The organism is Mycobacterium sp. E796 (assembly GCF_001672815.1).
GTDB lineage: Bacteria > Actinomycetota > Actinomycetes > Mycobacteriales > Mycobacteriaceae > Mycobacterium.
Window position 1 is genome coordinate 1 of the sequence record NZ_LZKK01000012.1, and the last position, 52,941, is coordinate 52,941.

The 52,941-nt window shown below is 67.7% G+C and carries 54 protein-coding genes, 1 tRNA gene and 1 pseudogene; 37 read left to right on the forward strand and 19 right to left on the reverse strand.

Translation table 11 applies throughout. The features are described from left to right. Positions 1-34: 34 nt before the first annotated feature. From A5706_RS00570 to A5706_RS00605, 8 genes are all read left to right on the forward strand, one after another. Positions 35-907, forward strand: a complete 873-nt coding sequence (locus A5706_RS00570; RefSeq protein WP_082964111.1) for a cell division protein FtsQ/DivIB — start codon at positions 35-37, stop codon at positions 905-907. Positions 908-1,145: 238 nt separating this feature from the next. Continuing rightward, positions 1,146-2,291 (forward strand): cell division protein FtsZ, encoded by a 1,146-nt coding sequence (gene ftsZ / locus A5706_RS00575; RefSeq protein WP_068126107.1) that lies wholly within the window; start codon positions 1,146-1,148, stop codon positions 2,289-2,291. A 49-nt stretch (positions 2,292-2,340) separates the two neighbouring features. After that, positions 2,341-3,048, forward strand: coding sequence for a peptidoglycan editing factor PgeF (gene pgeF / locus A5706_RS00580; RefSeq protein WP_068126024.1), 708 nt, complete (start codon positions 2,341-2,343; stop codon positions 3,046-3,048). A 5-nt stretch (positions 3,049-3,053) separates the two neighbouring features. After that, positions 3,054-3,830 (forward strand): YggS family pyridoxal phosphate-dependent enzyme, encoded by a 777-nt coding sequence (locus A5706_RS00585; RefSeq protein ID WP_068126108.1) that lies wholly within the window; start codon positions 3,054-3,056, stop codon positions 3,828-3,830. A gap of 65 nt (positions 3,831-3,895) precedes the next feature. Then, complete coding sequence (locus A5706_RS00590; protein ID WP_068126026.1) at positions 3,896-4,525, forward strand: cell division protein SepF; 630 nt, start codon at positions 3,896-3,898, stop codon at positions 4,523-4,525. Positions 4,526-4,644: 119 nt separating this feature from the next. Next, a complete protein-coding gene (locus A5706_RS00595) occupies positions 4,645-4,947 on the forward strand; it encodes a YggT family protein (RefSeq protein ID WP_067149893.1) in 303 nt (100 codons plus the stop codon). Positions 4,948-5,186: 239 nt separating this feature from the next. Continuing rightward, positions 5,187-5,990: a DivIVA domain-containing protein gene (locus tag A5706_RS00600; RefSeq protein ID WP_068126028.1), complete on the forward strand. Its 804-nt coding sequence runs from the start codon at positions 5,187-5,189 to the stop codon at positions 5,988-5,990. A gap of 81 nt (positions 5,991-6,071) precedes the next feature. Then, positions 6,072-6,401: a hypothetical protein gene (locus A5706_RS00605; protein WP_068126029.1), complete on the forward strand. Its 330-nt coding sequence runs from the start codon at positions 6,072-6,074 to the stop codon at positions 6,399-6,401. A 3-nt stretch (positions 6,402-6,404) separates the two neighbouring features. Here A5706_RS00605 and A5706_RS00610 read toward each other — a convergent pair. Further along, positions 6,405-7,106: pseudogene (locus A5706_RS00610) on the reverse strand (phosphoribosyltransferase); the annotation flags it as partial. 129 nt (positions 7,107-7,235) lie between these two features. On the opposite strand from A5706_RS00610, the gene A5706_RS00615 reads away from it, so the two are divergent. After that, positions 7,236-7,436 carry a hypothetical protein gene (locus A5706_RS00615; protein ID WP_068126033.1) on the forward strand — a complete coding sequence of 67 codons (201 nt, stop codon included), beginning with the start codon at positions 7,236-7,238 and terminating at the stop codon, positions 7,434-7,436. 181 nt (positions 7,437-7,617) lie between these two features. Here A5706_RS00615 and A5706_RS00620 read toward each other — a convergent pair whose 3' ends face one another. Continuing rightward, entirely contained in the window at positions 7,618-8,193 is a 576-nt protein-coding gene (locus A5706_RS00620; protein ID WP_068126035.1) for a TetR/AcrR family transcriptional regulator, read from the reverse strand. A gap of 116 nt (positions 8,194-8,309) precedes the next feature. On the opposite strand from A5706_RS00620, the gene A5706_RS00625 reads away from it, so the two are divergent. Then, positions 8,310-9,197, forward strand: a complete 888-nt coding sequence (locus tag A5706_RS00625; protein ID WP_231984917.1) for an alpha/beta fold hydrolase — start codon at positions 8,310-8,312, stop codon at positions 9,195-9,197. A 30-nt stretch (positions 9,198-9,227) separates the two neighbouring features. Continuing rightward, positions 9,228-10,088, forward strand: coding sequence for an alpha/beta fold hydrolase (locus tag A5706_RS00630; RefSeq protein WP_068126036.1), 861 nt, complete (start codon positions 9,228-9,230; stop codon positions 10,086-10,088). A gap of 395 nt (positions 10,089-10,483) precedes the next feature. Here A5706_RS00630 and A5706_RS32770 read toward each other — a convergent pair whose 3' ends face one another. From A5706_RS32770 to A5706_RS31890, 4 genes are all read right to left on the reverse strand, one after another. Next, a complete protein-coding gene (locus tag A5706_RS32770; RefSeq protein ID WP_156766891.1) occupies positions 10,484-10,819 on the reverse strand; it encodes a hypothetical protein in 336 nt (111 codons plus the stop codon). A gap of 597 nt (positions 10,820-11,416) precedes the next feature. Beyond that, a complete protein-coding gene (locus tag A5706_RS35115; RefSeq protein ID WP_082964105.1) occupies positions 11,417-11,707 on the reverse strand; it encodes an isochorismatase family protein in 291 nt (96 codons plus the stop codon). A gap of 35 nt (positions 11,708-11,742) precedes the next feature. Then, positions 11,743-12,699: a class I SAM-dependent methyltransferase gene (locus A5706_RS00640; RefSeq protein ID WP_068126040.1), complete on the reverse strand. Its 957-nt coding sequence runs from the start codon at positions 12,697-12,699 to the stop codon at positions 11,743-11,745. A 26-nt stretch (positions 12,700-12,725) separates the two neighbouring features. After that, positions 12,726-13,292: a YbhB/YbcL family Raf kinase inhibitor-like protein gene (locus A5706_RS31890; RefSeq protein ID WP_156766892.1), complete on the reverse strand. Its 567-nt coding sequence runs from the start codon at positions 13,290-13,292 to the stop codon at positions 12,726-12,728. A 59-nt stretch (positions 13,293-13,351) separates the two neighbouring features. Between A5706_RS31890 and A5706_RS00645 the strand changes: the two genes are divergently transcribed. Then, a complete protein-coding gene (locus A5706_RS00645) occupies positions 13,352-13,807 on the forward strand; it encodes a MarR family winged helix-turn-helix transcriptional regulator (protein WP_082964107.1) in 456 nt (151 codons plus the stop codon). A 418-nt stretch (positions 13,808-14,225) separates the two neighbouring features. Here the strand turns inward: A5706_RS00645 and A5706_RS00650 are convergent. Further along, positions 14,226-14,311, reverse strand: a tRNA-Leu gene (locus A5706_RS00650). A 123-nt stretch (positions 14,312-14,434) separates the two neighbouring features. Between A5706_RS00650 and A5706_RS00655 the strand changes: the two genes are divergently transcribed. Continuing rightward, positions 14,435-15,781, forward strand: coding sequence for a M20/M25/M40 family metallo-hydrolase (locus A5706_RS00655; RefSeq protein ID WP_156766893.1), 1,347 nt, complete (start codon positions 14,435-14,437; stop codon positions 15,779-15,781). A 25-nt stretch (positions 15,782-15,806) separates the two neighbouring features. Continuing rightward, on the forward strand, positions 15,807-16,337 hold the full coding sequence (locus A5706_RS00660) for a YbhB/YbcL family Raf kinase inhibitor-like protein (protein WP_068126047.1): 531 nt from the start codon (positions 15,807-15,809) through the stop codon (positions 16,335-16,337). Positions 16,338-16,375: 38 nt separating this feature from the next. Here the strand turns inward: A5706_RS00660 and A5706_RS33960 are convergent, their stop codons facing one another. The 4 genes from A5706_RS33960 to A5706_RS00680 form a co-directional block, all read right to left on the reverse strand. Next, on the reverse strand, positions 16,376-18,472 hold the full coding sequence (locus tag A5706_RS33960; RefSeq protein ID WP_068126049.1) for a PE family protein: 2,097 nt from the start codon (positions 18,470-18,472) through the stop codon (positions 16,376-16,378). 194 nt (positions 18,473-18,666) lie between these two features. Further along, positions 18,667-19,785: a quinone-dependent dihydroorotate dehydrogenase gene (locus tag A5706_RS00670; protein ID WP_068126050.1), complete on the reverse strand. Its 1,119-nt coding sequence runs from the start codon at positions 19,783-19,785 to the stop codon at positions 18,667-18,669. Further along, positions 19,785-19,991, reverse strand: a complete 207-nt coding sequence (locus A5706_RS00675) for a DUF5703 family protein (RefSeq protein WP_068108689.1) — start codon at positions 19,989-19,991, stop codon at positions 19,785-19,787. Before A5706_RS00675 ends, A5706_RS00670 begins: the two co-directional genes overlap by 1 nt. 53 nt (positions 19,992-20,044) lie before the next feature. After that, complete coding sequence (locus A5706_RS00680; protein WP_068126113.1) at positions 20,045-21,109, reverse strand: YncE family protein; 1,065 nt, start codon at positions 21,107-21,109, stop codon at positions 20,045-20,047. Positions 21,110-21,222: 113 nt separating this feature from the next. On the opposite strand from A5706_RS00680, the gene A5706_RS00685 reads away from it, so the two are divergent. The 9 genes from A5706_RS00685 to A5706_RS00725 all read left to right on the forward strand — a co-directional run bounded on the left by A5706_RS00685 (position 21,223) and on the right by A5706_RS00725 (position 29,093). Continuing rightward, positions 21,223-21,525, forward strand: a complete 303-nt coding sequence (locus A5706_RS00685; RefSeq protein ID WP_068126053.1) for a hypothetical protein — start codon at positions 21,223-21,225, stop codon at positions 21,523-21,525. Positions 21,526-21,566: 41 nt separating this feature from the next. Further along, entirely contained in the window at positions 21,567-22,346 is a 780-nt protein-coding gene (locus A5706_RS00690; RefSeq protein ID WP_068126055.1) for a histidine phosphatase family protein, read from the forward strand. Between the two features lie 63 nt (positions 22,347-22,409). Then, entirely contained in the window at positions 22,410-22,997 is a 588-nt protein-coding gene (locus A5706_RS00695; protein WP_068108432.1) for a DUF3090 domain-containing protein, read from the forward strand. Further along, positions 22,981-23,805 (forward strand): SCO1664 family protein, encoded by an 825-nt coding sequence (locus A5706_RS00700; protein ID WP_082964108.1) that lies wholly within the window; start codon positions 22,981-22,983, stop codon positions 23,803-23,805. Before A5706_RS00695 ends, A5706_RS00700 begins: the two co-directional genes overlap by 17 nt. 52 nt (positions 23,806-23,857) lie before the next feature. Then, positions 23,858-24,625 carry a 3'(2'),5'-bisphosphate nucleotidase CysQ gene (locus tag A5706_RS00705; RefSeq protein ID WP_068126059.1) on the forward strand — a complete coding sequence of 256 codons (768 nt, stop codon included), beginning with the start codon at positions 23,858-23,860 and terminating at the stop codon, positions 24,623-24,625. 26 nt (positions 24,626-24,651) lie between these two features. Then, complete coding sequence (gene mshC / locus A5706_RS00710) at positions 24,652-25,899, forward strand: cysteine--1-D-myo-inosityl 2-amino-2-deoxy-alpha-D-glucopyranoside ligase (protein ID WP_068126062.1); 1,248 nt, start codon at positions 24,652-24,654, stop codon at positions 25,897-25,899. A gap of 459 nt (positions 25,900-26,358) precedes the next feature. Beyond that, entirely contained in the window at positions 26,359-27,276 is a 918-nt protein-coding gene (locus A5706_RS00715) for a dihydrodipicolinate reductase (protein ID WP_068126115.1), read from the forward strand. 136 nt (positions 27,277-27,412) lie between these two features. Then, positions 27,413-28,048, forward strand: a complete 636-nt coding sequence (locus tag A5706_RS00720) for a TetR/AcrR family transcriptional regulator (RefSeq protein WP_197517713.1) — start codon at positions 27,413-27,415, stop codon at positions 28,046-28,048. 148 nt (positions 28,049-28,196) lie between these two features. Further along, a complete protein-coding gene (locus A5706_RS00725) occupies positions 28,197-29,093 on the forward strand; it encodes an SDR family oxidoreductase (protein ID WP_068126067.1) in 897 nt (298 codons plus the stop codon). A 4-nt stretch (positions 29,094-29,097) separates the two neighbouring features. Here the strand turns inward: A5706_RS00725 and A5706_RS00730 are convergent, their stop codons facing one another. After that, positions 29,098-29,967 (reverse strand): PAC2 family protein, encoded by an 870-nt coding sequence (locus tag A5706_RS00730; protein ID WP_173817410.1) that lies wholly within the window; start codon positions 29,965-29,967, stop codon positions 29,098-29,100. Between the two features lie 361 nt (positions 29,968-30,328). On the opposite strand from A5706_RS00730, the gene metH reads away from it, so the two are divergent. The 5 genes from metH to A5706_RS00755 all read left to right on the forward strand — a co-directional run bounded on the left by metH (position 30,329) and on the right by A5706_RS00755 (position 37,338). After that, complete coding sequence (metH, locus tag A5706_RS00735) at positions 30,329-34,078, forward strand: methionine synthase (protein ID WP_068126069.1); 3,750 nt, start codon at positions 30,329-30,331, stop codon at positions 34,076-34,078. A gap of 119 nt (positions 34,079-34,197) precedes the next feature. Continuing rightward, entirely contained in the window at positions 34,198-34,479 is a 282-nt protein-coding gene (locus A5706_RS00740; RefSeq protein WP_068126071.1) for a phosphoribosyl-ATP diphosphatase, read from the forward strand. 2 nt (positions 34,480-34,481) lie between these two features. After that, a complete protein-coding gene (hisG, locus tag A5706_RS00745) occupies positions 34,482-35,339 on the forward strand; it encodes an ATP phosphoribosyltransferase (RefSeq protein ID WP_068126074.1) in 858 nt (285 codons plus the stop codon). A gap of 125 nt (positions 35,340-35,464) precedes the next feature. Next, entirely contained in the window at positions 35,465-35,974 is a 510-nt protein-coding gene (locus A5706_RS00750; RefSeq protein ID WP_068126076.1) for a DUF4126 domain-containing protein, read from the forward strand. After that, entirely contained in the window at positions 35,971-37,338 is a 1,368-nt protein-coding gene (locus A5706_RS00755; RefSeq protein WP_068126078.1) for an FAD-containing oxidoreductase, read from the forward strand. Before A5706_RS00750 ends, A5706_RS00755 begins: the two co-directional genes overlap by 4 nt. 69 nt (positions 37,339-37,407) lie before the next feature. On the opposite strand, the gene A5706_RS00760 is transcribed toward A5706_RS00755, so the two are convergent. The 3 genes from A5706_RS00760 to A5706_RS00770 form a co-directional block, all read right to left on the reverse strand. Next, the gene (locus A5706_RS00760; protein ID WP_068126080.1) at positions 37,408-37,623 is read right to left on the reverse strand and encodes a hypothetical protein; all 216 of its coding nucleotides are present in this window, start codon (positions 37,621-37,623) and stop codon (positions 37,408-37,410) included. Between the two features lie 7 nt (positions 37,624-37,630). Beyond that, positions 37,631-38,932: a DEAD/DEAH box helicase gene (locus A5706_RS00765; RefSeq protein ID WP_068126082.1), complete on the reverse strand. Its 1,302-nt coding sequence runs from the start codon at positions 38,930-38,932 to the stop codon at positions 37,631-37,633. A 247-nt stretch (positions 38,933-39,179) separates the two neighbouring features. Beyond that, a complete protein-coding gene (locus A5706_RS00770; RefSeq protein WP_068126084.1) occupies positions 39,180-40,058 on the reverse strand; it encodes a RecB family exonuclease in 879 nt (292 codons plus the stop codon). 74 nt (positions 40,059-40,132) lie between these two features. Between A5706_RS00770 and trmI the strand changes: the two genes are divergently transcribed. Further along, positions 40,133-40,975, forward strand: a complete 843-nt coding sequence (gene trmI / locus A5706_RS00775; protein WP_068126085.1) for a tRNA (adenine(58)-N(1))-methyltransferase TrmI — start codon at positions 40,133-40,135, stop codon at positions 40,973-40,975. Between the two features lie 2 nt (positions 40,976-40,977). Here the strand turns inward: trmI and A5706_RS00780 are convergent, their stop codons facing one another. Both A5706_RS00780 and A5706_RS00785 read right to left on the reverse strand, forming a co-directional pair. Further along, a complete protein-coding gene (locus A5706_RS00780) occupies positions 40,978-41,280 on the reverse strand; it encodes a DUF503 domain-containing protein (protein WP_068126087.1) in 303 nt (100 codons plus the stop codon). Positions 41,281-41,285: 5 nt separating this feature from the next. After that, positions 41,286-41,876: a hypothetical protein gene (locus A5706_RS00785; RefSeq protein ID WP_068126089.1), complete on the reverse strand. Its 591-nt coding sequence runs from the start codon at positions 41,874-41,876 to the stop codon at positions 41,286-41,288. Between the two features lie 282 nt (positions 41,877-42,158). Here A5706_RS00785 and arc point away from each other — a divergent pair, with 282 nt between their 5' ends. Continuing rightward, on the forward strand, positions 42,159-43,988 hold the full coding sequence (gene arc, locus A5706_RS00790) for a proteasome ATPase (protein WP_068126091.1): 1,830 nt from the start codon (positions 42,159-42,161) through the stop codon (positions 43,986-43,988). A gap of 46 nt (positions 43,989-44,034) precedes the next feature. Here the strand turns inward: arc and A5706_RS00795 are convergent, their stop codons facing one another. Together A5706_RS00795 and A5706_RS00800 are read right to left on the reverse strand one after the other, a co-directional pair. Then, the gene (locus A5706_RS00795; RefSeq protein WP_156766895.1) at positions 44,035-44,649 is read right to left on the reverse strand and encodes a hypothetical protein; all 615 of its coding nucleotides are present in this window, start codon (positions 44,647-44,649) and stop codon (positions 44,035-44,037) included. Between the two features lie 36 nt (positions 44,650-44,685). Further along, entirely contained in the window at positions 44,686-45,867 is a 1,182-nt protein-coding gene (locus A5706_RS00800; protein ID WP_082964110.1) for a hypothetical protein, read from the reverse strand. A gap of 145 nt (positions 45,868-46,012) precedes the next feature. Here A5706_RS00800 and dop point away from each other — a divergent pair, with 145 nt between their 5' ends. The 7 genes from dop to A5706_RS00835 all read left to right on the forward strand — a co-directional run. Continuing rightward, positions 46,013-47,521 carry a pup deamidase/depupylase gene (gene dop / locus A5706_RS00805; protein ID WP_068126095.1) on the forward strand — a complete coding sequence of 503 codons (1,509 nt, stop codon included), beginning with the start codon at positions 46,013-46,015 and terminating at the stop codon, positions 47,519-47,521. A 103-nt stretch (positions 47,522-47,624) separates the two neighbouring features. Then, entirely contained in the window at positions 47,625-47,819 is a 195-nt protein-coding gene (locus A5706_RS00810) for a ubiquitin-like protein Pup (protein ID WP_066913345.1), read from the forward strand. Then, on the forward strand, positions 47,816-48,706 hold the full coding sequence (prcB, locus tag A5706_RS00815) for a proteasome subunit beta (RefSeq protein ID WP_068126097.1): 891 nt from the start codon (positions 47,816-47,818) through the stop codon (positions 48,704-48,706). The genes A5706_RS00810 and prcB overlap by 4 nt, the downstream gene beginning before the upstream one ends. Then, positions 48,703-49,485 carry a proteasome subunit alpha gene (gene prcA, locus A5706_RS00820; protein ID WP_068126098.1) on the forward strand — a complete coding sequence of 261 codons (783 nt, stop codon included), beginning with the start codon at positions 48,703-48,705 and terminating at the stop codon, positions 49,483-49,485. The genes prcB and prcA overlap by 4 nt, the downstream gene beginning before the upstream one ends. 69 nt (positions 49,486-49,554) lie before the next feature. Beyond that, positions 49,555-50,913, forward strand: a complete 1,359-nt coding sequence (gene pafA, locus A5706_RS00825; RefSeq protein ID WP_096866143.1) for a Pup--protein ligase — start codon at positions 49,555-49,557, stop codon at positions 50,911-50,913. Between the two features lie 210 nt (positions 50,914-51,123). Next, complete coding sequence (locus tag A5706_RS00830) at positions 51,124-52,116, forward strand: YafY family protein (protein ID WP_068126101.1); 993 nt, start codon at positions 51,124-51,126, stop codon at positions 52,114-52,116. Then, positions 52,113-52,941: YafY family protein (locus A5706_RS00835; protein ID WP_068126103.1), on the forward strand; the 829-nt coding region annotated here is incomplete at its 3' end. The genes A5706_RS00830 and A5706_RS00835, both read left to right, overlap by 4 nt.

Sequence of the window (52,941 nt, forward strand, 5' to 3'; positions counted from 1 at the left end):
AAACGAGCTCTGCGAATGTCTCGTGGGCGCGGAGATGTCTAAAAGAGACAGGGGCCCGCCGGCGTGGCCCCTCGAACTCGGCCTGATCCTCGGCTTCGGCCTCGCCTTGCTGCCCCGCCGCGAGCGGGCCGAGCGCCGCGCGGCGCAGGCCCGCGCCCGGGCCATCGAGGAGGCCCGCCGCGAGGCCAAGCGCCAGGCCAGCGGGCGCATCGTCAACCAACCCAGACCCGCCACCCGCGGCGTGGTGCGGGGGCTGAAGATGCTGCTGATCAGCGTCGTGCTGGCCGTCGTCGGTGTCGGGCTGGGGCTGGTGCTGTACTTCACGCCCGCGATGTCGGCGCGCGAGATCGTCGTCACCGGAACCGGCACGGTGACGCGCGAAGAGGTGCTGGACGCGGCGCGGGTGCGGCCCGGCACGCCGCTGCTGCAGATCAACACCAACCAGGTCGCCGAGCGGGTGGCCGCGATCCGGCGGGTGGCCAGCGCGCGCGTGCAGCGGCAGTACCCGTCGGCCCTGCGCATCACGATCGTCGAGCGGGTGCCGTTGGTGGTGAAGGATTTTCCGGACGGTCCGCACCTGTTCGACCGCGACGGCGTCGACTTCGCGACCGCCCCGCCGCCCCCGGCGCTGCCGTACATCGACGTCGCCGACCCCGGCCCGAGCGACCCCGCGACCAAGGCCGCCCTGCAGGTGCTGATCGCGCTGCGCCCGGAGGTCTCGGGCCAGGTGGGCCGGATCGCGGCGCCGTCGGTCGCCTCGATCACGCTGACGCTCAACGACGGGCGGGTGGTGATCTGGGGGACCACCGACCGCACCGAGGAGAAGGCCGAGAAACTGGCCGCGCTGCTGACCCAGCCCGGGCGTACCTACGACGTGTCCAGCCCCGATCTCCCGACCGTGAAGTAGCCACGCGGGCCCGAATGTGCGGTTAGACGCACGTTCGACGCCCAACGTGCGGCCAGCCGCACGCTCGACGTCACAAAAATTTGCGTGTCGCGCGTCGGCGCGCCTGCGGGATTAGCGCCCGCCTGACCCATACCGTTCTGTTTGCGCGGAACTACTTGACATAACTCTAACTCTATGGTTGAGGTTGAGAGTTTGCCAAGCCGACACACCGAGTCCCACCAGGGAGGAAGAAGTAATGATGACCCCCCCGCACAACTACCTGGCCGTCATCAAGGTTGTGGGTATCGGTGGCGGCGGCGTCAACGCCGTCAACCGGATGATCGAGCAGGGCCTCAAGGGCGTGGAGTTCATCGCCATCAACACCGACGCCCAGGCGTTGTTGATGAGCGACGCCGACGTCAAGCTCGATGTCGGGCGCGACTCCACCCGCGGGCTGGGCGCCGGAGCCGACCCGGAGGTCGGGCGCCGGGCCGCCGAGGACGCCAAGGACGAGATCGAAGAGCTGCTGCGCGGGGCCGACATGGTGTTCGTCACCGCCGGCGAGGGCGGCGGGACCGGCACCGGCGGGGCGCCCGTCGTGGCCAGCATCGCCCGCAAGCTCGGAGCGCTGACCGTCGGCGTGGTCACCCGGCCGTTCTCGTTCGAGGGCAAGCGGCGCGGCAATCAGGCCGAAAGCGGCATCGCCGCGCTGCGGGAAAGCTGCGACACGCTGATCGTGATCCCCAACGACCGGCTGCTGCAGATGGGCGACGCCGCGGTATCGCTGATGGATGCGTTCCGCAGCGCCGACGAGGTGCTGCTCAACGGCGTGCAGGGCATCACCGACCTGATCACCACGCCCGGCCTGATCAACGTCGACTTCGCCGACGTCAAGGGCATCATGTCCGGCGCGGGCACCGCGTTGATGGGCATCGGCTCCGCGCGCGGCGAGGGCCGATCGCTCAAGGCCGCCGAGATCGCGATCAACTCGCCGTTGCTGGAGGCGTCGATGGAGGGCGCCCAGGGCGTGCTGATGTCGATCGCCGGCGGCAGCGACCTGGGCCTGTTCGAGATCAACGAGGCGGCCTCGCTGGTGCAGGACGCCGCGCATCAGGACGCCAACATCATCTTCGGCACCGTCATCGACGACTCGCTGGGCGACGAGGTGCGCGTCACCGTCATCGCCGCGGGCTTCGAGGCCAGTGGGCCGGGCCGCAAGCCGGTGATCGGCGCCGGGGAGAAGCCCGGCGCGCACCGGATCGAGTCGGCGAAGGCCGGCAAGCTCACGTCGACGCTGTTCGAACCCGTCGACGCGGTGAGCGTGCCCGTGCACACCAACGGCGCGACGTTGAGTATTGGCGGCGACGACGACGACGTCGACGTGCCGCCGTTCATGCGCCGCTGACGCCGTGCGCGTGACACGGGAACGGCCCGGCCGTCCGGATACTGGTCACGTGAGCGTTCGCATCCGGCGGGTGACCACCACCCGCGCGGGCGGTGTCTCGGCGCCGCCTTTCGACACCTTCAACCTGGGTGACCACGTCGGTGACGACCCGGCCGCGGTGGCCGCCAACCGATCCCGGCTGGCCGCGGCCCTCGGGCTGGGCACCGACCGGGTCGTGTGGATGAACCAAATCCATGGCGATCGGGTCGAGGTGGTCGACGGGCCGCGGAGCTCCGCGGTCGACGGCACCGACGCGCTGGTGACGAGCACTCCGCGATTGGCGCTGGCGGTGGTGACCGCCGACTGCGTGCCGGTGCTGATGGCCGACGCGCGCGCCGGCGTGGTCGCCGCCGTGCACGCCGGTCGCGTCGGCGCGCAGCGTGGGGTGGTGGCGCGTGCGGTGGAGGCGATGTTCGGGCTCGGCGCGCAGGCCGGCGACATCTCGGCGCTGCTCGGGCCGGCGGTCAGCGGCCGCAACTACGAGGTGCCCGCCGCGATGGCCGACGAGGTCGAGGCGGCGCTGCCGGGCAGCCGGACCACCACCTCTGCGGGCACTCCCGGACTGGATCTCCGGGCCGGAATCGCTTGCCAGCTAAGGGATTTGGGTGTCACGGCGATCGACGTCGACCCCCGCTGCACGGTGGCCGACCCAACCCTGTTCAGTCATCGTCGGGACGCGCCGACCGGTCGGCTGGCGTCGCTGGTCTGGATGGAGTGACCACCATGGCGGTGGACATGCCGGCCGGGCAAGACCGCGAAACGGAATTGACGCACGCATTGGCCGCGGTGCGTTCGCGACTTGCGGCGGCCGCGGAAGCGGCGGGCCGCAATGTCAGCGAAATTGAACTTCTCCCCATTACCAAATTCTTTCCAGCAACCGATGTAGCGATTTTGTCTCGATTGGGTTGTCGGTGCGTCGGCGAATCTCGCGATCAGGAAGCCGCGGCGAAGGTCGCCGAAGTCGCGCGGTTGGCCGGTAGTGCGGCGCTCGCGGACTTGCCGAATATGCACTGGCACATGGTCGGCCGCATTCAGCGCAATAAGGCGCGGTCGCTGGCCAACTGGGCGCACACCGCCCATTCGGTCGACAGCACCCGGCTGGTGACCGCGCTCGATCGGGCGGTGTCGACGGCGCTGTCGGAGGGACGCCGGTCCGAGCCGCTGCGCGTCTATGTCGAAGTCAGCCTCGACGGCGACGTGTCCCGCGGCGGCGTCGACATCACCGCGCCCGGCGCCCTCGATCAGGTCTGCGCGCAGGTCGCGGAGTCCAAAAGCCTGAAGCTGCTGGGCCTGATGGGCATCCCGCCGCTCGACTGGGACCCTGAGCGGGCCTTCGAGCTGCTGCGATCGGAGCACCGCCGGGTGCTCGAATCGCATCCGGACGCGGTGGGCCTGTCCGCCGGGATGTCCAGCGACTTCGAAATCGCCGTCAAACATGGTTCGACATGTGTGCGTGTCGGTACCGCGCTATTGGGTCCGCGGCGGCTACCGTCACCGTAATTAGTCACTGTAGTCACACCTTCATCACAGACACCAATAATCCCAGGGGCTAGAAGGGTTAAGCGATGAGCACACTGCACAAAGTCAAGGCCTACTTCGGTATGGCTCCGATGGAGGACTACGACGACGAGTACTACGACGACCGGGCGCCCTCCCGCGGATTCCCCCGCCCGCGCTTCGATGACGGCTACGGGCGCTATGACGGGCGTGACTACGACGACCCGCGCGGCGAGCCCGCCGAGTACCCGCCGAGCTACCGCAGCGGCTACCCGGAGGAGCGGGGCTACACACCCCGCGAATTCGACCGTCCGGAGATGGGCCGCCCGCGCCTCGGGTCGTGGCTGCGGAATTCCACGCGCGGCGCGCTGGCGATGGACCCGCGCCGGATGGCGATGCTGTTCGAAGAGGGCAGCCCGATGTCCAAGATCACCACGCTGCGGCCCAAGGACTACAGCGAGGCGCGCACCATCGGCGAGCGGTTCCGCGACGGCACCCCGGTGATCATGGACCTGGTGTCGATGGACAACGCCGACGCGAAGCGGCTCGTCGACTTCGCGGCCGGCCTGGCCTTCGCCCTGCGCGGCTCGTTCGACAAGGTCGCGACCAAGGTGTTCCTGCTGTCGCCCGCCGACGTCGACGTGTCCCCCGAGGAGCGTCGCCGGATCGCCGAAACCGGCTTTTACGCTTACCAATAGGCGCGCCACGGCCGCCGCCTAGCAGGTCGGCGGCCGTGAGGTGTGTGCCCGCACCGTTGACTCGGTACGCTGGCGGCTGATATTCGGGTCATCTCATCGGTTAGGTCGGGGCGTCGGAGTTGGTGCTGTTCTTTCAGATCCTTGGGTTCGCGCTGTTCATCTTCTGGCTGCTGCTGATCGCCCGGGTCGTCGTCGAGTTCATCCGTTCGTTCAGCCGTGACTGGCATCCGACCGGCATCACCGTGGTGGTTCTGGAGATCATCATGTCGATCACCGACCCGCCGGTGAAACTGCTGCGGCGGCTGATCCCGCAGCTCACCATAGGTGCGGTCCGCTTCGACCTGTCGATCATGGTGCTGCTGCTGGTCGCGTTCATCGGCATGCAACTGGCGTTCGGCGCCGCGGCGGGAGCCGCGCCGTGAGCGCGCCGACGGAGCCCGGAGACGGTTCGGCCACGTTTTAGCGTCGGTTCGGCGGCCGCGATTTAAAAACTTTAAGGGTTTGGATTTTATTGGTCTTAGTGTTTGAAATTGGTTCTTAATTATTGGGCTAATCGGCTACCGCCGGGTCTGGTGTGACAGGATGGACGGCAGTTGCACGACGGCAACCACTCCGTTCTACACTTTCCAGATCGTTTGACAGGAACTCGAGGGGACGAACAATGCCGCTTACACCAGCCGACGTCCACAATGTGGCGTTCAGTAAGCCGCCGATCGGCAAGCGCGGTTACAACGAAGACGAGGTCGACGCCTTCCTCGACCTGGTGGAAAACGAGCTGACGCGGCTCATCGAGGAGAACTCGGATCTGCGTCAACGCATCGAGGAGCTGGACCGCGAGCTCGCCGCCGGTGGTGGCGGCGGCGCCGCCCAGCCCACCCAGGCGATCCCCACCTACGAGCCCGAACCGGAGCCGGTCAAGCCGGCGCCCGTCGTGGCGCCCCCGCCGCCCGCGGCCCCCTCGGGAAGCAACGAGGAGCAGGCCCTCAAGGCTGCCCGGGTGCTTAGCCTGGCCCAGGACACCGCCGACCGGCTCACCAGCACCGCCAAGGCGGAGTCCGACAAGATGCTTGCCGACGCTCGCGCCAACGCCGACCAGATCCTCAGCGAGGCCAAGCACACGGCCGAGACCACGGTCGCGGATGCCCGGCAACGCGCCGACGCGATGCTGGCCGACGCCCAGAGCCGCTCGGAGACCCAGTTGCGGCAGGCCCAGGAGAAGGCCGACGCCCTGCAGGCCGACGCGGAACGCAAGCACTCCGAAATCATGGGAACCATCAACCAGCAGCGCACCGTGCTGGAGGGCCGCCTCGAGCAGCTGCGCACGTTCGAGCGTGAGTACCGCACCCGCCTCAAGACCTACCTCGAATCTCAGCTCGAGGAACTCGGCCAGCGTGGCTCGGCGGCACCCGTCGACTCCAGCGCCGATGCCGGCGGGTTCGACCAGTTCAATCGGGGTAATAACTAGCCTGGCAGCCGCGCCAAGCCACGACGCGGCGTCAACCTGCACTAGACCTGGCAGTCCCGCTCGTCGCCTGGAGGATGGCCGATGCTGATCATTGCGCTGGTACTCGCCCTGATCGGGCTCGTCGCGTTGGTGTTCGCCGTCGTCACCAGCAACGAGTTGGTCGCCTGGGTGTGCATCGGCGCCAGCGTCCTGGGCGTGGTGCTGCTGATCATCGACGCCCTGCGGGAGCGTCAGCGGCGCGACGCCGGCGGCGAAGTCGCCGAAGACACAGTAGAAGCCGAGGACGCGCCGGTCGACTACCCAGAGGAAGTCCCGGACGAGGGCGAACGACCCGCCGCCGAGCAGGGGCTCGAAGCCAGCGACGAGTCCGCGGTGCCCGCCGAGGGCCGCGGCGACGACCGCACCACGTAGCTGTCAGCGGGTCGGGGTATTCAGCAGCTCGCGGACCTCGTCGTCACTGACCTGGTGGAAGTCGGCGTAGACCTGTCCGACCGCTTCGAACCCGGGCGGCATGGTCGCACACACCACGTCGTCGGCTTCCTGCCCGATCTCGCGGCACGTCGACGGGGGGCCGACCGGGACCGCGACGACGATCGACCGCGGGCCCGCGGCCCGCAGGGCGCGGACGGCGACCAGCATGCTGGCGCCGGTGGCGATGCCGTCGTCGACCAGGATCACGGTCTTGCCTCGCGGGTCGGCGATGGGGCGGCCGCCCCGGTACGCCTGCTCGCGCCGGTGCAGTTCGGCCGTCTCGCTGGCGACCACCTCGCGGACCTGCTCGTCCGTGATGTGCAGGCTGGAAACCACGTTGTCGTTCATCACCACCGCACCGCCGCTGGCCAGCGCGCCCATCGCGAGCTCCGGCCAGCGCGGCACTCCGAGCTTGCGGACCAGGAACACGTCGAGCGGGGCGTGCAGCGCCGCCGCGATTTCCCACGCCACCGGGACGCCGCCGCGGGCGAGCCCGAAAACCAGTAGATCGTCCTTGCCCCGGTAGGACGCCAACTGCTCGCCGAGCACGCGGCCGGCCTCGCGACGGTCGCGGAACGTGCGCGTCGCCGTTCGCCGGAGAAAGCCGCTCGGTGGGTTCATTGGTCGCATTCGCCAGGCTTGGCCTTTGTCTAGCCTACGTGCGGCGTCGAGGTTCGCGAAGAAGGTTATGTGGCCGGATTTTCGCCGTGGGTCTCATCACGCAGTAGCCTTGTGCGCGAGGGGAATTCGCGGCGACACGAGAGGAATGGCGAAATGGGTCGGCGCACTTACACGTCCTACAGCATCGCCTGTGCGGTGGTGTGGGCCGTCATCTTGGTCGGGGTTTCAGCGGTGGCGGGCGCGGACACCCGGCGCACGTTCCTGCTGGTTGGCTCCGGATGGGGGATCGGCTGGCTGTCGGCGACTATCGCCCGGGCCGTCTACCCGCCGCCGAAGCGGCATGCCAGGCCGTAGTCCGTGCTGCGCTCGACTCGCTCTAGTGTCGGCCGTCACTGTAGTGCAAGCACTCGCGCGGAACGTTCGATGCCGTGCCAGTCCCGCCTGGCGAGCATTCGGTCCAGGGTTTGAGCCGCGGGTGAGGACGCATGACCGGGCCCCGCGCTCAGGCCGCCTAAGGTGAAATGTGTTGTTTGCACTAGCGATTGAGCAAAGACTCGGCGTTGAGGATGCCGGCGGCCAGGATCTCGTCGGACAGCGCTCGGTCCGAGACCGCACGGGCCAGTTGCAGCGTGCCGACCAAGACGGTGATCAAACCTAGCGCTTGGGCGCGTGCGCTCGATGGATCGCGCGGACAGATTTTCGCGGCGATCTGATCGATGATGGATTGCATTCCCTGCGTGTATGTTTCGCGAACCGTGTCGTTGCAACGCACGATCTCGTCAAGTAGCGCGGCGTTCGGGCAGCCCGATTCGGGGTCGTCGCGGTGTTGCGGTGACAGGTAGTCGCGGATGTAGTCGTCGATCGCCGACCGTTCCGGCGGCAACGCGCTCAGCGTGTCCAGCTGCACGCGTAGCTGGTCGGCCACCACGTGGGCCACCAGGTCGTCCTTGGATTCGAAGTGCGCGTAGAACGCGCCGTTGGTCAGTCCGGCATCGCACATCAGCGTGGCGATACCGGAGCCGTCGATGCCACCCCGTTTGAACCGCTCGCCGGCCGTGCCGATGATCCGCTTCCGCGTCGCGGCTTTGTGCTCCGGCTCGTAACGCGCCATGGGCGGCCTCCCAGTTGTCTTCGGCATCCCGTGCTTGACTCATGCTACCACATTGGATTACGGTCATAATAGTATGATCGTAAGGCAATCCGCGTTTTCCCCGGAAGGGCTTCCTGATGACCACTGCGCACGACCCGCTGGCAGACGTTCCCACCGAAAGGCGCACCATGGGCACGACCTGGAAAGACGCACCGACCCGGACCGTCAACGTCAACGGCGTGAGCTTCGCCTACCGCGAACTCGGAACCGGCACAGGCGTTCCGGTGGTGTTCCTGCATCACTTCACCGCCGTCCTGGACGACTGGGACCCACGCGTGGTCGACGGCATTGCCGCCCACCGCCGCGTCATCGCCTTCGACAACCGCGGCGTCGGCGCCACCGGCGGCTCCGTGCCGACCACCGTCGAACAGATGGGCACCGACGCCATCGCGTTCATCCGCGCCCTGGGTCTCGAACAGGTCGACCTGTTCGGGTTCTCCCTCGGCGGCGGGGTCGCGCAGATGGTCGCCCTGCAGGCACCGCAGCTGGTGCGCCGCATCATCCTGGCCGGCACCGGTCCGCGCGGCGGCGGTGGCATCGACAAGATGGCCACCATCGTCGGAGCCGCCTACCTCAAAGCGGCCCTGACCCGCAGCGACCCGCGTGACTTCCTGTTCTTCCCCCGCACCCCCGTCGGCAAACGCGCCGCAGCCGACTATCTGCAGCGGCTACGGGAGCGCACCACAGGCCTCGACAAGAAAATCTCTCTGCAAGCCCGCGTCGCCCAGATCAAAGCCATCCGCCACGCCGGTCAGAGCCAGCCCGACGACCTCTCGGTGATCACCCAGCCCGTCCTGGTCGTCAACGGAGACAACGACCTGATGGTCGCCAGCGAACACTCGGCCGACATGGCACGCCGGTTACCCAACGCCCAGCTGGTCATCTACCCCGACTCCGGGCACGGAGGCGTGTTCCAGCACCACCGCGAATTCGTCTCCGCCGCACTGCAATTTCTCGCCGACTAACATCCACCCACAATTCTGAGGAGACCACTCATGGCCGCCAATCGTCAGCACCCGAACACCGTGACGTCCTACAAGGACGCACCGACGCGCACCGTCACCGCCAAGGGCGTCACCTACGCCTACCGCGAACTCGGACCCACCGGCGGCATCCCCGTCGTCTTCCTCGTGCACCTCGCGGCGACGCTGGACAACTGGGATCCCGCCGTCGTCGACCCCATCGCCGCCCATCACCACGTCATCGCGTTCGATAATCGCGGCGTCGGGGCCTCCACCGGAAGCGTGCCCGACACCGTAGAAGCGATGGCCGACGACGCCTACATCTTCATCACCGCGCTGGGATACGACACCGTCGACCTCTTCGGTTTCTCCCTGGGCGGCATGGTCGCCCAAGCCCTCGTGCTCAGGCACCCCGACCTGGTCCGCAAGCTCATCCTGACCGGAACCGGACCCGCCGGCGGCAACGGAATCGACAAGGTCGCCGGCACCACGTACTACGACTCGCTGCGCGCCACCCTCACCCTCAAGGACCCCAAGGAGTACCTGTTCTTCAACCGCGACGACACCGGCAAGCGCGCGGCCCGCGCGTTCGTTGAACGCCTCAAGCAACGCGCCACAGATCGCGACGCCAAGATCGCCGTCAAAGCCTTCCAAACCCAACTCAAGGCCATCAAACGGTGGGGACGCTCCACCCCCGCCGACCTGTCGCGCATCACCAAGCCCACACTCATCATCAACGGCGACAACGACCGCATGGTCCCCAGCGTGCTCTCCGAAGACATGCACCGACGAATCGCCGGATCCGAACTGATCATCTACCCAGACTCCGGCCACGGCGCGATCTTCCAGTACCACCGCGAATTCAGCGACGCCGCAATAAAATTCCTTGCATAGGGGCCAAGTTCCACCGGATCCGCCGCCAGACCCGTCCGATGACGCGGCCTTGGCCGTGTTTGGTGCGGCAATTTCGCTCGCCCCAGTCGTCGGATGTGTGATCGCGGCTTCGCCGCTCAACACACTCCATCGGCTCGGAAATGAATGCGAGCATTCATTTCGCTCGCCTCAGTCGTGTGTCCGAGGGGGGACTTGGCCATCTGCGACACGGGTTGAGGTCTTTAAGTTGAGTAGTGTGCCCGCGCAGCCAGATAGGCGGCCCTGACCCTGTCCACCGAAGTAAAGGACATCCCTCCAGGGATCACCGTCCCCCTATCTCAGATGTCCATTACTTCAGGGGACCGTCGGGCCCGGTCAGCAACAGGCCCTGTTCCCAGGCGGTGCCGGAAACACCGTTATTTCCAGTCCCATTGGTGTCGGCGGGGCAGTTCGACGACGAAGAGTTCGGTGTTGTTTGTGCCTCGGAGTTCGGCGGTCTCGCCGATCGGGCTGTAGTAGGAGGTATGGATTGGATAGGCACGGTCGCTGTCGTTGACTCGCAGGCCCGTGCTGGTGGTCATGCCGATCTGGTTGCGCTCGGCGCTGAGCGTGAATACACCGCCTTGGTTGAGGCGGACCATCGTGATGCGGGTGTCGCCGTTGTCTCCGGGGTGGTCGTAGAAGCACCCGAGGCGTTTGATTTCGAGGCCTGGTGCCGTCGGGTAGTACTCGAACGCGGCGGTGTGCATCACGATTGGGGCGTGGTAGCCCTCGGCGGGGATGACGTATCTCTCGCGGCCTTGCGATTTCAGGCGGACGGTTTCGGCGTAAACAGCTTCGACGCCGTCAATCTCTGCTCCGTGCTCTCCGGTGGCTGGATCAATCGGGGTATATCGGCCATTCTCGAACACGCCGCGGGCGCGAAGGTCCGTTCGTGCTTGGCGGCGGAAGGCCTGCCAGTCGGGTCCGAGTTGATGTTGATCGCCGAAGCCGAATTGGGTGGACCAGCCGGTGTAGGCACCATGCTTGATCTCAGGGCCGTAGTAGGCGCCTTTGGGAAAGTACGCAACGTCACCGGCCTCCAGGTACTGGCCCGGTGCGAAGTTCTTGCGGCCGCTGTCGCACCAGCGGATCTGCTGAAAGGCGTGGTGATGGCGCGGTGCGCGGAAGGGGGCTTTGCCTTCTCGGTGGATGCCGCGACCGAGATGGAATCGCAGATCGTCGGGGGCGACTTCGCTAAGGGTGCGCCGTCCCTCCGACTCACCGTGATCACGCGTTCCGCTTCGCCGGCGCGGGCGCCGGGGTGCCTCCTCGAAGGTAACGATCTTCATGTCTTGTCTCCTGTGTGGTCAGTCGTTGGAGCGGAGTTTCGTGAGGATGTCCCGGGTGCGAGCGGTCTCGCCGAGCCGGGGAAAGATGTGGGTGAGGCTGTTGCGGTGGGCATCGGCGTTGGCGTCGGTCATGGCGTCGGTGGCGAGCACGACGTGCAGCCCGCGTTCGTGCGTGCAGCGCGCTGTGGATTCCACCTCGATGCTGGTGGCAACTCCCGCCAAAATGACCTGAGTGACATTGCGTTCGGCGAGTACGTCGGCCAGCTTGGTGTTCTGGAAGGCACCCCAACTGCGTTTGGTGATGCGGATATCGCTGTCTTGGGGGTCGAGGTCATCGAGAGGGTTTACCCGGTTTTGGTGAGTGTGCCGTGAACGAAAAGTGTGTCACCGAAGCGTATGTCGTCGTTCTCGATCGGTGAATATCCGTGGGTCGCGAGCAGGTCTGCGATGCTGCTTCCGCTGAGTGTCCAGCCACGTTTGATGAGGTAGGGAGCTGCTTCGTTGCGCTCACCCAGGTATGCCAGGTCTGACATCTGCGGATCGAAACCGTGTGTGCTCCAACGCTGGGACAGCTTGTGCAAGTGCTCCCTGGTTTTCTCGTCGCGCCCTGGCCCAGCGTTTGGGGTGCTCTCTGTCGCTAGCCGGCTTCCCGATGCGCTGAGTTCGGTGATGGTGTCAAGCAGGCGGTCTTGGGCCTCCGGCGGCAGATAGCCGAGTAGACCTTCGGCGCTCCATGCTGTTTTCTGAGCAGGGTCGAATCCTGCGGTACGCAGCGCGGCGGGCCAGTCGTCGCGGAGATCGACTGAGACTGTTCGCCGTTCGGCGGCAGGCGCGGCGCCGAGATCGTCCAGAGTGCGGGTTTTGAAGTCGATGACGTCTGGCTGGTCGACTTCATAAATCACGGTCCCCGTTGGCCAGGGCAGTCGGTATGCGCGAGAATCGAGGCCTGAAGCCAGGATCACGACTTGCTTGATGCCCGCTGTGGTGGCGTCGAGGAAGAACTCGTCGTAGAACTTGGTGCGCACGGCGGCTGCGTCGATCAATACCCGATCAAGGTTGTCGGCGAGGGCGGAAGATCCCGGCACTGCATCGTTCAAGTCTCCCGCGGTAATGTCTCCGCCCGCCAAGCGGGTGAGCAGGTCAATGCCCACCGCGCGGACAAGTGGCTCGGCGAATGGGTCGTTGATGATCGGTTGTTCGGCTCGCGTTGCTATCGCTCGTGCCGCCGCGACCATGGTGGCTGTCGCGCCGACGCTGGATGCCAGATCCCAGGCATCGCCGTCGTGTCTACTGGATGTCATGTTCGCTCCTTGAGTTCGTTTGTCTTCTAACGGCTTTCGTAAATTCCGTCGAGTCGGGCGCGGCCGATGACGTGACCCGAGATGGCAGCAAGAACTTCGTTAACACCGCACTTGGCCGGTAACCCGCTGGGGTGGGCTAGGGCGAAGAGTTGGAACACGTAGGTATGCGGACCGTGGGATCGGACTGGCAATGGCCCGGCCCAGCCACAACGGCCGAGCGCACCTTTTCCGTGCCGGATTCCCGGAATCGGGCTTGGGTCGGTTAGGGCGTTGTCGGCAAGCCCGCTGAGCGAAGGGTTGATGCCCAGGGTGAGTGCGTGGGTGGCCGGGCGGCGCCCAGGAGCGTCGGCGTCTTGCACCAGCAGGACGAGCTCGACAGTGCCCGCCGGCGGCGGCGTCCAGCTAAGGGCGGGCGAGATGTTGGCACCGAACATCTTGCCGCGGTGTCTTTCTGGTATCGCCGCCCCGTGGTCAAAAGCGGGGCTGGTCAAGGTGAAGTTCTCTGGTGCGTGCAGATCGGGTCGCGCCCAGGCCAGGGTGTGCTCGCCTGCGCGACGATGACGCAGTGCGATGCCGAGCGGATTAGCGAGCACAGAACATCCCCCAACTCCTTTAGGTATAAGAAGCGTCCTTTTAGGTATACTAATGACCCGTGGGCAAGAGAGCAATCGAGGGACGAGCCGCCGAAGCCGTGGATGCTGACCTGGGCGTTCAATTACGCTTCGCGGTCGGCCGCCTCTACCGGCGGTTCCGCAGCGAGCGCCCCGAGGGCGGGCTCGGAGACGCGGCACTCGCGGTGCTGACCAGCCTTCACAAACGTGGCCCGCAGACCCTCACCGAACTCAGCGAACGCGACCGGGTATCGCCTGCATCCATGAGCCAGACGGTGAATCGTCTGACGTCAGCCGGTTATGCCGTGCGCAGTCCTGACCCGGGCGATCGCCGCAAAGTGCTGTTCAGCGCCACCGCTGAAGGCCACAAACTCGCCGGCGCGGCCCGTGCGCAGCGCAACGCCTGGCTCGACGAACAACTGCGGGCCCTCAGCGCCGAAGACCGGAAAATAATCGCCCGCGCCGCAGCGTTGTTCGTCCGTATCGCTGACTCCTGAGCCGCGATGCCGTTAACGCGGGCTCAAGGGGCACCGGAGGCGGTCAATACCGTGTGGGACCGGGCGACCATGCGGATCGTGCGTGATTCGTTTGCCGCGCAAGATGTTTCGTTACGTCGCGCGAGCACTAGGATCGGATCGCGAAGGATATCCGCCCGGTCTACACGGCGGTGCCCGAGGCCGCGGCCAAAGAACGCTTCATTGAGTTCACCGCGAAGAGGGGCGCTCAGTACCCGGCAATCCTCCGGCGGCGGGGGAACGCATGGAGCGAGCTAGTGCCAATCTGCGACCACTTAGCGACACTCTCGCCTGGCGGAGCCGGCACTCGCGTGCTGAGTGTGATCGCGGCTTCGCCGCTCAACACACTCCATCGGCTCGGATGTGAATGCGAGCATTCATTTCGCTCGCCTCAGTCGTGTGTCCGAGGGGGGACTTGAACCCCCACGCCCATTAGTAGGGCACTAGCACCTCAAGCTAGCGCGTCTGCCATTCCGCCACTCGGACCAGGCCAACGAGAGTTGGCAGCTAAGGCTATCGGATCGGCCCGCGCGGACCCAAGTTAGCTCGCCGCGCGCCGGGGGTTCCGACCCGAGCCCGGTCGCGCCGGCAGTGGTAGGAAAGGTGGTTGTGACCGATCACACCGAGCAGCCGTCCAATCGCTTCGATGATGTGGTCGAGGTCGTCAGCAAGCTGATCCGGTTCGACACCACCAACACCGGCGAACCCGAGACCACGAGGGGCGAGGCCGAGTGCGCGCAATGGGTCGCCGAGCAGCTCCAAGACGTCGGCTACCTGCCGCAATACGTCGAGTCGGGCGCTCCCGGCCGGGGCAACGTGTTCGCCCGCCTACCGGGCGCAGACAGCTCACGCGGCGCCCTGCTGATCCACGGGCATCTCGACGTGGTCCCGGCCGAGCCCGCCGATTGGACCGTGCACCCGTTCTCGGGCGCGATCCGGGACGGCTTCGTCTGGGGCCGTGGCGCGGTCGACATGAAGGACATGGTCGGCATGATGCTCGTGGTCGCCCGGCGGCTGAAGCGGGCCGGCATCGTGCCGCCCCGCGATCTGGTGTTCGCGTTCGTCGCCGACGAAGAGCACGGCGGCCACTACGGGGCGCAATGGCTGGTCAAGAACCGGCCTGAGCTGTTCGACGGCGTCACCGAGGCGATCGGCGAAGTGGGTGGGTTCTCCCTGACCGTGCCGCGCCGCGACGGGGGAGAGCGCCGGCTTTACCTCATCGAGACGGCCGAAAAGGCGATGTGCTGGATGCGGCTGAGCGCCCAGGGCCCGGCCGGACACGGATCGATGGTGCACGACCAGAACGCCGTCACCGCCGTCGCCGAGGCGGTCGCCCGGCTGGGCAGGCACCAGTTCCCGCTGGTGGTCACCGACACCGTCCAGCAGTTCCTGGCTGCCGTCAGCGAGGAGACCGGGCTGAGCTTCGACATCAATTCGGACGACCTGGCGGGGACGATCGACAAGCTCGGCCCCATGGCCCGCATGCTCAAGGCCGTCCTGCACGACACCGCCAACCCGACGATGCTCAAGGCCGGGTACAAGGCCAACGTCATCCCGGCGACGGCGGAGGCGGTGGTGGACTGCCGCATCCTGCCCGGCCGCAAGGCGGCGTTCGAGGCCGAGGTCGACGCGCTGCTCGGCCCGAACGTGACCCGCGAATGGATCAGGGACCTCCCCTCGTACGAGACCAGCTTCGACGGTGCGCTTGTCGAGGCCATGGACGCCGCCGTGCTGGCGGTCGACCCCGACGGCCGGACCGTGCCCTACATGCTTTCCGGTGGCACCGACGCGAAATCCTTCGCGCGCTTGGGGATTCGCTGTTTCGGCTTCAGCCCGCTGCGGCTGCCGCCGGACCTGGATTTCGCCGCGCTGTTCCACGGCGTCGACGAACGGGTACCCATCGATGCGCTGAGGTTCGGCACCGAGGTGCTGGAACACTTCCTGACACACTGCTAGCAGACAACCAAAGAGAGGATCGCCCATGAGCCTGCCGCCCGACCCGTACGACGCGCTGCCGAAACTGCCCTCGTTCAGCCTGAATTCGAACTCGCTCACCAACGGGCAGCCGCTGGCCACCCCGCAGGTCAGCGGGATCCTCGGCGCCGGCGGGGAGGACGTCAGCCCGCAGCTGAGCTGGTCGGGATTCCCCGAGGGGACCCGCAGCTTCGCGGTCACCGTCTACGACCCCGACGCCCCGACGCTGTCCGGGTTCTGGCACTGGGCGGTGGCCAACCTGCCCGTCGACGTCACCGAGCTACCCGACAACGCCGGCGACGGCAGCGAATTGCCTGGCGGCGCACTGACTTTGGTCAACGACGCCGGCATGCGCCGCTACGTCGGCGCCGCGCCGCCGCCGGGCCACGGCCCGCATCGTTACTACGTCGCGGTGCACGCTGTGGACGTCGAGAAGCTCGACCTGCCCGAAGACGCCAGTCCGGCGTTCCTCGGGTTCAACCTGTTCCAGCACGCGATCGCGCGCGCCTACATCTACGGGACGTACGAGCAAAAGTAGCTTGCCCGCGTTGGCACTCTGGCGACAGCGCGATCCGGCTAGCCGATCGGTGTGATTGCCGCGGCGATCGCTTCCGGAATGGTGTTGAACAACGTTGGGAAGAGGCCCCCGAATTCCGTGCCGCCGAGGGTCTGGTTGAGGGGGATATCGACGCCGAGCAGGTTCAACGGAATCGTGACCGTGAGCGGTTCCGGCGGAGTCAGGAGCCCGTCGAACGGCACGTGGGCGGTGGCCGGCAGGACGATGAGGCCCACCCCCGGTTCCGACACGGCCACTGGCAGCGGCAGGTCCACCAGCAGTTGGCCGTTGAGGAAGCCGTTCATCGCGTAGGCGGGCATGTCGCCGATCGCGTTCAGCATTCCCAGGACGTTGCCGGTCTGCGCCGCCGTACCGAACGCCGTCGCGCCCTGCGCGACCCCGTTCGCCATCGCGAACGGCGGGCCCAATATCGCGAAGCCCAGCTGCAATGGCAACCCGAATATGGCCTGGCCGGCCAGCGTGGCGCCCGGAGGCAAACCCCCCACGGTCACCGTGAAGTTCGCCGAGACGCCGGCGTTGGTGAGTACGCCGACCGCGTTGGCGAAGTTGTGCAGCATCTGCCCGGGGACAGAGCCGGCCGGGACCAGGCTGGCGACGCCCTGCACCTGCTGTCCGGTGGCGGTCAGGATGGGAAGCAGGGCTGCCGCCGGGCCCTTGAGCCCGACCGGACCCACGATGGAGATTGTGAAGTCGAGGTTTGGTATGGAACCACCGAGATTGGTCGTCAGTCGGGTGGTATCGAATCCGGTGATGAACAGGTCGATCGGCGCGTGCGCTGCGTCCTGCACCGCCGCGTAGTAGTTGCCGGCGGCTACTGCTGCCTGGGCCGCCGCGATGTCGCGGGTCGCGGCGGGCAAAGTGCCCTGGATGCCGGAGCCGATTTGCTGCAGCGACGTGCTCACGGTCCATCCGTAGCCGGTCACGCCGTTGACGAACGTCTGCCCCAGGGCCACCGGGTTGAACGTCGCGGCGCCCTGAACGGCGAGTTGAATGTTCGCCGGCACGTTCGCGGGGAAACCCTGCAGGCCGCTCGCGACCCCAGTTGCGATGAGCTGCGCGTAGTGGCTTTGGTTGGCGACGATCTGACTCAGGATCGGGAACGGATGGGTCGCGAACTGCGCGCCCATCAGGCTCAGGTTCGTCGCTGTGTTCTCGAAGAGGACCGTGTACGGGTTGGGATAGGGCGCCGGGCTGCCGGATGGCACCGGCCCGAACAACCCGGGTAGCAACGAATTCAGCAGGGGTTGAAGTCCCTGGAGCAGCGGCACGTCCTGGAAGAGCCCGGTGACGGTTCCGCCGACGTCGCTCAGGGTTAGGCCGTGGGTCAGCTCGTTGGACAAGAAGTTGCCCAAGTCCAGTCCGACGCCGTTGAGGGTCGGCCCCAACAGGGCGCCGAGGGGTCCCGAGGTGAGGCTCAGGCCTGGGGTCAAATTGCCGAGGTTGAACGGCCCGAAGAAGTCGCTCAGGGTCGGGAAGCCACTAAGAATGGCCGGGAAGGAGCCCAAGCCGTTGGCGAATGCGCCGCCGATGCTGTTGAAGATGCCGTTGAAGGGGCTGAGGAGTTGGCTCAGCCCGCTGCCCAAGCCGCCGAGCAGCCCGGTGCCCGGGGCACCCAGGCCGAGCAGTCCGTCGACGCCGCCGAGCAGGCCGCCGAGCAGGCCCCCGCCGCTTGAGCCGCCCAAGCCGAGCAGGCCACCCCCGCCGAGGAGACCGCCCCCACCGAGGAGACCGCCCCCGCCGAGCAACCCGCCGAGAAGTGGGACGGACGCTGCCGCGCCGTTGGCGGTGAATTCGCCGATCATGGCCTGCTGGGCATTGGCGAGGTCGGTACCGAGGTAGGCCGCCGCCCCGCCGTTCAGCAGGTTCACAAACTCGCTGTGAAATGCCGCCGCCTGGGCGCTCATCGCCTGGAATTGCTGCCCGTATGCACCGAATAGCTGCGAGACGGCGAGCGACACGTCATCGGCGGCAGCGGTGGTGATGGCGGTCGTCTGGCCCGCTGCGGCCGCTGTGGCCTCTCGCAACGCGGAACCGATGCCCGCCAAATCCCCGGCGGCGGCCCCGACCGTTTCCGGCGCGGCAACTACAAATGACATGGCCGTCTCCCCTCGAAGGCTCTCCCGATTAGCCCACTGAGATACCGGTCACAATGTTCACCAGATTGTGACGGGCTAAACCCAATCTCTAGCTGTTTGTAGCAGCTAGTTATACAACTGCACAACCCGCAACGCGCGGCGTCGTATTGGCAAGGCGTTCAACCGTTTTAATTGACACACGCCAAATAGGACGGCTATCCCGGCTCCCCGAGCCGTTCCGAGCCCCCCGTCGCCCGGCCCGGGTCGATGGCCGCTGACCCCACCGCGTCACCGAGCGAGGCGAACCCGCCTTCATGCAGGCGCCGAGCGATGCCGTCGTGAATGTGCTTGGGCCACAACCCGCCTCCGTAGATGAAGCCGGTGTAGCCCTGCAGCAGCGACGCGCCCGCGGTGATCCGCTCCCAAGCGTCGTCGGCCGTCTCGATGCCGCCCACGCTGATGAGCACCAGGCGGTCACCCACCCGGCCGTAGAGCCGACGCAGCACCTCGACCGCCCTGCGCGCCACCGGCGGCCCCGAGATACCGCCCGCGCCAAGCTTTTTCACCCCCGGCGTGTTCAGTCCCTCCCGCGACACGGTGGTGTTGGTCGCGACGATGCCGGCCAGGCCCAGTTCGACGGCAAGGTCGGCGATGTCGTCGACGTCGGAATCGGAAAGGTCGGGTGCGATCTTGACCAGCACCGGCGTCGACGTCGTCGAGGCCTCCAGCAGGACGCCCTGCAGAATGGGCCGCAGCGATTCCACGGCCTGCAGGTCGCGCAGCCCCGGCGTGTTCGGCGAGCTGACGTTGACCACCAGATACGACGCGAGCGGTGCCACCAGCCGGGCGCTGGCCCGATAGTCGCCGATGGCGTCGGCGGCCGCGACCGCCTTCGTCTTGCCGATGTTGACCCCGATCGGCACGTCGGGGCGGCGGTGGGTGAGGCGGATCGCCAGCGCGCCGGCGCCGCGATTGTTGAACCCCATCCGGTTCAGCAGGGCCCGGTCGGCGGGCAGCCGGAACAGACGGGGGCCGGGGTTGCCGGGTTGGGGTTGCGCCGTGACGGTGCCCACCTCCGCATACCCGAAACCCAACGCGCCCCAGGTGAGCAGGCCCTTGCCGTCCTTGTCGAAGCCGGCGGCCAAGCCCAGCGGTCCGGGGAAACGCACCCCGAACACCGTGCTGGCCAGCACCGGGTCGGTCGGGCCGAGCCGTCGGTGCAGCCACCGCCGCGCGACGGGCAGGACCGTGACGGCGCGCAGCAGCGCGAACACCAGCGTGTGAATGCGTTCGGGCGGGAACAGGAACAACAGCCGGCGGGTAAGCCGGTACATCACAATTCCGGTTGGTCGGGCCGCCGGCTGTCCAGACGAGTCTTCTTGCGGCGCAACAACACCCGTCGGCTGCCGTCGGTGTAGAGGCGCACCCGGGTGAGTTCCCAGCCGCGATATTCGGCCTCGATGGACAGCCGGATGGACGCGCTGAGCCGCGTCACTTCCGGCGGCAGGCGCAGCGGGATCCATTCGTATTCGTCGGACATCTCCGCTTCCCAGCCCGCCGGCAGCCGACTCCACCGCGGCGCTTGACGGCTCGTCACGGCGTGCCCGCCGCGTGCTCGATGACCTGGACACCCGCACCCGACCCCGACACCACGTACAAGGTGCCCGACGCTTCGTCAAAAGCCAGCGAGTTGGGTTGCTGCACGGTTGGGTATCGCACCCTTTCGACGGGAATTCCGGTTGACAGATCGTAACCAATGACGACGTTCGCCGCGGTGAGGGACACCCAGGCCAGCCCGCGGGAACCGGCCAGGCCGTACGGGGACTGCCGCACCGGGTAGGCCTGCCGCAGGATCAGCGGATCGACGCCGTAGACCAGCAGCTGCCCGCCACGGGTGTCGGCGACCAGGACGCGGCCCAGCGAGTCGGCGGCCAGGTTGGTCGCGCCCTCCCCGGCACGCAGCGCCTGCTCGGCGCGTCCGTCGGCGCCGATCGTCGTCACCGAGGTCTGGCCCCGATCCAGGACCACTATCGTATTCCCTTGTGCCGCAATCGCGTCCACACGAGCGAAGATCTTGGTGCGGCTGCTGATGGTGGCGCTGCGTACCGAGGCCGGTGTCCGGGAGGCGAAGGTGTACAGAGCGCCGTCCGAGCTGCCCAGCACCAGCGTTCCGTCGGCTCGCTGGGCGACCGCGGTGAAGTCGACCTGCTGGGCGTTGGCGACGGGCACGCGGGTCGCGCGGCCAGCGGACAGGTCGACCACGAAGTAGCCGCCCCGGGTGGCCAGGAAGGCCGTGCCGCGGCCGTCGCCGGTCAACGCGGTCGCCGGGCCCGGCAGGTCGACCACCCGCGGCGCGGCCTGCGGGTCACCGAATTCGGTGAGGCCGGCGGGCGCCTCCGGGTCGGCGCCGGGGACCAGGACGGCCAGTTGACGGGTGGCCCCGTCGAAGATTGCCGCGGCCCCGTGGCCGGCCAGCTGTCGCACCGCGCCGGCCGCGGGTTGCGACGCCGGCGGGGAGACGGCCGGCTGGGCCGGTTCGATCGTGGGCGGCGCGCTACCGAGCGGATCGCCCGAGCAACCCGCGACCGCTACCAGCAAAAACGCCAGCGCAAGGAAGGCGCCCTGGACTGCCGATTTGTCGGTCGTATGTCGTCGCAGCAATTATTTTCCCTCGCGTCACCAACGTGAAATTCAAATTTTAGGGAACGGTTTCGCATCCAATATGGCCATGTTGCCTGCATTGGGTCGGACTGGAGAGGTATGGTCGCGTCATGACCGTCATCGTCGACCGGCATGTCGCCGACAAAGAGTTTGCTGTCGAGGACATCTCGACGGGAATCTTTGCCAGCGGGTACGGACAGCTCGGTGATGGGCGCAGTTTCTCCTTCCACATCGAGCACCGCTCGCTCGTCGTCGAAATTTACCGCCCACGCCTCTCGGGCCCCGTTCCGCAGGCCGAGGACGTGGTCGCGCGGGCGGTCCGCGGCCTGGTCGACATCGACCTCACCGACGAGCGCAGCCTGACCGCCGCGGTACGCGACTCGATCGCGCACGCCGTGCCGGTCTGCCGCTAGCGAACCAGTCGCGCCCACCCGTACCGAGTACGGTCGTCGTCGTGACCGTCATCCTGCTCAGGCACGGCCGCTCCACGTCGAACACCGCCGGTGTGCTGGCTGGGCGGTCGGAGGGCGTCGACCTCGACGACAAGGGCCGCGAGCAGGCCGCCGGGCTGATCGACCGGATCGGCGACCTGCCGATCCGCGCCGTGGTCACCTCCCCGCTGCTGCGCTGCCGGCGCACCGTCGAGCCGCTGGCAGAAGCGCTGTGCCTCGACCCCCTGATCGACGAGGAGCTCGCCGAGGTGGACTACGGCGACTGGACGGGCCGCAAGATCGGCGAGTTGACGAAGGAGCCGTTGTGGCGGGTGGTCCAGGCCCACCCCAGCGCGGCGGTGTTCCCCGGGGGCGAGGGCCTGGCGCAGGTGCAGGCTCGTGCGGTCGCGGCCATCCGCGCGCACGACCGGCGGCTGGCCTTAGAACTTGGCGGAGAACTCGGGGGGGCAGACGGCGCCGACGCGCTCTGGGTGGCCTGCACCCACGGTGACGTCATCAAGTCCGTCGTCGCCGACGCGTACGGCATGCACCTGGACGGGTTCCAGCGCGTCACCGCCGATCCCGGGTCGGTGACCGTGATCCGCTACACCCCGCTGCGGCCATTCGTGTTGCACGTCAACCACACGGGCGGCCGGCTGTCCGCCGCGTTGCGGGCGGGGCCCCCGCCGAAGGACGAGTCCAAGGGTGATGAGGCTCACGATGAGTCGAAAGGGGAGTCGCAAACCGGGCCGGCCGAAGCGGTGGCGACGAGCGACGCGGTGGTCGGCGGGTCAACTGATTAGTTTCGCTGCGGCGGGGCAATCGAATCGCACGGCAACGGCAACAGCCGGTATTTTGGAGGTGCCATGGCCCGCGCAATTCACGTCTTCCGCACGCCCGACCGCTTCGTGGCCGGGACCGTCGGCCAGCCCGGAAATCGCACGTTTTACATACAGGCCGTGGGCGATTCGCGGGTGGTGTCGGTGGTCTTGGAGAAGCAACAGGTCGCGGTGCTCGCGGAGCGCATCGGCGCGCTGCTGCTCGAGGTGAACCGCCGATTCGGCACGCCGGTTCCGCCGGAGCCCGCCGAGATCGACGACCTCAGCCCGTTGATCACGCCCGTCGACGCGGAGTTCCGGGTCGGGACCATGGGCCTCGGCTGGGACTCCGAGGCGCAGACGGTGGTGGTCGAGTTGCTCGCAGTCACCGACGCCGAGTTCGACGCCTCGGTCGTGCTCGACGACACCGAGGAGGGCCCCGACGCGGTGCGGGTCTTCCTGACGCCGGAGTCGGCACGCCAATTCGCCACCCGCTCCAACCGCGTCATCTCGGCCGGCCGTCCGCCGTGCCCGCTGTGCGACGAACCGCTGGACCCCGAGGGGCACATCTGCGCGCGCACCAACGGCTACAAGCGCAGCGCGCTTCTCGGGCCCGACGATGACGCCGAGGAATAACGAGGCGCGCGAGCGGGAGGTGCTGCGGGACGGCGAGCTGACCGTCCTCGGACGCATCCGCTCCGCGAGCAACGCCACCTTCCTGTGCGAGTCGACACTCGGCGAGGCCAGCGTGCACTGCGTCTACAAACCGGTCTCCGGTGAGGCGCCGCTGTGGGATTTCCCGGACGGGACCCTGGCCGGCCGCGAACTCGGGGCGTACCTGGTGTCGGTGCAGTTGGGCTGGAAAATCGTGCCCCACACCATCATTCGGCATGGGCCGGCGGGCCCGGGCATGCTGCAGCTGTGGATACAGCAGCCCGGTGACGCGGTGGATTCGCCCCCCACAAACCTGCCGGACCTGGTCGACCTGTTTCCCGCCGACAGACATGAGCCGGGGTATCTGCCGGTGCTGCGGGCCTACGACTACGCCGGCGACGAGGTGGTCCTGATGCACGCTGATGACATCCGGTTGTGGCGGATGGCGGTGTTCGACGTGCTGATCAACAACGCCGACCGCAAGGGCGGCCACGTCCTGCGCGACCTGGAGGGCCACGTCTACGGCGTCGACCACGGGGTGTCCCTGCACGTGGAGAACAAGCTGCGGACGGTGCTGTGGGGCTGGGCGGGCAAGCCGATCGACGACAACACCTGCAAGGCGATCGCCGGGCTCGCCGATTCCCTGGCCGGCTCATTCGCCGACGAACTGGCCGAGCACATCACCAGCGCGGAAATTGCGGCGCTGCGCCGGCGCGCGTGCCGGCTGCTGGACAACCCGGTCATGCCGTCGCCCAACCGGCACCGCCCCATTCCCTGGCCGGCGTTCTGAACCCGGCTAGGTCGTCGGCGATACTGAACCGGTGACTTCCGCGCCGGGTGAGATGACGGACGCCGCTCTCGCCGCCGATCTCGCCGCGGACGCGGGGGAGCTGCTGCTCAAGGTGCGCGACGAAATCGGTTTCGGCCATCCCTGGGCCCTCGGCGACGCGGGGGACAGCCTGGCGAACGCGCTGATCCTGCGCCGGCTGCGGGCCGAGCGGCCCGGCGACGCGGTGCTCAGCGAGGAGGCCTACGACGACCTTTCCCGGGTCAATCACGACCGGGTGTGGATCATCGACCCGCTGGACGGCACCCGCGAGTTCTCCACCCCGGGCCGCGACGACTGGGCGGTCCACATCGCGCTCTGGCAGCGGCCTACTGACGGGCGGCGCGAGATCACCGACGCGGCCGTCTCGCTGCCCGCCCGCGGCAACATGGTGTATCGCAGCGACACCGTGACCGCAGGTGCCGCGCGCACCGGCATCCCGGGGACCATCCGGATCGCGGTCAGCGCCACCCGGCCACCCGCGGTGCTGTATCGCATCCGCCAGACGCTGCACATTCAGCCCGTGGCGATCGGATCGGCCGGCGCCAAGGCGATGGCCGTCATCGACGGCGACGTCGACGCCTATGTGCACGCCGGGGGGCAGTGGGAATGGGACTCGGCGGCCCCGGCCGGGGTGTTGATGGCCGCCGGCATGCATGCCTCGCGGCTGGACGGTTCGCCGCTGCGTTACAACCGGCTCGACCCGTACCTGCCCGACTTCGTCATGTGCCGCGCCGAGCTGGCGCCGATTCTGCTCGGCGCCATCCGCCAGGAATTTCGCTGATCCCGTGCGCGTTTAGAGTCGACGTTATGCAGACGTGGTCTTCCGCACAGGTCCCGGTGCTGCCGGGGCGCGGCCCGGAGCTGCGGTTGTATGACACCTCCGACCGGCAGGTGCGTCCGGTGGCGGCCGGTTCCCGACCTGGTTCCAAGGCCACCATGTACGTCTGCGGCATCACCCCCTACGACGCCACCCACCTCGGTCACGCGGCCACTTACCTCGCCTTCGACCTGGTACACCGGCAGTGGCTGGACCTCGGTCACGACGTGCACTACGTGCAGAACGTCACCGACATCGACGACCCGCTGCTCGAGCGCGCCGAGCGAGACGGCGTCGACTGGCGCGAGCTGGGGGACCGGGAGGTCGCCCTCTTCCGCGAGGACATGACGGCGCTGCGGATACTGCCGCCGCGGGAGTACGTCGGCGCGACCGAGGCGATCGCCGAGGTGGTGGAGCTCGTCGAGAAGATGCTGGCGTCGGGTGCGGCGTATGTCCTCGACGGCGACTACCCCGACGTCTACTACCGGGCGGACGCCACCGTGCAGTTCGGCTACGAGTCCGGCTATGACCGCGACACCATGCTGCAACTGTTCGCCGAGCGCGGCGGCGACCCGGGCCGCCCCGGCAAAACCGACGAACTCGACGCCCTGTTGTGGCGGGCGGCGCGGCCGGGCGAGCCCAGCTGGCCCTCGCCGTTCGGTGCCGGCCGGCCCGGCTGGCACGTGGAATGCGCGGCGATCGCGCTCAGCCGCATCGGCAGCCCCGTGGACATCCAGGGCGGCGGCAGCGACCTGATATTCCCGCATCACGAATTCACCGCCGCCCACGCCGAATGTGTCCGCGGCGAGCGGCGATTCGCCCGCCACTACGTGCACGCCGGGATGATCGGCTGGGACGGGCACAAGATGTCCAAGAGCCGCGGCAACCTGGTCCTGGTGTCGGAGTTGCGCGCGCAGGGTGTCGAACCGGCGGCCATCCGGCTGGGGCTGTTGGCCGGGCACTACCGCGCCGACCGCTCTTGGAGCCGGCAGGTGCTCGACGAGGCGACCGAGCGGCTGGGGCGCTGGCGCGCCGCGACCGCCCTGCCCGCCGCCCCGGACGCCACCGACGTCGTCGCCCGGGTGCGCCGCTACCTGGCCGACGACCTCGATACCCCGAAAGCCCTTGCTGCGCTTGATGGTTGGGCGACCGATGCGCTCGAGTACGGCGGTCACGACGCTGGGGCGCCGGCGTTGGTGGCGACCGCGGTCGACGCGTTGCTCGGGGTAGATCTGTAGGAAGCGCTGTCCCACAGCATCCTGCCCGCGGCATCTGCCCATTTATTGGCGCGCATTCTGTGAGCCGTCTCGTAGCAAGGGTGAACTCCGGATCTTTCGCATGCGCGTGAAGGGCGGTGTTTTCTCAGCATTTATAAATCACGCCCGTGAGCGTCGTCTTTCGGCTCTCTGCACCGTTACCGCAACAGCTACTGGTAAGCCATACTGGTGTTACATACAGTAGGTTGCGAACAGTCTAGTTGGCAACCGCTCCTAGCGCCCTGAGAGGCAAGACCTGTGACTTCATCTCCTGACGGCGCGAAGCGTCGCGTCGCTCACGTCGGCACCGGCATGACGGGCAGCGTCGCGTTGCGCGCAATCATCGACGACCCCGCACTCGAGCTGACCGGGCTCAAGGTGTCCTCCCAGACGAAGGTAGGCACCGATGCCGGTCAACTCTGCGGACGACCCGACGTCGGCATTGTGGCGACTGATGACATGACAGCGATCTTGGACGCTAAGCCCGATTGCATCGCCTACTGCGCGACCGCCGTCCGACGAGAAGACGAGGTCATCGCCGACATCGTCGGCTACCTGGAAGCCGGCATCAACGTCGTCACCATCTCCGCGATCCCCATGGTGTATCCGAAGGCGGCACCGGAAAAGTGGCGCGAACCGATTGAAAACGCTGCGCGTCAAGGTAACTCAACATTCTACGCCACCGGGTGCGAACCCGGCTTCGTCAGCCTCAACCTGCCCACCGCTCTGCTAGCCGGTGCCGGTGTGGTCGACACTTACCGCATGGACGAGTACGCACTCGACCTCGACTTGGCTTACCCGATCTGGGAGGTCTTGCATGAGTCGATGGGATTCGGAAAACCCAACGGCCACATCCCGATTCGCATCGCTGTCGGCAAGGTGAACAACGACTGGGAACCCGTCGTGCGCTATATCGCCGACACACTGGGCGTGGATACCGAGCGGGTAGCGCTGGACTGGGAGACGATCCTCGCCCCGGACGACCTCACCACCGCACTCGGGGTGATCCCGAAGGACACCATTTGCGGTCACCGCTGGCAGCTCGCCGCCATTCAGAACGAACGCCCCGTCGTCTCAGTTCAATACTTCGCCGCGGTGACCTCCACGCCGTGGCCCGACTCTTGGCCGCGCCCAGCGCAACGCGGTCAGGGCGGCATGGTGTTTCGTATCGAAGGAAACCCGAACATGACCCTCGACCTCCATCTGGACCCCGCACCAGGCGACTCCACCAACCCCGGTGTTGCCGCGACGGCGATGGCGGCGATCAACGCCATCCCCGCAGTCATTGACGCCCCGCCCGGACTGCTTGACGTGCCACTGGGCGGCCCGACGATCGTTACCCGCCAGATCCGGCGCTGACACGATGAATCAGCAAATCGGCCGCAGTGGGACGTCGACTACGCGCGCGCGAGCAAGGCCCTACCGCCAGCGTGCGGGGGTGGGCCAAGCTGCCGATCATGACACGATGCACGTCAACGCCGGGTGAGGGGTGCGGGTGCAGGTTGCCAAGCCGCAGCGACAACCAGTCCGACGAGCGCGAGGCTCGCTGACTGCAGATGCGATCGTGGAGACAGCCTTTGCGATAGCAGCGGAGTCCTCAATCGAGGAGCTCAGCATTCCGCTGGTCGCCAAATCGCTGGACGTCGGCGTCACCAGCATCTACTGGCACGTACGCAACAAATCAGAGCTTCTCGACGCCATGACCGACCGCGCGTTGCGCCGCAGCGGATTACCGGCGTTCACCGAGTCGGACGATTGGCGTGAGTCGTTGAAGGCGCACGCACGCGGCGTGCGCCGGACCTTCCTCAGCGATCCGGTGTTGACGGACCTGATCCTCATTCGAGGCGCACTGAGTCCGCTGGCACGACGGCTCGGCGAACAGGAGACGCAGAAAGCGATCGCCAACATGATCGATTGCGGTCTCGACGAGCGGACAGCCCACGACACCTACTCCGCGGTGTCGGAACTCGTTCGAGGGTCAATACTTCTCGCGAGATTGGCGCAAAAGCACAACGCAGTACGGCAGACGGAGTCCGCCGACGAGGGCGGATTCACCAGCGCCCCAGTACCGCCCGACGATCGAGCATTCGAACTTCTTCTGGCGTCCGTGCTCGCCAGCGTTGCTCCATAAACGTTGCTTTCTTGGTCGCCGTGGTCGTGGCGTCTCCGAGCAGGAGCACAACCAGCGACACCGGCATTCGGCCCTGAGTCCAACCCATGGAACGAATTACGTGCGTAGCTCGTCGACGCCACGAAACCGAGAGAGTACGTTTTCGCCCATGATGTCGCTGCACGGCAAAGTCGTCTTCATCACGGGTGGCGCCCGGGGAATCGGGGCCGAGGTCGCCCGTCGGCTGCGCAACAAGGGCGCCAGGCTGGTGCTGACCGACCTCGACAAGGCCGAACTGGCGGCGATCGCCGCCGAACTTGGCGAAGAGCGGGTGCTAACCGCGGTCGCCGACGTGCGCGACCTGCCCGCCATGCAGGCCGTTGCCGCCAAGGCCGTCGAACGCTTCGGCGGCATCGATGTCGTCGTGGCCAACGCCGGCATCGCCAGCTACGGGTCGCTGTTGCACGTCGACCCGGAGGCGGTCAAGCGGGTGCTGGACGTCAACCTGCTCGGCGTCTTCCACACCGTGCGCGCGACGCTGCCGGCCGTGATCGACCGGCGCGGCTACGTGTTGGTGGTTTCGTCGCTGGCCGCATACGCGGCGGCCCCGGGGCTGGCGCCGTACAACGCCACGAAGGCCGGCAACGAAATCCTCGCCAACGCGTTGCGGCTCGAGGTCGCCAACCTCGGCGTGAGCGTCGGTTCGGCGCACATGTCCTGGATCGACACCGCCCTGGTCCGCGACAGCAAGGCCGACATCCCCGCCTTCGGCGAGATGATCGCGAAGCTGCCGTGGCCGCTCAACAAGACCACCACCGTCGATGCGTGCGCGGACGCCCTCGTCAAGGGCATCGAGGGCCGTCCGCGCCGGATCTTTTGCCCGCCGTGGGTCGGGGTGCTGCGCTGGCTCAAACCGGTCCTGCCCAGGGTCACCGAGATTCTTGTCGGCAAGACCACCGCGGAGCTGTTGCCCCGGATGGACGCCGAGGCCGCCGCGCTCGGCCGCTCGCTGTCCGCCTTCAACGTCGAGTCGCTGCGCGAAACGCGCGGGCTCGCAGGCGATTAGGCGATTATTTGCGACGCCGGCGCAGGTAACGCTCGAACTCGGCGGCCAGCGCGTCGCCGTCGATCTTGCCCAGGGCCTCGTTCATGTCGACCTCGGCGTCGCCCCGCTGCTCGAGCGACGACACGTATTCGGCCAGGTCCTCGTCCTCGGCGGCCATCTCGGTGATCGCCTGCTCCCACTCCTCGGCCTGCATCGGCAGGTCACCCAGCGGGACCTCGATGTCGAGGACGTCCTCCACTCGGCGCAGCAGCGCCACGGTCGCCTTCGGGTTCGGCGGGTTCGACACATAGTGCGGCACCGCGGCCCAGAACGTCACCGCGGGGATCCCGGCGGCCACGCAGGCGTCCTGGAACACCCCAGCGATCCCGGTCGGGCCCTCGTAGCGGGTCTCCTCGAGACCGAAGCGTTTCGCCGACTCGGGGGAGTACGCCGCGCCCGAGACGGGCACCGGGCGGGTGTGTGGGGTGTCGGCCAGCAGGGCCCCGAGGATGACGACGGTGTCGACGTTCAGCTTGTCGGCGATGGCCAGCAACTCGGCGCAGAACGTGCGCCAGCGCATGTTGGGCTCCACGCCGTGCATCAAGACGACGTCGCGGTCGCTACCCGGTGGCCGGCAGTGGGTGATCCGCATCGCCGGCCATACCAGCTCCCGGGTGACCCCGTCGATCTGGCGGATGACCGGCCGATTCACCTGGTAGTCGTAGTAGGCCTCGTCGTCGATCTCCACGATCGGGTCGGCCTCCCAGATGGCGTCCAGGTGTTCGAGCGCGTCGCTGGCCGCGTCGCCGGCGTCGTTCCAGCCCTCGAACGCCGCCACGACGATGGTGTTGTGCAGTTCGGGCAGCGCACGGGCTTCCGGGCCACGATCCGGCAGGGTCACAGAATCAGCGTACGGCCTGCCGCAAACCGCCCGCGCAGTTCCGCAAACCTTGCCCGGCAGGGATCTGCCAACCGCCGGACCTATTCCATAGGCCGACTATCCTTGTGGGGTGACTGCCGCCAACGAACACCGCTCGGAAATGCGTTCGGCTGCAAACTGGTTAACTTTGGTAACTATCACGTCGCCGACAAGATCCGCGAGCGGCGACGAGTTGGGCGTCCAGACCTCGATCGGGTGACGACGTAGACTTTTCTGGTCGAGAGGCGTTGCAACGGCTATTTGAGGGCCCCGAGCCCCCGGGTATCCGCCACGCTCGGCAGAGTCAAGGACGCCTTCCGCTACGGAAGGAACGCACGTGAACTCCTCTGAGCCGAAAATCTTCGCGCCGAACATCCGCCCCGACTGCACCGACGAACTGACGGCTGCTCTGCGCCAGCGGATCATGGTGATCGACGGCGCGATGGGCACGGCGATCCAGCGGGACCGGCCGGACGAGGCCGGCTACCGCGGCGACCGGTTCACGGAGTGGCCGACCGCCCTGCAGGGCAACAACGACCTGCTCAACCTGACGCAGCCGCAGATCATCGAGGGGATCCACCGCGAATATCTCGACGCGGGCGCCGACATCCTGGAGACCAACACGTTCAACGCGAACGCGATCTCCCTCTCCGACTACGGCATGCAGGAACTGGCCTACGAGCTGAACTACGCCGGCGCCGCCCTGGCCCGCAAGTCCGCCGACGAGTACAGCACCCCGGAGAAGCCCCGCTACGTCGCCGGCGCCATCGGGCCCACCACGCGGACCGCGTCGATCTCGCCGGACGTCAACGACCCCGGCGCCCGCAACGTCTCCTACGACGAGCTGGTGGCCGCCTACCTCGAAGCCGCCAACGGTCTGGTCGACGGCGGTGTCGACCTGCTCATCATCGAGACGATCTTCGACTCGCTGAACGCCAAGGCGGCGGTGTTCGCCGTCGAGACCCTGTTCGAGGACCGCGGACGCCGCTGGCCGGTGATCATCTCGGGCACCATCACCGACGCGTCCGGGCGCACATTGTCCGGGCAGGTCACCGAGGCGTTCTGGAACTCGATCCGGCACGCGAAGCCCCTCGCGGTCGGCCTCAACTGCGCGCTGGGCGCCCCGGAGATGAGGCCCTACATCGCCGAGGTGTCGCGGATCGCGGACACCTTCGTCTCCTGCTACCCGAACGCCGGCCTGCCCAACGCCTTCGGCGAGTACGACGAGACCCCGGAGCGTCAGGCCGGCTACATCGCGGACTTCGCCGAGGCCGGCCTGGTCAACCTGGTTGGGGGCTGCTGCGGGACGGCGCCGCCGCACATCGCCGAGATCGCCAAGGTTGTCGAGGGCAAGGCGCCACGTGAGGTGCCGCAGATCCCGACGGCGACCCGCCTGTCGGGCCTGGAGCCGCTCAACATCACCGAGGACTCCCTGTTCGTGAACATCGGTGAGCGCACCAACATCACCGGCTCGGCCCGGTTCCGCAACCTGATCAAGGCAGAGGACTACGACAGCGCGCTGTCCGTGGCCCTGCAGCAGGTCGAGGTCGGTGCGCAGGTCATCGACATCAACATGGACGAGGGCATGATCGACGGCGTCGCCGCGATGGACCGGTTCACGAAGCTGATCGCGGCCGAGCCGGACATCAGCCGCGTCCCGGTGATGATCGACTCTTCCAAGTTCGAGGTCATCGAGGCGGGCCTGAAGAACACCCAGGGCAAGCCGATCGTCAACTCGATCTCCCTGAAGGAGGGCGAGGAGAAGTTCGTCCGCGAGGCGCGGCTGTGCCGCAAGTACGGCGCCGCGGTCGTCGTCATGGCCTTCGACGAGCAGGGCCAAGCCGACAACCTGGAGCGCCGCAAACAGATCTGCGGTCGCGCCTATCGGATCCTGACCGAAGAGGTCGGCTTCCCGCCCGAGGACATCATCTTCGACCCGAACTGCTTCGCCCTGGCGACCGGGATCGAGGAGCACGCGTCCTACGGGCTCGACTTCATCGAGGCCTGCGCCTGGATCAAGGAGAACCTCCCGGGAGTGCACATCTCCGGCGGTATCTCGAACGTGTCGTTCTCGTTCCGCGGCAACAACCCCGTCCGCGAGGCGATCCACTCGGTGTTCCTGTTTCACGCCATCAAGGCCGGCCTGGACATGGGCATCGTCAACGCCGGCGCGCTGGTGCCCTACGACTCGATCGATCCCGAGCTGCGGGACCGCATCGAGGACGTCGTCCTGAACCGTCGCGAGGACGCGGCCGAACGGCTGCTGGAGATCGCCGAGCGGTTCAACAGCACGGACAAGGGTGAGGACCCGAAGGCGGCCGAGTGGCGCAGCCTGCCGGTCCGGGAGCGGATCACGCACGCCTTGGTCAAGGGCATCGACGCCCACGTGGACGAGGACACCGAGGAGTTGCGCGCCGAGATCGCCGCCGCGGGTGGTCGCCCGATCGAGGTGATCGAGGGCCCGCTGATGGACGGCATGAACGTCGTCGGCGACCTCTTCGGCTCGGGCAAGATGTTCCTGCCCCAAGTCGTGAAGTCGGCCCGGGTGATGAAGAAGGCCGTTGCGTACCTGCTGCCGTTCATCGAGGCGGAGAAAGAGCAGAACGGAACTGCAGCAGCGAAGGACACCAACGGAACGATCATCATGGCGACCGTGAAGGGTGACGTCCACGACATCGGCAAGAACATCGTCGGAGTTGTCCTGCAGTGCAACAACTTCGAAGTGATCGACCTCGGCGTGATGGTCCCAGCCGAGAAGATCCTGAACGCGGCCAAGGAGCACGACGCCGACATCATCGGGCTGTCCGGCCTGATCACCCCGTCGCTGGACGAGATGGTCAACTTCGCCGCCGAGATGGAGCGCGAGGGGATGGAAATCCCGCTGCTGATCGGTGGTGCGACGACCTCGCGCGCCCACACGGCCGTGAAGGTGGCGCCGCGTCGCAGCGGTCCGGTGGTCTGGGTCAAGGACGCGTCGCGCTCGGTGCCGGTCGCCGCCGCGCTGCTCGACGAGAAGCAGCGTCCGGCGCTGCTGGAGGCCACCGAGAAGGACTACGCGTCGCTGCGCGAACGGCACGCCCAGAAGAACGAGCGGCCGACGCTGACGCTGGAGAAAGCCCGCGCCAACCGGACGCCGATCGACTGGGACGGCTACACGCCGCCGGTCCCGGCCAAGGGCCTCGGAGTACGCGAATTCCCTGACTACGACCTCGCCGAATTGCGCGAATACATCGACTGGCAGCCGTTTTTCAACGCCTGGGAGATGAAGGGCCGGTTCCCCGACATCCTCAACAACCCGACCTCGGGTGAGGCGGCCCGCAAGCTCTACGACGACGCCCAGCAGATGCTCGACACCCTGATCAAGGAGAAGTGGCTGACGGCCAACGGGGTCATCGGCTTCTTCCCGGCGAACGCGGTCGGAGACGACATCGAGGTCTACACCGACGACACCCGTACCGAGGTGCTCACCACCCTGCACAACCTGCGCCAGCAGGGCGAACACCGGGACGGCATCCCGAACCGGTCGCTGGGCGATTACATCGCCCCCAAAGATACGGGTCACCGGGATTACGTCGGCGCCTTCGCGGTCACCGCGGGGCTCGGCAGCCAAGAAAAGATCGCGGAGTTCAAGGCGGCCCTCGACGACTACAGCGCGATCCTGCTGGAGTCGATCGCCGACCGACTGGCGGAGGCGTTCGCCGAACGGATGCACGAACGGGTCCGCAAGGAGTTCTGGGGATACCAGCCGGACGAGCACCTGGACAACGAGGCACTCATCGACGAGAAGTACGTGGGAATCCGCCCCGCCCCCGGCTACCCGGCCTGCCCGGAGCACACCGAAAAGGTGACGCTCTGGAACTTGATGGACGTCAAGGAGCGGACCGGCATCGAGCTCACCGAGTCGATGGCGATGTGGCCCGGCGCCGCCGTCAGCGGCTGGTACTTCTCGCACCCGCAATCGCAGTACTTCGTGGTCGGCCGGATGGCCCAGGACCAGGTCGCCGACTACGCCAAGCGCAAGGGCTGGACCCTGCAAGAAGCCGAACGCTGGCTCGCCCCCAATCTCGGCTACAACCCGGAGGACTAAGCGGTTTATTGTCCGCGAGCGTGCGTTCTGTACGCCGACACGCCGCCGAGCGTGGCAATTTGCGCACCCTCCCGGGCGCGACCGCCCCGCGAAACCGCCGTGACTTCGCCGGCCGGCACGTGGAACAATCGCTGGCCGTGAAGACCTTCGAGGATCTGTTCGCCGAACTCGGCGATCGCGCGCGCACCCGGCCGGCCGGTAGCGCCACGGTCGCGGCGCTGGACGGCGGCATACACGGGCTGGGCAAGAAGATCCTGGAGGAGGCCGGCGAGGTGTGGCTGGCCGCCGAACACGAACCCGACGACGCGCTGGCCGAAGAGATCAGCCAGTTGCTGTACTGGACGCAGGTGCTGATGATCGCGCGCGGACTGTCCCTCGACGACGTCTACCGGAAGCTGTGAGCATGCTGCGCGTTGCGGTTCCCAACAAAGGCACGCTGAGCGAGCCGGCCAGCGAGATCCTCTCGGAGGCCGGCTACCGTCGCCGCACGGATTCCAAGGACCTCACCGTCGTCGACCCCGTCAACCAGGTCGAGTTCTTCTTCCTGCGGCCCAAAGACATTGCGATCTACGTGGGTTCGGGGGAGCTGGATTTCGGCATCACCGGTCGGGACCTGGTGCGCGACTCCGACGCACCGGTGCGCGAGCGCTTGGCGTTGGGTTTTGGGTCGTCGAGCTTCCGCTATGCCGGTCCGGCCGGGCGGGACTGGACGACGGCCGACCTCGCCGGCAAACGGATCGCCACCGCCTACCCGAACCTGGTCCGAAAAAACTTGGCGGAGAAAGGGATTGAGGCCACGGTCATCCGGCTCGACGGCGCGGTGGAGATCTCGGTCCAGCTCGGGGTGGCCGACGCCATCGCCGACGTGGTGGGGTCCGGGCGCACCCTGAGCCTGCACGACCTCGTGGCGTTCGGTGAGCCGCTGTGCGATTCGGAGGCGGTGCTGATCGAGCGCGCCGACGACGACGGCCACGGCGAGACCAAGGCCGTGCGCGATCAGTTGGTCGCGCGGGTCCAGGGGGTGGTGTTCGGCCAGCAATACCTGATGCTCGATTACGACTGCCCGCGTTTGGTGCTGGACAAGGCCACGTCGATCACGCCGGGATTGGAATCGCCCACGATCGCGCCGCTCGCCGATCCGGATTGGGTGGCGATCCGCGCGCTGGTGCCCCGCCGTGGCGTCAACGAGATCATGGACGAGCTCGCCGCCATCGGCGCCAAGGCGATTCTGGCTTCGGACATCAGGTTCTGCCGGTTCTGATCATCGTGCCGCGCCCGCGGCTGTGTTAGCGTCCGCTCTAGGGCTGATGAAAAACCAACGCCCGTTTCTCCGTGGGCTGTCATCCCTTACCCTTGCCGCGCTGCTCGTCCCCCAGGAGGGTCTTCGTGACACACGCGCTTATTCTGCTGCTGGCTCTAGCAATTGGTATCGTCGCCGGGTTGCGTTCCCTGACGGCCCCCGCCGTCGTCGCGTGGGGTGCCTATCTCGGCTGGCTCGACCTGCACGGCACCTGGGCGTCGTGGATGGGCAACATCATCACCGCGATCGTCTTCACGCTTCTCGCCATCGGCGAACTCGTCAACGACAAACTGCCCAAGACGCCGGCCCGCACGGCACCCCCGATCTTCGCTGCGCGGATCATCACGGGCGGGTTGGCGGGCGCCGTGCTGGGCGCGTGGCCGCACTGGACATTCTCCGCGCTCGGCGCGGGCATCATCGGGGCGGTGCTCGGCACCTTCGGCGGCTATCAGGCGCGCAAACGCCTGGCCGCCGTGGCCGGAAAGGACCTGCCGATCGCGCTGCTCGAGGATGCGGTCGCGATCTTGGGCGGGTTCGCCGTCGTCGCGGTGACCGGTCACGTGATAACGGAATACATCCTGACGGCGGTTAAGTGACGGAGCATTTCGACGCGATCATCGTCGGCGCCGGGCAGGCCGGCCCTCCGCTGGCGGGCCGGCTGACCGCGGCCGGGCAGCGCGTCGCGATCATCGAGCGCAAGCTCGTCGGCGGCACCTGCGTCAACACCGGATGCATCCCGACCAAGACCCTGGTGGCCAGCGCGCACGCCGCCCACTTGGCCAGGCGCGGCGCCGAATACGGCGTGGGGACCGGCCCGATCAGCGTCGACATGGCAAAAGTCAAGGCGCGCAAAGACGACATCATGCTCAGCGACCGCAAGGGCGTCGAAAGCTGGCTCGAGGGCATGGACGGCTGCACCCTGATTCGCGGTCACGCCCGCTTCACCGACCCGCACACGATTTCAGTTAACGGTGACCTGCTGCACGGTGAGCGAATCTTCCTCAACGTCGGCGGGCGTGCCGTGGTGCCCGCCATCCCGGGCCTCGCCGACGTCGACTACCTCACCAACGTGTCGATCCTCGAACTCGACACGCTGCCATCGCATCTCGTCATCGTCGGCGGCAGCTACATCGCGCTGGAGTTCGCGCAGATGTACCGGCGCTTCGGGGCGCAGGTGACCGTGGTCGAGCGCGGCCCGCGGCTGGCGGGCCGCGAGGACGAGGACGTCTCCGCCACGGTCAGGGAGATCCTGCAGGCCGAGGGCATCGACATCGTCATCGGCGCCGACGACGTGCGAATCACCAAGACCGCCAACGGATTTGAACTCACGCCGCGGGCCGGTGCCGAGCCCATCGCCGGGAGCCACCTGCTGATGGCGGTGGGACGGCGCCCCAACACCGACGACCTCGGTCTCGACGCCGCCGGCGTGCAGACCGAACGCGGCTACATCGTCGTCGACGACCAGCTCAAGACCAGCGTCGACCACATCTGGGCGATGGGCGACTGCAACGGCAAGGGCGCCTTCACCCACACGTCGTACAACGATTTCGAGATCGTCGCCGCCAACCTGCTGGACAACGACCCCCGCCGGGTGAGCGACCGCATCACCACCTACGCGCTCTACATCGACCCGCCGCTGGGGCGCGCGGGCATGACCGTCAGCCAGGTTCGCGCGTCCGGCCGCAAGGCGTTGGTCGGCAAGCGGCCGATGACGCGCGTCGGCCGGGCGGTGGAAAAGGGTGAGACGCAAGGCTTTATGAAGGTGGTGGTGGACGCCGAAACCGACGAGATCCTGGGCGCGGCCATCCTCGGCGTCGGTGGCGACGAGGCGATCCACGCCATCCTGGACGTCATGTCGGCCGGGGCGCCCTACACGACGCTCTCGCGCACGATGCACATCCACCCGACGGTCAGCGAGCTGATTCCCACGATGCTGCAGGAGATGTCGCCGCTCGAATGACCCTAGTGGCGATCGCAAGCGCGGCGTAGCCGGGCGCGGCGGGTCGCCACCATCGATTGACCGGCCGACCTACGGCGCTTTGGCGTACCTGCGCACGACGTCGTCCTCGCCGAACGAGCTTGTGTGCTGCTGGCCCTGAGCGTCGCGGCCGAAAAAGGTCCACCGCTGCGGGCTTGTCTGCGGCCCGCTGATGATCTTGACCGTATACCGAAGCTCGGTGCGGTTCGCCGTGCCGATCACGTCGCCGACGCGAACCTTCGAAGGGTGAATCTGCTGTTCGGCCATGAGTTCCCTATTGGTGGGTAGTCGTTGCGGGGCGTCGAGATCGGCGGCGCCTGCTACGCGCCCCGGAGGGGCGGTGGGAGGGGACCGTGACGGGCTGGCGATGCTGGCGGGTCGCCGCCGCAACGGGCGCGACGGCGGTGCGGGGCGCAGGATCACCGACGAGGGCGTGGATGGCGGGGGAGGCCGCGCTGACCGTTTGGGGCACCGCGCGAATGGCCGCCTTGCGCATCATCGACTCGGTTTCCCGCCGCTGCTCGGGCAGCACGATGGTGACGACGTCGCCGGAGGCGCCGGCCCGGGCCGTGCGGCCGGACCTGTGCAGGTAGGCCTTGTGCTCGGCGGGCGGGTCGACGTGCACCACCAGTTCGATGTTGTCCACGTGCACGCCGCGGGCGGCGATGTCGGTCGCCACCAGCACCCGGGCGTGGCCGGCGGCGAAGGCCGCCAGGTTGCGGTCGCGCGCGGGTTGCGACAGGTTGCCGTGCAGCTCGACCGACGCGATGCCCGACTGGGTGAGCTGGCGGGCCAGCTTTCGCGCCTGATGCTTGGTCCGCATGAAGAGGATTCGCCGGGAGTCTCCCGCGGCCAACCGGTGCACCAACTCCTTCTTGGCTTGGACCCCGTCGACGCAGAAGAGGTGATGCGTCATCTCCGGAGCCGATGACGTCGCTTCGACCACCGACCGCGTCACCGGATCGGTGAGGAATCGCTTGACCAAGGTGTCGACGGCGCCGTCCAGCGTGGCCGAAAACAGCATCCGCTGGCCGACGGCAGGGGTGGCCGCCAGGATGCGGGTGACGGTCGGGAGAAAACCGAGGTCGGCCATGTGGTCGGCTTCGTCGATGACCGTGACCTGGACGGCGTCCAGGCTGACCACGCGTTGTTTCATCAGGTCGTCGAGGCGGCCCGGGCAGGCCACGACGATGTCGATGCCCGCCCTCAGCGCCGCGGCTTGCCTATTCTGCGAGACGCCGCCGAAGATCGTGGCAACGCGCAGGCCTCGCACCTTGGCGAGGGGCTGGATGGTCGCGGCGATCTGGGTCGCCAGCTCGCGGGTGGGCGCCAGCACCAGCCCGGTGGGCCGGCCCGGTTGCCGGTTGGCTGGATCAAGCCGGGTGACCAGGGGAATCGAGAACGCGAGCGTCTTGCCGCTACCGGTCTTGCCGCGGCCCAGGACGTCGCGGCCGGCGAGCGTGTCCGGCAGCGTCTGCACTTGTATGGGAAATGGGTGGTGGACGCCCCGCGCGGCGAGCGCGTCGACCAGTGGCGGGCTCACGCCAAGGTGAGCAAAGGTGTTGTCTTCCAGCATGTTTCGATGTCCCTAAAGCTTCGATGGAGACGAGATTGCCGGTTTGGCAATATCGGTCGCCGCGACTCGAGCTTCCGCAGGTGCGCCTGGTCATCTTGGACTCGGCGCCCCGGAGGGGATCTGAGCAAAGAAAACAAAGAATCGATCACGACTCGTCGGCAACCCACTGGGTCGCCGACGCTTTAGACAGGGTACCGCACTTGCGGGTGATTTCGCGTTTCGGACGGTTTTTCGCGCGCTCGATGCCTCATGCGGCCGGTTCGGTGGGATGCGAGATCGGTTGCGCCGCAGCGACATCGGGCCAACCCGGGTAGGGCGGTGGCGTTCCGCCGAAGGTCGGGCAGTGCTGCTGGTGGGGGCACCACTCGCACAACCGCGACGGGCTGGGGCGGAAATCGCCCGTCGGCGCCGCCGACTGGATGGCGCGCCAGATCGCCATCAGCGTCTTCTCGAAGCGCAGCAGCTCGTCGTGGTCGGGCGCGTAGTCCAGCACCTGGCCGTCGGCCAGGTAGATGATGCGGAGCCGGGTGGGCAGCACGCCGCGGGAACGCAGCAGGGCCACCGCGTAGAACTTCATCTGGAACATCGCCTTGAACTCGGCCAGCGCCCGCGCTTCGGGCGGCGCCTTGCCGGTCTTGTAGTCCACCACCCGCAGCTCGCCGGTGGCCGCGACGTCGATCCGGTCGATGAAGCCGCGCAGCAACGTGCCGTCGGCGAGTTCGACCTCGACGCGCTCTTCGCAGCTCTGCGGGTCGAACCGGGTCGGGTCCTCCAGGCGGTAGTAGCCGGTGAGCAACGCGCGGCCCTCCGCAAGCAGTTCGGTTCGCTGTTCGGGGTCGATGTCGCTGGCCAGCTCGGGCTCGGCTGCGATGACCCGGTCCCACGCGGGCTCCAACAGCGACGTGGCAGTGTCGGGGCCGCGCATCGCGGCCGGCAGGCCGTAGAGCTGCTCCAGCGCGGCGTGCACCACCGAACCGCGCAGCTGCGCGGTCGACGGCGCCTCGGGCAGCCGGTCGATCGCCCGGAAGCGGTACAGCAACGGGCATTGCTTGAAGTCCGCGGCGCGCGACGGCGACAGAGCCGGTTTGGAAGCCGGCCTGGCGCGTCCCTCCGGCTGGTCCGTCATGTGCGCAGCCTAGGACCGGGCGCCGACAACCCCCAAGCACCGGCCGCGGCGCGTCGGCTGGCACGCTAGACGGCGTGTCCGCGACCGGCCCATTCACCGTTGGCGAACGCGTCCAACTCACCGACGCCAAGGGCCGGCACTACACGATGTCGCTCACCCCCGGCGCGGAGTTCCACACCCACCGCGGGTCGATACCGCACGACGCCGTGATCGGGCTCGAGCAGGGCAGCGTGGTCAAATCCAGCAACGGCGCCGATTACCTGGTGCTGCGCCCGCTGCTCATTGACTACCTGATGTCGATGCCCCGCGGTCCGCAGGTGATCTACCCCAAGGACGCCGCCCAGATCCTGCACGAGGGCGACATCTTCCCGGGCGCCCGGGTGCTGGAGGCCGGGGCCGGATCCGGCGCGCTGACCTGCTCGCTGCTGCGCGCCGTCGGGCCCGACGGGCGGGTGGTCTCCTACGAGCAGCGCGCCGACCACGCCGAACACGCCCGGCGCAACGTCTCGGTGTTTTTCGACGGCGAACCGGACAACTGGCAACTGATCGTCAGCGACCTCATGGACTCCGACCTGCCCGACGGCTCCTTCGACCGCGCCGTGCTCGACATGCTCGCGCCCTGGGAGGTGCTCGACGCGGCGGCGCGCCTGTTGATAGCCGGCGGGGTGTTGATGATCTACGTCGCCACGGTCACCCAGCTGTCGCGAACCGTGGAGGCGCTGCGGGCCCAGCAGTGCTGGACCGAGCCGCGGTCCTGGGAGACGCTGCAACGCGGCTGGAACGTCGTCGGGCTGGCCGTGCGGCCGCAGCACTCGATGCGCGGGCACACGGCGTTCCTGATATTCACCCGACGGCTCGCCCCGGGCGTCGTCGCCCCGGCGCCGCTGGGCCGCAAGCGCCCGGGCCGCGACGGCTAGGACTAGTCGTCACTCCTGGTCAGGCCCCGCCGCACCGACAGCAGCTCGAACTCGGGGCGCGCCGCCACCAGGCGTTCGGCCGCGTCCAGCACGTCGACGGCGTGGCGGCGGTCGCCGGACACCAAGGCCACGCCGATGCCCGCCCGCCGGTACAGCTCCTGCGCGCCGGTTTCGGCGGCCGACACGGCGAACTTGCGCTGCAGCTCCGCCACGACGGGCCGGATGACCGACCGCTTCTGTTTGAGTGATCGCACCCCAAGCTCCGGGCCCAGCAACACGTCGAACTCGAGCCAGCCGATCCACATCGCGGCTAGCCCGTGGGAGTCGGCAGGGGCGGGGCCGGAGCGGGCGCCGGGCTGGGGGCAGGCGCGGGAGGTGTCGTGCTGGTGGCCGAGTTGCCCAGTGCCAGCAGCATTTCCGCGGTCCGGCGTGAGAGCTGCCATCCGCCTTGGAACGGGGTGAACTCCATCGGGAAGGTGAAGTTGCCGTTGTTCGCCTGGGCGGTCTTGACGGTCACGGTGGCCATCACGTGCGACGGATTCTTGTCCGACCAGGCGACGTCGTTGGCCGCGAAGGTCATCGGCAGGTAACCGTTGTCCCGCAGCGCGTTGGTGAACTTGTCCAGGGTGGCCGCGCTGTCGGGTGTCGCGCCCTCGACGAGGTTCACCTTGTTGATGCCTGGGACGTTCGGATCGGCGAGCCGGTTCAGGACGTCGATCAGGGCGTCGGGCGGGGGCAACGGAGCGGTCGGGGGAGCCGCGACGATCAGCGGGGTTGACGTCACCGGGACCGCAGAGGAGGACGACGTGACGACCTTGGTTCCGGTGTGCGCGCAGCCGGCCAGCCCGACCGCCGCCACCGCCGCGACGGCACTCAGCGCAACGGTCAAGCGTCGGTGCATAAGGTTCGTTCTGTGTCTAGGCGATCGGGCCCGCCGTCGGGCCAACGGGTGCAAGGGAAGTCACACCGGGCCCGGCACGCCGGAGAAGGCGGTGCCGGCGGAGCCGGTGGCAAGGGCTTTTAAGGCCACGGCTGTCCTTTCGCTCGGCAAGATTCGTGGCAGAGATTACCAGTGGAACCAAAGTCTTAACTTTTCGTGAGCATTTGACTCCGCACATCAACCGGCAATCGCCGGTAGCGTTGAAGTACCACCGCACATTTCGGGGCGGGAAAGGAGCGCAACATGGGTGACTCAGAGCGTTCTGAAGCATTCGGCAATGCCCGTGAAACTGGCATGTCCAGCGGCGATGCTGCCGAATTGGAACAGTTACGCCGTGAGGCAGCGGTGCTGCGCGAGCAACTCGACCATGCGGTCGGGTCGGCAGGCGGCACACGATCCGCACGCGACGTGCACCAACTCGAGGCTCGCATCGACTCCCTCGCGGCGCGTAACTCGAAGTTAATGGAAACCCTCAAAGAGGCCCGGCAGCAACTGTTGGCGCTGCGCGAAGAGGTCGACCGGCTGGGTCAGCCGCCCAGTGGCTACGGCGTCCTGTTGGGGGCGCACGACGACGAAACGGTCGACGTGTTCACCTCGGGTCGCAAGATGCGCCTGACGTGCTCGCCCAACATCGAGGTCGGTTCGCTGCGCAAGGGCCAGACGGTCCGGCTCAACGAGGCCCTGACCGTCGTCGAGGCCGGCACGTTCGAATCGGTCGGCGAGATCTCCACGTTGCGCGAGGTGCTGAACGACGGTCACCGCGCGTTGGTCGTCGGCCACGCCGACGAGGAGCGCATCGTGTGGCTGGCCGAGCCGCTGGTCGCCGAGGACCTGCCGGAGGGCCACCCCGACGCGCTCAACGACGACAGCCGCCCGCGCAAGCTGCGTCCCGGTGACTCCCTGCTGGTCGACACCAAAGCCGGTTACGCCTTCGAGCGCATCCCCAAGGCCGAGGTCGAAGACCTGGTGCTGGAAGAGGTGCCCGACGTCAGCTACCAGGACATCGGCGGCCTGACGCGCCAGATCGAGCAGATCCGCGACGCCGTCGAGCTGCCGTTCCTGCACAAGGAGCTCTACCGCGAGTACGCGCTGCGCCCGCCCAAGGGTGTGTTGCTCTACGGCCCGCCCGGTTGCGGTAAGACCCTGATCGCCAAGGCGGTCGCGAACTCGTTGGCCAAGAAGATGGCCGAGGTGCGCGGCGACGATGCCCGCGAGGCGAAGTCGTACTTCCTCAACATCAAGGGTCCCGAGCTGCTCAACAAGTTCGTCGGCGAGACCGAGCGGCACATCCGCCTGATCTTCCAGCGGGCCCGCGAGAAGGCGTCGGAAGGGACGCCGGTGATCGTCTTCTTCGACGAGATGGATTCGATCTTCCGCACCCGCGGCACCGGGGTCTCCTCGGACGTCGAGACGACGGTGGTGCCGCAGCTGCTCAGCGAGATCGACGGTGTGGAGGGCCTCGAGAACGTCATCGTCATCGGCGCCTCCAACCGCGAGGACATGATCGATCCCGCGATCCTGCGGCCCGGCCGGCTCGACGTGAAGATCAAGATCGAGCGCCCGGATGCCGAAGCGGCGCAAGACATCTTCTCGAAGTACCTGACCGAGACGCTGCCGCTGCACGCCGACGACCTCACCGAGTTCGACGGCGACCGCTCGGCCTGCATCAAGGCGATGATCGAAAAGGTCGTCGAGCGCATGTACGCCGAGATCGACGACAACCGGTTCCTGGAGGTCACCTACGCCAACGGTGACAAGGAAGTCATGTACTTCAAGGACTTCAACTCCGGGGCGATGATCCAGAACGTCGTCGACCGGGCGAAGAAGAACGCGATCAAGTCGGTGCTGGAGACCGGTCAGCCCGGTCTGCGCATACAGCACCTGCTCGACTCGATCGTCGACGAGTTCGCCGAGAACGAGGACCTGCCCAACACCACCAACCCCGATGACTGGGCGCGGATTTCGGGCAAGAAGGGCGAGCGGATCGTCTACATCCGCACCCTGGTCACGGGCAAGTCGTCGAGCGCGTCCCGGGCCATCGACACCGAGTCGAACCTGGGCCAGTACCTGTAGCGAGGCCGTGCGGCCGCACCCTGGCGCACGTCTCGGCGCGGCGGGCCTAGGTCTCGAGCGAGTAGCTGTTGGTCAGGTTGTCCTGGAGCACCTGCGCCGCCTCGGTTCGGGTGTCCACGCGCAGCTCCTCGGTGAGCACGCGCGGCTGATAGCTCCACCCGTCGGGCAGCTCGAGCCGGCTCGCCAGCCCAGGCAGGTCTTCCCGCTTGAGGTTCGGGTCGGTGACCTGGCTCCAGGTCTGCATGACCCAGCGTTTCCCGTGGGGATCGATGAGTTCGTAGACCTCTTCGCCGGCGTTGAACACGAAAACCGTGTGGCGGCTCACCTTGTTCACGCTGAACGGCGCGGGGTTCATCGACGACAGCAGGACGGTGGCCTGCAGGATCATCTCGATGCCCCCGAAGTTCTTCGTCACTTGCGGGCCCTGCCGCTCCTTTTCGATGGAGTTCATCAGCCAATAGCGGGGGCCGTTCAGCAGGGCGGCGGCCGCGCCGTTCTCGGCGGCGATCGCGTGGGGGTCCAGCGCCGACCACAGCTCGGCGGGACAGTCGTTGAGCGGGAAGCTGTTGTAAACCGACGCCTGCGGGCCGGCCTCGCCGGGAGTCACGAGAAGCACTTCCCCGTAACGCTTCCCGGCAAGGTCGCCTACCGGTTCGTCCACTTCCTCTTCGGCGCGGTGGCGAGACACCCTGTGAAATTAATCACTGCCCTGGTCGGCGTCAACTTCACACGCCGGTGCGGCCACCGCGCCGCGGTAGCGGTTGCGCGCGATCAGGGTCGTGTGCAAGTCGTCGATGAGCGGGTCGAGAAACGTCGACCGGTATTCGGCGTCGCCGGCCGCGCGGGCGCTGATGTACATGAACGTCAGCGCGCCGAGGAACAACGCCATGTGGATCAGCGAATCGGGCACCGGCAGCGTGAATCCCAGCACAGTCGCGGTGCTCGTGTAGGTGTGGGTCCATTCGTTGAGCAGCGACGGGCTGAGCACGATCAGCCCGAGGATCAGGTAGATGGTGGCCGTGACCACCGCGACCACCAGGATCTGAGCCAGCTGCGAGGCCGCCAGCACGAAGATGACGTTGAGCCGTTCGGCTCGTTTCAGCGGTGCGCAGTCGGGCGTATCCGGCATGGCCGCGAAGGGCGTGTCGGCGAGAACTGCGGTCTCGGTGGGCAGCGTCGCCGTCGACCGCAGCATCGGCCGGGCCCGGTCGCGGGTGGCGGAGACGACGAAGGCCGCGGCGATCGAAACGAGGAATGCCATTGCCAGCCCCAGCCGTTCCCCGCTGATCGTCGCCGCCATCAGCCAGACGTAGGTGTTGAAGAACACCAAGGCGGTCAGCAGCACGACGGGCAGGGCCCGCACCGCCAGGGGCCCGACCATCGTCAGGTGCGACAGCATCATGCGCACCGCCCACCCGACGACCGACCCGATGCCGCAGCCGGTCAGGACCAGCACCGCGGCCACCACGACGGCTTCCTGAGCCAGTTGCGCGGGGCCGCCCACGATGGTTCCGACGCAGGCCACGACGACCACCGCGACCGTCGACACGGCCGCGCGGGTGCGGCCGCTGCGTGACCGCGAAACCAGCCAGCCCACGACGGCCATCAGCGGAAGGGCGAGCCCGATGATCGTCAGCAGGATCACTTCGGAGGTTGTCGGCTCCCCGTTGATATGGACGTCGCGGCCACCGGTGATCAGGTAGATGGGCAGGACGCAGGCCTGCAGCGCCGCGTACGCCGCCAGCATGGGGGCCGACCGCGGCCAGAGCCGCCGCCAGCGCGACCGCCTCGTCAGCACCGACGGCAAACCCCGGTTCAGGAACCAGCTTTCGGCCGCGGCATTCGCCGTCTTGCGCGAGGGGCGAAGGGAACGCTCCATGCGGGCAAACCTAGCGGCACCGCGCCGCCAGCTGGCGCTCATCGCACCCGATTCGGGCTTCATTGTCGCTGGCCCGGGGTCGCTCGCCCGGCCGGTCACAACCCCGCCTCCGGGTCTACATCGTCACCCGGCCTATCTTGAAGTAATGCAAAGGATTATCGGGACGGAGGTCGAGTACGGCATCTCGTCGCCGTCGGACCCGACCGCCAACCCGATCCTGACTTCGACGCAGGCGGTCCTGGCCTATGCGGCCGCCGCCGGCATCCAGCGCGCCAAGCGCACCCGCTGGGACTACGAGGTGGAATCGCCGCTGCGCGACGCCCGCGGCTTCGACCTGAGCCGCTCCGCCGGGCCCCCGCCGGTGGTCGACGCCGACGAGGTGGGCGCGGCCAACATGATCCTGACCAACGGGGCGCGGCTCTACGTCGACCATGCGCACCCCGAATACTCCGCCCCCGAGTGCACCGATCCGCTGGACGCGGTGATCTGGGACAAGGCCGGTGAGCGGGTGATGGAGGCCGCCGCCCGGCACGTCGCCAGCGTGCCCGGCGCCGCGAAACTGCAGCTCTACAAGAACAACGTCGACGGCAAGGGCGCCTCCTACGGGTCCCACGAGAACTACCTGATGTCGCGGCAGACACCGTTCTCGGCGATCATCGCCGGCCTGACCCCGTTTCTGGTGTCGCGGCAGGTGGTCACCGGTTCCGGCCGGGTCGGCATCGGGCCCGCCGGCGACGAGCCGGGCTTCCAGCTGTCGCAGCGCTCCGACTACATCGAGGTCGAGGTCGGGCTGGAGACCACACTCAAGCGCGGCATCATCAACACCCGCGACGAGCCCCACGCCGACGCCGACCGGTATCGCCGGCTGCACGTGATCATCGGCGACGCCAACCTGGCCGAGACGTCGACGTATTTGAAGCTGGGCACCACGGCGCTGGTGCTCGATCTGATCGAGGACGGCCCCGCCCACGGGATCGACCTGAGCGACCTGGCGTTGGCCCGGCCGGTGCACGCGGTCCACGCCATCAGCCGCGATCCGTCGCTGCGGGTGGCGGTGGCACTGGCCGACGGGCGCGAGCTGACCGCCCTTGCGCTGCAACGCATTTACCTCGACCGGGTGGCGAAGCTGGTCGACAGCCGCGACCCCGACCCGCGCGCGGCCGACGTCGTCGAAACGTGGGCGGACGTGCTCGACAAGCTCGAGCGCGACCCGATGGACTGCGCCGAGCTGCTGGACTGGCCGGCCAAGCTGCGGCTGCTCGAGGGCTTCCGGCAGCGGGAGAACCTGAACTGGTCGGCGCCGCGGCTGCACCTGGTCGACCTGCAGTATTCCGATGTGCGGCTGGACAAGGGGCTGTACAACCGGCTGGTCGCGCGCGGTTCGATGAAGCGCCTCGTCAGCGAACACCAGGTGCTCGATGCCGTCGACAATCCGCCCACGGACACGCGCGCGTACTTCCGCGGTGAATGCTTGCGCAGGTTCGGTGCCGACATCGCCGCGGCCAGCTGGGACTCGGTGATTTTCGACCTCGGCGGCGATTCGCTGGTCCGCATCCCGACGCTGGAGCCGCTGCGCGGCAGCAAGGCCCACGTCGGAGCTTTGCTGGACTCCGTGGCCAGCGCGGTCGAACTGGTGGAACAACTGACCAGCTAAGTGGCGTTGGATCGGGAAACGTCGGCGTTGACCGGTACTGTAGAAGAACCGGCGGGCGTGTGACGCCGGTTAACACGAGCCGATAACAAAGCAGGAGGCGGCGATGGCTCAGGAGCAGACCAAGCGTGGTGGCGGCGGCGGCGACGAAGACGATTTCGCCGACGGCACGGCCGCGGGCCAGGAGCGTCGCGAGAAGCTTGCCGAAGACACCGACGACCTGCTTGACGAGATTGACGACGTCCTTGAGGAAAACGCCGAGGATTTTGTCCGCGCGTATGTCCAAAAGGGCGGACAGTGACCTGGCCGTTCGCCGATCGACTGTCCTTTAACTCCCCACTTCCCGGGAATCCGGCTGTAGACCTGTCCTCGTTTGCTGACCACCTCCGCCGCCACGCGCCGGAATTGCTGCCGGCGAGCTTTGGCGGCGGAGCGCAAACCGCGGCCGCGGGCGACCAGCTGCCGCACGGCACCACGATCGTCGCGTTGAAGTACCCGGGCGGCGTCGTCATGGCGGGTGACCGGCGCTCGACGCAGGGCAACATGATCGCCGGGCGCGACGTGAAGAAGGTGTATATCACCGACGACTACACGGCTACCGGCATCGCCGGGACCGCCGCGATCGCCGTCGAGTTCGCCCGGCTTTACGCCGTGGAACTCGAGCACTACGAGAAGCTCGAGGGCGTGCCGCTCACGTTTGCCGGCAAGGTCAACCGGCTGGCGATCATGGTGCGCGGCAACCTGGCCGCGGCGATGCAGGGGCTGGTCGCCCTGCCGCTGCTGGCCGGGTACGACATCCACGCGGCGGACCCCGAAAGCGCGGGCCGCATCGTGTCTTTCGATGCCGCCGGCGGCTGGAACATCGAGGAAGAGGGCTACCAGGCGGTGGGATCGGGCTCGATCTTCGCCAAGTCGTCGATGAAGAAGCTGTATTCCCAAGTGTCCGACGTCGATTCCGCGCTGCGGGTGATCGTGGAGGCGCTCTACGACGCCGCCGACGACGACTCCGCCACCGGCGGTCCGGATCTGGTCCGCGGCATCTACCCCACGGCGGTCACCATCGGTGCCGAGGGCGCGGCCGAGGTGCCGGAGAGCCGCATCGCCGAACTGGCCCGGGAGGTCATCGAAAGCCGCTCGCGGGCGGACACTTTCGGGCCCGATGCCGAACCGCGGGGTAAGAAGAAGTGAGCTTCCCATATTTCATCTCGCCCGAACAGGCGATGCGCGAGCGCAGCGAGCTCGCGCGCAAGGGCATCGCGCGGGGCAAGAGCGTGGTGGCGCTGGCCTACGCCGACGGGGTGCTGTTCGTCGCCGAGAACCCGTCGCGGTCCCTGCAGAAGATCAGCGAACTTTACGACCGCGTCGGCTTTGCGGCCGCGGGCAAGTTCAACGAGTTCGACAATCTGCGGCGCGGCGGCATCCAGTTCGCCGACACCCGCGGCTACGCCTACGACCGCCGCGACGTGACCGGGCGGCAGCTGGCCAACGTCTACGCGCAGACCCTCGGCAGCATCTTCACCGAGCAGGCCAAGCCCTACGAGGTCGAGTTGTGCGTCGCCGAGGTCGCCCACTACGGCGAGTCGAAACCGCCTGAGCTGTACCGCATTACCTACGACGGGTCGATCGCCGACGAACCGCATTTCGTGGTGATGGGCGGGACCACCGAGCCGATCGTCACCGCGCTCAAGGATTCCTACGCCGAAAACGCCCACCTGCGTGAGGCTTTGGGCATCGCGGTTGCGGCGCTGCGCGCGGGCAGCTCGGACGCGTCCAACGGCGACCAGCCCGGGCTCGATGTGGGCAGCCTGGAGGTGGCCATCCTGGACGCCAACCGGCCGCGGCGGGCGTTCCGGCGGATCAATCGCCCCACCCTGGAAAACTTGCTGAAGAAGTCGCACGGCCCGAAGTCCAAGGACGCAAAATCCGGCGGAGAAGAGTCGGAATCGAAGGGTGAGTCCTCGGACTAGATCCGCCCGATAACATCCCGGGCGCGGCTTCTGCACCTTTGCGGCGCGACAACCAGTACCCTCGATTACGTGCAGCGACGAATTATGGGCATCGAGACCGAGTTCGGTGTCACCTGCACGTTCCACGGCCATCGCCGGCTGTCTCCGGACGAGGTTGCCCGGTACCTGTTCCGGCGGGTGGTGTCGTGGGGCCGCAGCTCCAACGTCTTCTTGCGCAACGGCGCGCGCCTCTACCTGGATGTGGGCAGCCACCCCGAGTACGCCACGGCCGAGTGCGACAGCCTGGTGCAGCTGGTCACCCACGACCGGGCCGGTGAATGGGTGCTGGAAGACCTGCTGGTGGACGCCGAGCAGCGGCTCGCCGACGAGGGCATCGGCGGCGACATCTACCTGTTCAAGAACAACACCGACTCGGCGGGCAACTCCTACGGCTGCCACGAGAACTACCTGATCGTGCGGGCCGGCGAGTTCTCCCGGATCTCCGACGTGCTGCTGCCCTTCCTGGTCACCCGCCAGCTGATCTGCGGCGCCGGCAAGGTGCTGCAGACTCCCAAGGCCGCGACCTTCTGCCTTTCCCAGCGCGCCGAGCACATCTGGGAGGGCGTCTCCTCGGCCACCACGCGCAGCCGGCCGATCATCAACACCCGCGACGAGCCGCACGCCGACGCCGAGAAGTACCGGCGCCTGCACGTCATCGTCGGCGACTCCAACATGTGCGAGACGACCACCATGCTCAAGGTGGGCACCGCGGCGCTGGTGCTGGAGATGATCGAGGCCGGCGTCCCGTTCCGCGACTTCTCGCTGGACAACCCCATCCGCGCGATTCGCGAGGTCAGCCATGACGTCACGGGCCGGCGGCCGGTGCGGCTGGCGGGTGGGCGACAGGCCAGCGCGCTGGACATCCAGCGCGAGTACTACAGCCGCGCCGTCGAGCACCTGCAGACCCGGGAGCCCAACGCCCAGATCGAGCAGGTCGTCGACCTGTGGGGCCGGCAGCTCGATGCGGTCGAGAGCCAGGACTTCGCCAAGGTGGACACCGAGATCGACTGGGTGATCAAGCGCAAGCTGTTCCAGCGCTACCAGGACCGCTACAACATGGAGCTGTCCGACCCGAAGATCGCCCAGCTGGACCTGGCCTACCACGACATCAAGCGCGGCCGCGGCGTCTTCGACCTGCTGCAGCGCAAGGGTCTGGCCGCCCGGGTGACCACCGACGAGGACATCGCGGAGGCGGTCGACCACCCGCCGCAGACCACCCGCGCGCGGCTGCGCGGGGAGTTCATCAGCGCCGCCCAGGCGGCGGGTCGCGACTTCACCGTCGACTGGGTGCACCTCAAGCTCAACGACCAGGCGCAGCGCACCGTGCTGTGCAAGGACCCGTTCCGGGCGGTCGACGAGCGGGTCAAGCGACTCATCGCCAGCATGTAGCTGGGTGGTCGGTTCACGGCCAGTCACATCCGTCACATCGACACCGTTGCGGCATCCCATGTTTGAACCGCAAACGTGATATCGCCGGCGCCATCAACTTTCAGAGCCAGTGCCCCCGGCCAGCTCGCGGCCGGTGTGGCGGCCGCGAATCGTGCGACGCGGCCCGCCGGCGTAAGCGCCGCGCGGGGACCATCGAATAACCTGGGACAAATGGCGACCTCGAAAGTCGAGCGGCTGGTTAATCTCGTGATCGCCCTGCTGTCCACCCGCGGCTACGTCACCGCCGAAAAGATCAGGTCCAGCGTCGCCGGCTATTCCGACAGCCCTAGCGCCGAGGCGTTTTCGCGGATGTTCGAGCGAGACAAGAACGAATTGCGCGACCTCGGCATCCCGCTGGAGGTCGGCCGGGTGTCGGCCATGGATCCCACCGAGGGCTACCGGATCAACCGCGACGCCTACGCGTTGGCGCCGGTCGACCTCACCCCGGACGAGGCGGCCGCGGTGGCCGTCGCCACGCAGCTGTGGGAGTCGCCCGAACTGATCACCGCCACCCAGGGCGCCCTGCTCAAGCTGCGCGCCGCCGGCGTGGACGTCGACCCGGACGCCCCGGTGGCCATCGCGTCCCCGGCCGGCGTGCCGGGCCTGCGCGGGTCGGAGGAGGTGCTCGGGATCCTGTTGTCCGCCATCGCTTCCCGTCAGGCGGTGCAGTTTCCCCACCGGCCATCGCGGGCCGAGCCCTACACGACGCGCACCGTCGAGCCCTGGGGCGTGGTCACCGAAAAGGGCCGCTGGTACCTGGTCGGCCACGACCGCGACCGCGGCGCCACCCGCACCTTCCGGCTCTCCCGGATCGGGGACGACGTCACGCCCATCGGCCCGCCCGGGGCGGTCACGGTGCCCGACGGCGTCGATCTGCGAAAGATCGTGGCCCAGACGGTCAGCGAGTGGCCGGCCGGGGGACAGGCCCGGGTGTGGGTCGCCGACGGGCGGGCCACCGCGCTGCGGCGCGCCGGGAGATCGGTGGGGGCGCAAGAACTGGCCGGCCGCGCCGGCGAGGTGATCGAAATCGGCATCGGATCCGCCGACCAGCTGGCCCGCGACATCGCCGGCTATGGGGCCGACGCCGTCGTGCTCGAGCCGCAATCGCTGCGCGACGAGGTGCTGGCCCGGTTGCGCGCGCATGCGGAGGTGCACAGCTCATGACCCCCGTGTCCACCCGGCTCGTTCGGCTGCTCAACATGGTCCCGTATTTCCAGGCCAACCCGAAGGTCACCCGGGCCAAGGCCGCGGCCGACCTCGGGGTGTCGGAGAAGCAGCTGGAGGAGGACCTCAACCAGCTGTGGATGTGCGGTCTTCCCGGCTACTACCCGGGCGACCTCATCGACTTCGAGTTCTCGGGCGACACCATCGAGGTGACGTTCTCGGCGGGCATCGACCGGCCGCTCAAGCTCACGTCGCCCGAGGCCACCGGCCTGCTGGTGGCGCTGCGGGCGCTGGCCGACATCCCGGGCGTCGTCGACCCGGAGGCTGCGCGCAGCGCGATCGCCAAGATCGAGGCCGCCGCGGGCGCCGTCGGGCACGACGCTGCGTCTTTTGGCGCCTCCGGCACGGCCGTCGACGAGCCCGCACCCGTCGAAAGCCGCGCCGCGGCCGCCGTGCGCACGGCGGTGCAATACAAGCGCGCGCTGGCGATCGACTACTACTCCGCCTCGCACGACACCCTGACCAGCCGGGTCGTCGACCCCATCCGTGTCCTGCTGATCGGCGGCCACAGCTACCTGGAGGCGTGGTCGCGCGAAGCCGAAGGCGTCCGCCTGTTCCGCTTCGACCGGATCGTGGAGGCCACCGAGCTGGGCGAGCCGGCGGCCCCGCCGGAACCGGCCCTGCACGCTCCGCCGGACACATCGCTGTTCGACGGCGACCCGTCGCTGCCGTCGGCGCGGCTCTGGGTGGCGCCCGCGGCGTCGTGGATGTTCGAGTACTACCCGATGCGCGAGGTGCTCGAGCTGGCCGACGGCTCGTGCGAGG

Excerpts from the sequence above, each read along its gene's own strand:
- A5706_RS00570 (WP_082964111.1), top strand. The coding sequence starts at position 35 with ATGTCTAAAAGAGACAGGGGCCCGCCGGCGTGGCCCCTCGAACTCGGC.
- ftsZ (WP_068126107.1), top strand. The coding sequence starts at position 1,146 with ATGACCCCCCCGCACAACTACCTGGCCGTCATCAAGGTTGTGGGTATC.
- A5706_RS00585 (WP_068126108.1), top strand. The coding sequence starts at position 3,054 with ATGGCGGTGGACATGCCGGCCGGGCAAGACCGCGAAACGGAATTGACG.
- A5706_RS00590 (WP_068126026.1), top strand. The coding sequence starts at position 3,896 with ATGAGCACACTGCACAAAGTCAAGGCCTACTTCGGTATGGCTCCGATG.
- A5706_RS00600 (WP_068126028.1), top strand. The coding sequence starts at position 5,187 with ATGCCGCTTACACCAGCCGACGTCCACAATGTGGCGTTCAGTAAGCCG.
- A5706_RS00605 (WP_068126029.1), top strand. The coding sequence starts at position 6,072 with ATGCTGATCATTGCGCTGGTACTCGCCCTGATCGGGCTCGTCGCGTTG.
- A5706_RS00615 (WP_068126033.1), top strand. The coding sequence starts at position 7,236 with ATGGGTCGGCGCACTTACACGTCCTACAGCATCGCCTGTGCGGTGGTG.
- A5706_RS00620 (WP_068126035.1), bottom strand. The coding sequence starts at position 8,193 with ATGGCGCGTTACGAGCCGGAGCACAAAGCCGCGACGCGGAAGCGGATC.
- A5706_RS00625 (WP_231984917.1), top strand. The coding sequence starts at position 8,310 with ATGACCACTGCGCACGACCCGCTGGCAGACGTTCCCACCGAAAGGCGC.
- A5706_RS00630 (WP_068126036.1), top strand. The coding sequence starts at position 9,228 with ATGGCCGCCAATCGTCAGCACCCGAACACCGTGACGTCCTACAAGGAC.
- A5706_RS00640 (WP_068126040.1), bottom strand. The coding sequence starts at position 12,699 with ATGACATCCAGTAGACACGACGGCGATGCCTGGGATCTGGCATCCAGC.
- A5706_RS00660 (WP_068126047.1), top strand. The coding sequence starts at position 15,807 with ATGAGCCTGCCGCCCGACCCGTACGACGCGCTGCCGAAACTGCCCTCG.
- A5706_RS33960 (WP_068126049.1), bottom strand. The coding sequence starts at position 18,472 with ATGTCATTTGTAGTTGCCGCGCCGGAAACGGTCGGGGCCGCCGCCGGG.
- A5706_RS00670 (WP_068126050.1), bottom strand. The coding sequence starts at position 19,785 with ATGTACCGGCTTACCCGCCGGCTGTTGTTCCTGTTCCCGCCCGAACGC.
- A5706_RS00675 (WP_068108689.1), bottom strand. The coding sequence starts at position 19,991 with ATGTCCGACGAATACGAATGGATCCCGCTGCGCCTGCCGCCGGAAGTG.
- A5706_RS00685 (WP_068126053.1), top strand. The coding sequence starts at position 21,223 with ATGACCGTCATCGTCGACCGGCATGTCGCCGACAAAGAGTTTGCTGTC.
- A5706_RS00695 (WP_068108432.1), top strand. The coding sequence starts at position 22,410 with ATGGCCCGCGCAATTCACGTCTTCCGCACGCCCGACCGCTTCGTGGCC.
- A5706_RS00700 (WP_082964108.1), top strand. The coding sequence starts at position 22,981 with ATGACGCCGAGGAATAACGAGGCGCGCGAGCGGGAGGTGCTGCGGGAC.
- A5706_RS00705 (WP_068126059.1), top strand. The coding sequence starts at position 23,858 with ATGACGGACGCCGCTCTCGCCGCCGATCTCGCCGCGGACGCGGGGGAG.
- mshC (WP_068126062.1), top strand. The coding sequence starts at position 24,652 with ATGCAGACGTGGTCTTCCGCACAGGTCCCGGTGCTGCCGGGGCGCGGC.
- A5706_RS00725 (WP_068126067.1), top strand. The coding sequence starts at position 28,197 with ATGATGTCGCTGCACGGCAAAGTCGTCTTCATCACGGGTGGCGCCCGG.
- hisG (WP_068126074.1), top strand. The coding sequence starts at position 34,482 with ATGCTGCGCGTTGCGGTTCCCAACAAAGGCACGCTGAGCGAGCCGGCC.
- A5706_RS00760 (WP_068126080.1), bottom strand. The coding sequence starts at position 37,623 with ATGGCCGAACAGCAGATTCACCCTTCGAAGGTTCGCGTCGGCGACGTG.
- A5706_RS00765 (WP_068126082.1), bottom strand. The coding sequence starts at position 38,932 with ATGCTGGAAGACAACACCTTTGCTCACCTTGGCGTGAGCCCGCCACTG.
- A5706_RS00770 (WP_068126084.1), bottom strand. The coding sequence starts at position 40,058 with ATGACGGACCAGCCGGAGGGACGCGCCAGGCCGGCTTCCAAACCGGCT.
- A5706_RS00780 (WP_068126087.1), bottom strand. The coding sequence starts at position 41,280 with ATGTGGATCGGCTGGCTCGAGTTCGACGTGTTGCTGGGCCCGGAGCTT.
- A5706_RS00785 (WP_068126089.1), bottom strand. The coding sequence starts at position 41,876 with ATGCACCGACGCTTGACCGTTGCGCTGAGTGCCGTCGCGGCGGTGGCG.
- arc (WP_068126091.1), top strand. The coding sequence starts at position 42,159 with ATGGGTGACTCAGAGCGTTCTGAAGCATTCGGCAATGCCCGTGAAACT.
- A5706_RS00800 (WP_082964110.1), bottom strand. The coding sequence starts at position 45,867 with ATGGAGCGTTCCCTTCGCCCCTCGCGCAAGACGGCGAATGCCGCGGCC.
- dop (WP_068126095.1), top strand. The coding sequence starts at position 46,013 with ATGCAAAGGATTATCGGGACGGAGGTCGAGTACGGCATCTCGTCGCCG.
- A5706_RS00810 (WP_066913345.1), top strand. The coding sequence starts at position 47,625 with ATGGCTCAGGAGCAGACCAAGCGTGGTGGCGGCGGCGGCGACGAAGAC.
- A5706_RS00830 (WP_068126101.1), top strand. The coding sequence starts at position 51,124 with ATGGCGACCTCGAAAGTCGAGCGGCTGGTTAATCTCGTGATCGCCCTG.